We start from the raw sequence: 57267 nt of genomic DNA, 5'->3' as shown, positions 1-57267 counted from the left end.
TCGCCCTGCCCGAGACCCATCCGCTCGCCGCCCGCACCGAGATCGACTTCGCCGACCTGCTGGACGAGCCGTTCCTGGCCCTGCCGCGCAGCGCCGGTGTGCTGCGCGACCACTGGCTCGCCCTGGACGCCCGGGGCGGCCGGCCACCCCGGATCGGCGCGGAGATCGCCGGGGCGGAGGAGACGTACGAGGCGCTCCTCGCCGGCCTCGGCGTCTGCCTGGTCGCCGTCGGCAACGCCCCGCTGATCACCCTGGGCGGCGTCGTCACCCGCCCGGTGCGCGGTCTCGCCCCCAGCCGCTATGTGCTGGCCTGGCGCCGGGAGGACGGCACCCGCCCGCTGGTCCGGGACTACGCCGAGGCGTGCCGGGCCGCGGTCGGTGGGCGCCGCTGAGACCTTCGAGGGTCAGGCCGCAGCGGCGAGGACCGCCTCGGTCACCCGGGGCAGGGAGTCCGGGTGGAGGAAGAGGAACAGGTTCGGCTCGACCAGTTCCAGTTCCATCAGGCACGGCCGGCCGTCCTCGCCGTCCACCAGGTCCACGCGCGCGTACAGCAGCTCCGCGGTGCCGGGTACGGCCGCCAGCGCCTTCTCGGCGACGGCGAGTTCGGCGTCGGTGGGTTGCCAGGGGGTGAGGTCCGGGTGGGCGGTCTTCTCCGCGTCGTAGGGGGTGCCCGGGGCGAGGACGGCACCCTTGCGGCTGGCGTGCAGCAGCCGGCCGCCGAAGAACTGGAGCGCCCGCTCACCGGTGACGTCGATGCCGCGCAGATACGGCTGCACCATCGCGGTGAAGCCCTCCGCGTGCATCCGCGCGAGGTGCCGTACCGCCGTGTCGTGGTCGTCCGGCGTGTACCGGGCGGCGAAGCGGGCGCCCGCACCCGAGGTCGGCTTGATCACGTACTCGTGCCCGGCGGGCAGCTCGGCCGGCTCGCCCGGGGCGATGTAGCGGGTGGGGACGGTGGGGATCCCGGCCGCCGCCAGCTCGCCGAGGTAGCGCTTGTCGGCGTTCCACCGCACGATCTCGGCCGGGTTGGCGAGCCGGGTCACCGCCTCGACCCGTGTCACCCAGTCCCCGAACTCCCCGGCGCGCCAGCTGTAGTCCCAGGTGGAGCGTATGAGGACCAGGTCGTAGGCGCCCCACTCCACCGTGGGGTCGTCCCAGTGCCGGGCCTCCGCCTCGGCTCCGGCGCCGGTGAGCGCGGCCACCAGCACCGGCAGGTCCCGGTCCTTGTGGGCGCTGCCCTGGGGGTCGTAGGTGGCGAGGGCGATGCGGGGCACGGGCGGACTCCCTGTCGTACGACGGTTCGACTGCGGGAGGCTAACAAGCAGGCCGGGCGCGGCCCATGCCGTGCGTCACTCGGGCACGGCGACGGTCCGTGCCGGGGCGGCCGCACGGCGGCGCACCGCCTCGATCTCGGCCGGCCGGCGCAGCGCCCGGGACACCGCCCCGATCTCCCGGAGCAGACTCGTCGTGTCGGGTTCCTCGGCCGGCCCGGACGCCCTCGGCGCACGGCCCCTCGCCTCCAGGGCGTCGAGGACGGCCGCCGCGGCGGCCAGCGCGCGGGCCCGGTCCGGGGGATGGCCGAGGGCGCGGGCCGCGTCGTACGCGCGGCCGCACATGCCGGGCTCCAGATACCGGGCCAGCGGCAGCAGCGCGTCCCGGATGAACGTCTCGCGCCGGGTCAGCCGGAGTTCGGGCGTGGCGCGCAGCCGGAACGGCACGCCCTCGCCGCTCGCGGTGCGCAGCAGCCGGTAGAGCGGCCCCAGTTCGCGGTGCGCGAGCCGGACCCGCCAGCGGTCGTGCAGATACTGGCCGGCGTGCGGCAGGATGAATCCGGCCGCGATGAGGATCGCGGACACCGCCGCGACCGGCGGGGCCAGGTCGGTGCTCAGCCAGTCCAGGTCGCGGCCCATCCAGCGGGCCGTGACGGCGGTCAGCTTGACCACGTCGAAGGTCAGGTTCAGCACGTATCCGGCGCCCAGCAGGCTCAGCGCCCCGCGCAGCCAGGCGTCCAGGCCCCCGGTGCGCACCCAGTTCCAGATCAGCCCGTTGGTGATCAGCACGGCCACCGCGTGGGCGACGAGGTAGAGCAGGATCTCCTCGCGCATGAACGGCGTGTTGGCGTAGTAGGTGTCCAGGTCGCGCACCCGCTCCACGGGGGCGTCGGCGAGCAGGAACAGCACCCACAGCGCGACGATCACCCCGGAGTAGACCGCGACGACCCAGCGCACGGCCCGGCGGACGGTGGCGCATCCGTTGCCCAGGCCGCCCCGCCAGGTGACGAGGAGCAGCAGACAGGACCCGCAGAACGCGGTGATCAGCGAATAGCACCAGGGCGCCGAGATGTTGGGCACGCCGGTCAGCCGGTTGACGGCGGCCACCGTGGCCGGGGTGCAGAAGACGAAGACCGCGCAGGCCAGCAGCAGCAGTCCGCCGACCGCGCGCAGCAGCGGGTCCCGCCACAGCCGGATGATCGTGGGCAGCCTGATCACCAGCGCGGCGGTGAGCACGGCGGCGGGGATCCAGAAGGAGATGTACAGCTCGCGGAGGAGCCCCGCGGGGTCCGACGCCGGCCCGGTCACCGCAGCCGGCCCGCCCTTTTCCCGGGCGCCCGGTCCGCCCCCTCCGTACCGGCGCGCCCCTTCGGCTCGCTCGCCGTCTCGCGCCCGCGATAGCCCAGAGAGCGCTGCACCGGGTCCAGGGGCGGGCCCCCGGGCGGGGCGAGGAGGGCACGGAACCGGGCGGCGAGGCGATGGCCGAAGTCGTCGGCCTCGGCCTCCTCGGCCTCCCGGGAGCCGTTGCGGGCGGCCACCGTCAGCGCGTCCCGCCAGCCGGGCGCGTCGGCGAGGGCCCGGGCCGCCGCGGCCCCGGCACCGGCCAGGTGATGGTGCCGGTGCCCGGCGTGCAGATGCCACAGCTCATGGCCCAGGATGACCAGTTGCTGCACCGCCTCGGCCCGCTCCTCCACGATGACCAGGTCGAAGTCGGCGAACTCCACCCACAGGCCGGTGACCTCGATCTCGTCCGGGAACCGTTCGAAGCGTAGCTCCACCGGGCGGCCGCCGCGCAGCGCGCCCATCTCCGCGCACAGCGCCCGGCACAGCTCCCGTACGTCCTTCGGCTGTCCGGGCCGGGCCTGGACGGCGGCGGCGAGGTCGGCGGCCAGGGAGCGCATCGCCGAGCCCGGGCGGGAGCGGCGCAGCCGTGCGGCCAGGCGTGCCGTTCGCCGGCGCGCGCCCGCGATGCCCATGGGTCCCTGTTCCCCCTTCTCGCCGCCGGTCTGCGGCTCGTCCGAGAGTACGCGCGCGGATGTGCCCGCGTCATGCGATCCCACCGACGTGGTTCAACGGGGAACGACCTGCGGTTCCGCAACTGCACCGGCTGTGAGCCTGTGTTCACCCCATTGACGGACGGCCGGTGGGAATCTACGGTCCCGTTCGAAGTGACGAGCGGCCGCCGAAATCCCGAACAACCGTGCCTCAACGACCCGCACCCGCCGACGAATCACACGACACCCAGCCCGGGAGGCGAACCTTGCGCACCGCCCGCTTCACCCTGAACCCCGCTTTCACGATCGGCGACGTCAACCCGCGTCTCTTCGGCTCCTTCGTCGAACACCTCGGCCGCTGCGTCTACACCGGTATCTTCGAACCCGGCCACCCCTCGGCCGACGCCGAAGGCCTCCGCACCGACGTGCTGGAGCTGGTCCGCGAACTCGGCGTGACCGCGATCCGCTACCCCGGAGGCAACTTCGTCTCCGGCTACAAGTGGGAGGACTCCGTCGGCCCGGTCGAGGACCGCCCCCGCCGCCTGGACCTCGCCTGGCACTCGACGGAGACGAACCGGTTCGGTCTCTCCGAGTACATCGCCTTCCTGAAGAAGCTCGGCCCCGAGGCCGAGCCGATGATGGCCGTGAACCTGGGCACCCGGGGCGTCGCCGAGGCCCTGGAGCTCCAGGAGTACGCCAACCACCCCTCCGGCACCGCCCTGTCCGACCTGCGTGCGGCCCACGGCGACAAGGACCCCTTCGGCATCCGGCTGTGGTGCCTGGGCAACGAGATGGACGGCCCCTGGCAGACCGGTCACAAGACCGCCGCCGAGTACGGCCGGCTCGCCGCCGAGACCGCCCGCGCCATGCGGCAGGCCGACCCCGGGGTCGAGCTGGTCGCCTGCGGCTCCTCCAGCCAGGCCATGTCCACCTTCGCCGAGTGGGAGGCGACCGTCCTTCAGGAGGCGTACGACCTGGTCGACTACATCTCGCTGCACGCCTACTACGAGCCCGTCGACGGCGATGTGGACTCCTTCCTGGCCTCGGCCGTCGACATGGAGTCCTTCATCGAGAACGTGGTGGCCACCGTCGACCACGTCGGCGCCAGGCTGAAGTCGAAGAAGAGGATCAACCTCTCCTTCGACGAGTGGAACGTCTGGTACCTCTCCCGCTGGGTGGAGTACTCCCAGACCCTCGGGCAGGACGACTGGCCCGAGGCGCCCCGCCTGCTGGAGGACAACTACAGCGTCACGGACGCGGTCGTGCTCGGCTCGCTCCTCATCGCCCTGCTCCGGCACGCCGACCGGGTCACCGTCGCGTGCCTGGCCCAGCTGGTCAACGTGATCGCCCCGATCATGACCGAGCCGGGCGGCGCGGCCTGGCGGCAGACCACGTTCTACCCGTTCGCCCAGGCCTCGAAGTACGGCCGGGGCCAGGTGCTGGACGTCCGGGTCGACTCGCCGACGTACGAGACGAAGAAGTACGGCGAGACGGACCTGCTGCACGCCACCGCCGTCCGCGCGGCCGACGGCACGGTCACCGTGTTCGCCGTCAACCGCAGCCGCACCGAGGCGATGCCGCTGGAGGTCGCGCTCAGCGGGCTGGACCTGACGGCCGTCACCGAGCACAGCGCTCTGGCGGACGCCGACCCCGACGCCCGCAACACCCTGGACGACCCGGAGCGGGTCACCCCGCACCCCGTCGAGGGCACCGCCCTGCGGGACGGCACCCTCACCGCCGTGCTGGAGCCGCTGTCCTGGAACGTGATCAGACTGGCGTGACCGGCAGGCCGCCGCTCGCGCTGCCGAGCAGCGTCAGCCGCACGGACCCGGGGCCCGACAGCGTGGTGAACTCCGAGAGGACCGCCAGCGCGAGGGTGTTGGAGCCCCGGGTGCGCAGGATGCCGTTCGGCAGCACGAAGGTGTGCTGGGGGCCGACGTTGTTGATGTACTGGCCCAGGTTCCAGCCGTTGAGGAAGATCTGGGCGCGGTAGGCCCGGTACGGGTCGTCGTCCAGGGTCAGCCCGACCGACGCGTCGACGTCGCCCGGCACCGAGAGGCGGAACCTGGTGCGGTACCAGGTCACCCCCTGGTAGCGGGCGGCCCGCGGGAAGGTCACCGGCTCCCAGTCGTGGTCCCGGAAGCCGGGCAGGTGCCAGCCCTCCCGCTCGCCGTACAGGCCGCCGTTGTTCAGCGGCCCGCGCACCGGGTCGGGCGCGGCCGCGCCCTGGATGCGCCAGTCGACCTCCGGTGCGGCGCCCTTGAAGGTGGCCGCGGTGAGTCCGCGGGCCGCCTTGTGGGTGTCGAGCGCCTTGCCGTCCTCGTCGTGCTGCATCGGCCGGACCAGCACCGACAGCACGTGCCGGCCGGGGGAGCGCAGCGCCGCGCGGACCGGGAGGACGGCGGTCGCCGTCCAGGTGCCCTTGCGGATCGTGGTGTCCTTGTCCGGCACGGGCATCCGGTGCGTGCCCAGCGGTTCGCCGTCCAGCCATGCCATCAGCAGGCCCTGGGTGCCGGTGCTGTAGGCGAGCGAGATCTCCTCCAGGCCGGTGGAGTCGGTGAAGGTGCCCCGGTACCAGACGTCGCCGTAGTGGAAGCCGTAGTCGTCGGCGAAGAGCACCGGCTGCCCGGCCGGGACGGGGGTGGTGCTGTACGACGTCTTCCGGTCGGCGGCCCGCCAGCCGGAGTCGTCGAAGCCGGGGCCGGCCTCCGGGTTCTCCCGGCGCATCCGCCAGGCGCCCAGCTCCGGCAGCCGCAGCTCCGGGACGCCCGGCAGCAGACCGTCGGTCATCAGGCTGCCGGAGGCGGTGGCCCGGGTGGCCAGGGGGCGGCCGTTCCACACCACGCTGCCGATCCCGCGCGGGCCCCACACCTCGATGGCCGTCGGGCCGGTGAGGTCACCGGTCAGACGGACCTCCCCGCCCCTGATCTCGGCGTGCCGCAGCAGCGTCGGGCCGTACACCAGCAGGGTGCCGGACGGGGTGTCGTACGGGAACACCCGGACGGAGGTGGCGTCGTCGGCGAAGAGGACCAGCAGCGGGGTCTCGGTCTCGCCGTGCCGCACCAGCACCCGGGTCAGTCCGTCCTTGCCGAGCGGCGCGTTCACATGGAGCGCCTCGCCGTCGTAGCCCCAGGCGGCCTCCGGGTCCATCCGCAGGGCGTCCGGTTCGACCGGGGCCTTCAGCACCACCTCGGCCATCTCGCCGCTCCGCCCGGCGAACAGGGCGATGTTCTGCCGGCCCGCCCGCACACAGAACACCGGCGAGACATTGGCGTACTTCAGCGTCCGTCCGCCCAGCGCGAGGCCGGTGGTGATCAGCTTGGCGTCCCGGCCGGGCACGGTGATCCGCAGCCTGCCCTCGACGGTGGGCAGATCGGTGGTGACCGGGTCGGTGCCGTCGTTGCGGGCGACGTACACATGGGCGCCGGTGTCCGGGTTGGCCAGGTGGTAGACCTTCAGGCCCTCGGCCGTCACGTCCGCCGCCCGGTCCAGCTTGGCGAAGTCGGGCACGCGCTGGAGCAGATGACCGATCTGGTGCATCGGCGCGATCTTGTCGGTCACCGTGCGCGCCTCGTCGATCGCGGCGCCGTAGTCGTACGACGTGTAGACCACCGGCGCGGGCAGCCAGCCCCAGGAGGTGCCGCCGAAGGTCATGTAGACGTTGTGCAGGGTGAGGCCGTTGGCGAGGTTGGTCAGGTAGAAGCGGCGCTCGTAGGCGGCGTCCCGGGTGCGCCGCGCCTCGGCGTACCCCTTGCCGTCGAACCAGGCCCCGCCCCACGGGTCGAACCAGCCGCCGCCGAACTCGGGCACGAAGCCGGGGGTGTGCGGGGAGGCGCTGGCCCCGCCCTTCTGCCCGCCGGGCCCGAACAGCCCCCAGTCGGGCGGGGTCCGCTCGGGCGAGGGGTAGCCGTCGAAGCCGTACAGCCAGCCGCCCCGCTCGCCGCCGGTGTCGAAGGAGCCGGGCGTCCAGTAGCCGTTGCGCCCCTTGTCGTTGTGGAAGAGGGGGACGTCGATGCCGTCCGCCCGCACCTTCCGGTACAGGTGGGACAGGTAGCGGGCGCCGACGCCGTCCTGGACGTGGGCGTCGTACTCGTTCTCCAGCTGGTAGAGCAGGATGGTGCCGGTGCCCTGGGTGAACAGGTGCCTGCGGGCGATGCGGTTGACCTGGGTCAGCCACTCGTCGGCGTGCGCCAGGTACTCCGGGTCGTCGGTGCGGGCGGTGCCCGGGGTCGCGGTGAGCCAGCCGGGGAAGCCGCCGCCGTCCACCTCGGCGTTGATGTACGGCCCCGGCCGCAGGATGACGTACAGCCCGGTCTCGGCGGCCGTGCGCAGGAACAGGTCGAGGTCCCGGACGCCGGTGAAGTCGTACCTCCCGGGAGCGGGGGAGTGGTAGTTCCAGGCCACGTAGATGCTGACGGCGTTGTAGCCGTGCGCGCGCATCTTCTGGAGCACGTCCCGCCACAGCGAGGGGCTCGGCAGCCGGAAGGGGTGCAGTTCACCGGACCACACCACCAGCCGCCGCCCGTCCACGAGCAGCGAGTAGCGGTCGTAACCGATGGTGTGCCGTGCTCCGTCGGCCCTCGGCGGTGCGGGCGCCGGGCCGGTCGGCACACTGTGCGCCGCGTACGCCGTGGGCATACCGGTGCCGCCGCTGCCGTCGAGGACGAGCCCCAGCGCGGCCGAGCCGGCAAGGGCACTGAAGGTACGTCTGCTGAGCGCCAAGGTGGATCCTCCCGGGCGATCTTACGGGGCGCGGCTCAGGTCATTGTCCACATGGGGGCGCCCCGCGGCGGACGCGGGAGGAGCTCGGCGCGGGATGATCACCCGCTGTGCGGTGCCGCTCGGCTCAGCGGACGTCGCCGAGGGAGACCAGCAGGGTGCGCAGCAGCCGGTTGAACTCCTCGGCCTCCTGGTCGTCCAGGCCGGAGAGGATTCTGCGCTGGTTGCGCACATGTCCCTGCACGGTCGTGTCGACCAGCTCGCGGCCCTCGTCGGTCAGGGCGATGTGCAGGCTGCGCCGGTCCCCGGGGACGGCCTCGCGGGTGACCAGGCCGCGGCCGACGAGGCGGTCGATGCGGTTGGTCAGCGCGGCCGAGCCGATCATGACGCTGGCGGCCAGCTCCTTGGCCGTGAGCGGCCGGCCGTTGCGGCGGAGCGTGGCGAGCACATCGAACTCCCAGGTCTCCATGCCGTACTGCGCGAAGTAGTCCTTCAGCCGTGTGCTGACCACCCGGGACAGACGCAGCACCCGGCCGATCGCGCCCATCGCATCGAGATCCAGGTCCTTGCGCTGGGCGGCCCACTGGTCGAGGAACTCGTCGACGCTGTCGCGCATGTTGGTCACCTCACCTTCACTTTGCTTCATCGAGATTAATTCGACGTGGAACTGTTTGACCTCAGGCTAGAGGATGTCATACCTTTTCGATGTCAGATAGTTCGACGTCGAAAGATGGGGGGTCTTGCTGTGGGTATCCCTTCCGCGGACCACGCCACCGTGTCCCGAATCATCCGCTCCCGGCGCAGCATCCGTCACTACCTGCCGGATCCCGTGCCCGCCGAGCTGCTGCGGGAACTGGTGGAACTCGCCCTGGAAGCGCCGTCGAGCTTCAATCTCCAGTCCCGGTCCATCGTGGTCGTGGCCGGCGAGGAGGGCCGCAAGGCGCTCACCGCGGCCACCGGCGGCCAGCCGCACCCGCAGGAGGCCCCGGTGACCCTGGTCTTCGTGGCCGAGTCCGGCTCCTGGCGCGAGGACCGCGGCGACATCTGGGAGCAGGCGCGGCGTAGCGGTGCGTGGTCGGAGCGGTTCGCCGCGGCCTCGCCGGACGACGTGCGCGCCTTCTACGAGGACCCGCGCCGGCGCGGCCTCGAACGCGAGTACGCCGTCAAGGACGCCATGATCGCCGCGTCCTTCCTGATGATCGCCGCGCACGCCGCCGGGCTGGCCACCAGCCCGCTGGGCGGCTGGGACGAGGCCGAGGTCAAGCGGGCCATCGGCATCCCGGACCGCGACGACCTGCACATCGCCCTGCTCATGCCGCTCGGCCGCCCGGCCGAGGCCCGGCTCCACCCCGGCCGCCGCAGCACGGAGCTGACGGTCCACCAGGAGACGTACGGCCGGTAGGAGACGTACGGCCGGTAGGGGACCGGCACGGTACATCCGCACATCACGCGCACCCGCGCGTCCCACAGGGGGGAATGGTCCAGTGACCACTGTCAACAAGCTCGTCCAGGTCGCCGGTGTCATCGACGCCGACGAAGCCGACCTGATCATCGGGGAGGGCGCGGACTGGCTCGGCTTCGCGCTGCGCCTGCCGTCCGGCAAGGACGACATCCCCGAGCAGGACGCCGCCGCCATCATCAAGGGCCTGAAGGCCCCGCACGCCGGCGTGCTCATCAGCTACCTCACCGAGGCCGACGAGATCAGCGAGTTCTGCACCGAACTCGGCGTCGTCGCCGTCCAGTTGCACGGAGACGTGGAGACCGGCCAGCTGCGCCGGCTGAAGGAGCTGCGGCCCGACCTGTTCGTGCTCAAGTCCCTCGTGGTCAAGCAGGACAACGCCGAGGAGCTGCTGAAGCTGGTCGACGACACCCACCCGTACGTCGACATGTACATCACGGACACCTTCGACCCGAGGACCGGAGCCAAGGGCGCCACCGGACTCACCCACGACTGGAACGTCTCCGCCGAACTGGTCCGCCGCTCGCCCAAGCCGCTGATGATGGCGGGCGGTCTCAACCCGGAGAACGTCGGCGACGCCATCCGCGCGGTCCGGCCCGCCGCGGTCGACGCGCACACCGGCCTGGAGGGCCCGGACGGCCGCAAGGACCGCGCCAAGGTCGCGAAGTTCGTCGCCGAGGCCCGCCGGGCCTTCGACGAGATCGGCTGAGTATCCCGCCGGGTGGGCGCCCGGCCGCGCAGGCGACACGACCCGGGCGTCCCCCGTCCCCCGCGTACCCGTCGACAGCCGACCCCGAGGAGTCCGACGTGACCACGGGCCACAACGTGCATCTCATCCCGCAGACCGACCAGCTGCGCGCCATCCACACCATCATCCGGGACCGGGACTGCCCCCGCGCCGAGTTCGTCTTCTACGCGCGCCGGGTCATCCGCCTGCTGCTCGAACACGGCCTCGACCTCCTGCCGTTCACCAAGAAGGAGGTCACCACCCCGGTCGGCGCCACCTACCACGGACTCGAGTTCGCCTCGAAGATCTGCGCGGTGCCCGTCATCCGCGCCGGCGAGGCCATGGAGAGCGAACTCCGCGACATCCACCCCGGCATCCGCATCGGCAAGATCCTCATCCAGCGCGACAAGCAGACCAAGCTGCCGCACCTGTACTACAAGCACCTGCCCGACGACATCGCCGAGCGCCATGTGCTGCTGCTCGAACCGATGCTGGCCACCGCCGGATCCGCGCTCGCCGCCGTCGACGTGCTGATCGACGCCGGGGTGCGCGAGGAGCACATCGTCATGGTCAATTTCCTGTCCTCCCCCGAAGGACTGCGCAGGGTCGCCCAGGAACGGCCCCGCATGAAGATCGTCACCAGCGCGATCGAGGACCGGCTCAACGAGCACGCGTTCATGATCCCCGGCATCGGCGACTTCGGCGACCGCTTCTTCGGGACCACCGATTCCGGAGCCAAGAAGTGAGCAGTCAACGCCTCGCGGCGACCTCCGCGGTCACCGCCCTCGCCCCCGCCGTCTGGGGCTCCACCTACCTCGTCACCACCGAGTTCCTGCCCCCCGACCGGCCGCTGCTGGCCTCCACCCTGCGGGCGCTGCCGGCCGGCCTGATCCTGCTGCTGATCACCCGGAAACTGCCCCAGGGCATCTGGTGGTGGCGGGCCGTCGTGCTCGGCGTGCTGAACATCGGCGCGTTCTTCTACTTCCTCTTCCTCGCCGCCTACCACCTGCCCGGCGGAGTGGCCGCGCTGGTGATGTCCATCCAGCCGATGATCGTGCTCCTGCTCGGCGCCGTCCTGCTGAAGGACCGCATCCGGCCGCTGCACATCGCCTCCTGTCTGCTGGCCGCCGCCGGTGTCGCCCTGCTCGTGCTCCAGCCGCACGCCGGCCTCGACGGCATCGGCGTCCTGGCGGGCCTGCTCGGCGCCCTGTGCATGGCCTCCGGCATCGTGCTGACCAAGAAGTGGGGACGCCCCGAGGGCGTCAGCCTGCTGACCTTCACCGGCTGGCAGCTCACCGTCGGCGGACTGGCCCTGCTGCCCGTCACCCTCGCCAGCGAGGACCTGCCGGACCACCTCACCTGGCGCAACATCGGCGGCTTCGCCTACCTCTGCATCATCGGCGCGCTCATCGCCTACGTGCTGTGGTTCCGCGGACTGTCCAAGCTGCCCGCGCTCGCCGCGTCCTTCCTGTCCTTCGCCTCGCCGCTGTGCGCGACCGTCCTCGGCTACCTCTTCCTCGATCAGACCCTGCGCCCGCTCCAGCTCCTCGGCGGCGCCGCCGTGATCGGTGCCGTCGTCCTCGCCCAGCCCCGCACCCGCACCCGTAAGAGAGACACCACATCAAAGGCGCCTACGACCCGTGCCACGAGCCGGGTCTAGGCCACCAAAACCGTTCGGGGGGACACACAGAACATGAACACCCAGGCACCTATATCCGGCGTGTTCTTCAAGCACGCGTCGTTGCGCAGCCTGCTGGACCACCAGGCCCGGCTGCGCCCCGACGACATCGCGGTCACCGCGGCCGGCGGCGACCTCACCTTCCGTGAACTCACCACCCAGGCCGACCGTCTCGGCTCCCGCCTGACCGAGCTCGGCGTCGTACCGGACACCTGCGTCGGCCTCTACACCGAACCCTCCGCCGAGCTGGTCACCGGTGTGTGGGGCATCCTCACCGCCGGCGCCGCCTATCTGCCGCTGTCGCCCGACTACCCCGAGGCCCGGCTGCGGTACATGCTCGAGAACTCCGGCACCCGGGTCGTCGTCACCCAGCCGCATCTGCGCGAGCGGCTCGGCCGGCTGGTCCCCGAGGGCACCACCGTCGTCACCCTGGACGACTGCCCCGCCGCCGGCGCCCCGGCCCCCGATGCCTTACCGCAGGGCGACCAGCTCGCCTACGTCATCTACACCTCCGGCAGCACCGGCAAACCCAAGGGCGTGATGATCGAGCAGCGCAGCATCGTCTCCCAGCTGCGCTGGCTGGACAACTGCGGACACCTCGGCCCCGAGGTGTCCATCCTCCAGAAGACCCCGATGAGCTTCGACGCCGCCCAGTGGGAGATCCTCGCCTGCGCGGTCGGCTCCCGGGTCGTGATGGGCGGCCCCGGCCTGTACCGCGACCCCGAGGGCATCATCACCATGATCTGCGAGCACCGGGTGACCGCCCTCCAGGGCGTGCCGACGCTGCTCCAGGCCCTGGTGGACACCGAGGAGCTGGGCGCCTGCACCTCCCTGACCCGGGTCTTCTCCGGCGGCGAGGCGCTGACCCGGGCCCTCGCCCAGGAACTCTTCCAGGCGCTGCCCGGCGTCTCCCTGGTCAACCTCTACGGCCCCACCGAGACGACCATCAACGCCACCTCCCACTGGGTGGACCCGGACGCGCTGGACGAGTCGTCCCCCGCGATCCTCCCCGTCGGCGTCCCCGCAGACAACGTCACCTGCTACATCCTGGACGAGAACCGGCAGCCGGTGGACATCGGCGAGAGCGGCGAGCTGTTCATCGGCGGCGTCCAGGTGGCCCGCGGCTACATCGGGCTGCCCGAGGTGACCCGGGAACGCTTCCTCGTCTCGCCGTTCAACCCCACCGAGCGCCTCTACCGCACCGGTGACCTCGCCCAGTGGAACCCGGACGGCACCATCCAGTTCATGGGCCGCACCGACAACCAGGTCAAGCTGCGCGGCTACCGGGTGGAGCTGGAGGAGGTCGCCTCCCGGATCGAGGAGCACACCTGGGTGCGCCGGGCCGCCGCGGTCGTCACCGACGACCCCCGCACCGGCGGCCGGACCCTGGTCGCCGCGGTGGAGCTGAACGAGCGTACGGCCGCGGTGATGGACCAGGGCCGCGACGACGCCGCCCACCACCAGTCGAAGGCGTCCAAGCTCCAGGTCAAGGCCCAGCTGTCCAACCCGGGCCTGCGCCCGCCGGAGCGGCTGGCCGGCCGGCCCGTCACCGCGCTGCCCGGCGCCGAGGGCACCGAGGAGCAGCGCCGCACGGCCTTCGCCCGCAAGACCTACCGCTTCTACGACGGCGGCCCGACGACCGTCGACGACGTGCGCGCCCTGCTGGCCCCGCGCCCCGCCGAGGCCGCCGCCCCGCGCACCCCCGGCGACCTCACGCTCGGCGAACTCGGCACGCTCCTGCGCTGGTTCGGCCCGTTCCGCAGCGCCGAGCGGCTGCTGCCCAAGTACGTCTACGCCTCGCCGGGCGCCCTGTACGCCACCCAGCTGTACCTGGAGACCGACGGCCTGTTCGGCCTGTCCGGCGTCTACTACCACCACCCCGTCGACCACACCCTGGTCCGGGTCGGCGACGCGGCCGGCAGCGGCGGCTCGCCCCTGAAGGTGCACTTCCTGGGCAGGCGGCAGGCCATCGAGCCCGTCTACAAGAACAACATCGTGGAGGTGCTGGAGTTCGAGACCGGGCACATGCTCGGCGTCTTCGAAGAGGTACTGCCCCGGCACGGCCTGACCATCGAACCGGAGGGCTTCGACGCCGCGGTCGCCGCCCGGCTCGACGCCGACGCCGACGACCACTACCTCGGCACCTTCGCCGTCACCCCGTACCATGACCGGCCCCGGCCCGACGAGGTGGAGCTGTTCGTGCAGGCGCACGGCGACCGCGTCGCGGGGCTCCCGGCGGGCCTGTACCGGCACCGGGACGGCGAACTGGAGCCGCTCGGCGAGCAGGTGGTGGAACAGCGCCATGTCATCGCCATCAACCAGGGCGTCTACGAGCGGTCGTCGATCGGCATCAGCGCGGTCTCCCGGGCGAGCGACGACTGGCGGCACTACATCGTGCTCGGCACCCTGCTGCACCGCCTCCAGCGCACCCCCGGCATGGGCTTCATGTCCTCCGGCTACTCCTCGAAGACCGGCAACCCGCTGCCGGCCTCCCGGCGGCTGGACGACCTGCTCGCCGCGGCCGGGATCCCGGCGGCCCCCGCCTCGTACTTCTTCGTCGGCGGCCGCATCACCCCCGAGCAGGCCGCGCACGAGGGCATGGCCGAGGACGCGGTGCACACCAAGGGACCGGCCGAGATGATCCGCGACGATCTCGCGCAGTTCCTGCCGGACTACATGATCCCGGCGCGGGTCGTGGTGGTGAACGAGCTGCCGCTCACCGCCAACGGCAAGATCGACGCCAAGGCCGCCGCCGCCCTCCCGGAGGTCGTCACGGCCCGCGGCTCGGCCGTGTACGTCGCCCCCGCGACGCCGACCGAGCAGTGGCTGGCGGCCGAGTGGGGCCGGATGCTGAAGTACGACAGCGTCTCCACCGAGGACGAGTTCTTCGGCTCGGGCGGCAACTCCCTGCACGCCGTGGCGCTGGTGAACCGGATCAACAAGGAGTTCGGTGCCGCACTGCCGCTCCAGGTGATCTTCGAGACGCCGAAGCTGGCCGACCTCGCCGCCCGCATCGACGGCGGCGCCCCGGCCCGCAGCTCCCGGCTGGTGCCGCTGCACCAGGAGGGCTCCGGCAGCCCCGTGTTCGTCTGGCCCGGCCTCGGCGGCTACCCGATGAACCTGCGGCTGCTCGCCCAGGGCGTCGGCCTGGACCGCCCCATCACCGGCATCCAGGCGCAGGGCATCAACCCGGGCGAGGTGCCGTACCCCACCATCCGGGAGATGGCGATGGCCGACGTGGCGGAGATCCGCCGCAGCCGGCCGTCCGGGCCGTACACCCTGTGGGGCTACTCCTTCGGCGCCCGGGTGGCCTTCGAGGCGGCCTGGCAGCTGGAGCAGTTCGGCGAGAAGGTGGAGAACCTGCTGCTGATCTGCCCCGGCAACCCCGAGGTACGGGTGAAGGGCGCCGAACGCTGGGGCCGGGAGGCCTCCTTCGCCAACCCCGCCTACCTCACCATCCTGTTCTCCGTCTTCGCCGGCACCGCCCACGGCCCCGCCGTCGACGCCTGCCTGCGCCGGGTCACGGACGAGGACTCCTTCGTCTCTTTCGTCCACGACCGGATGCCCGCCCTCGACGAGGGCACGATCCGCCGCATCACCCGGATCGTCGCGGAGACGTACGAGTTCGAGTACAGCTTCCGCGAGCTGCGGGAGCGCCGGATCGACGCACCGGTGACGATCTTCAAGGCGCGCGGCGACGACTACTCCTTCCTGGAGAACAGCTCCGGCTACTCCGCCCGCCCGCCCCGGGTGATCGACCTCGACGGCGACCACTACAGCGTGCTCAAGCAGCACGGCGTGGACGAACTCATCGGCCGCATCCGGCACGTGACGTTCCACGGGTGATCCCGCACGGATCCTGACGCGATCCGACCGACGATCCCGACCCCAGCTCCTCGCCCCGCGCGACTTCCCCCGGCGCGGGGCGGGGTCCCCCTCGCACTCGAAAGGTCCGCTGCCGTGCCGCACGTCAGCATCAAACACTTCCCGCGCACGTTCACCGAGGCCGAGAAGGCCGACCTGACCGCCGCGCTGACCCAGACCGTCACCCGGGTGTTCGGCGTCGAACCGGGCGCGGTGTCGATCGCCGTGGAGCCCGTCGAGCCCGCCGTGTGGACGACCGAGGTCCACACCCCGGAGATCGAGGCCAAGGCCCACCTGCTGTGGAAGCAGCCGCACTACTCCGAGCCCGTCCCGACCGAAGGAAACCGATGAGCCCCACCAGCCCCGCGATCCCGCTCGTCCACACCGAAGAGGTGCGCGAGGCCCTGCACGAGGGCCGCCCGGTCGTCGCGCTGGAGTCCAACGTCATCACGCACGGACTGACGTACCCGCACAACGCCGAGACCGCCCGGCAGGTCGAGGCCGCGGTCCGCAAGGGCGGCTCGGTCCCGGCGACCATCTGCGTCGAGGACGGCGCGATCCGGGTCGGGATGACTGAGCGGGACATCGAGCGCTTCGCCTCCGGGTCCGGCATCCCGAAGGTCTCCAGCCGGGACCTGCCGGTGGTGCTCGCCCGCGGCGGCCGGGGCGCCACCACCGTCGCCTCCTCGCTGGTCGCCGCCGAACTGGCCGGGATCCCGTTCTTCTCCTCGGCCGGCCTCGGCGGGGTGCACCGCGGCGCCGAGACCACCATGGACATCTCCTCCGACCTGATCCAGCTGACCCGCTCCAAGGTCGCCGTGGTCTGCGCCGGCGCGAAGATGATCCTCGACCTCAAGCTGACCATGGAGTACCTGGAGACGCAGTGCGTCCCGGTCATCTCCTACCGCTCCGACGACTTCCCGGCGTTCTACTGCGCCTCCAGCGGTGTGAAGGCCCCGCACCGCATCGACGACGAGGACCTCATCGCCCGGGTCGTCACCACCCACTGGGCCACCGGTCACCCCGGCGGAGTCGTCGTCACCACCCCGCCGCGCGCCGAGGACGCCGTCGACCCCGCCGTCGCCGAGGCCGCGATCACCGACGCGCTCGCCCAGGCCGAGTGGGACGGCGTCACCGGGCAGGGCCTCACCAAGTACCTGATGCACGCCGTCGACCGGGCCACCGGGGGCCGCACCGCCCAGGCCAACATGGCCGTCCTCATCTCCACGGCGGAGGTCGGGGGCCGTCTGGCCGCCGCCCACGCCCGCCACCTGACCGCCACCTCCTGAACCGGAAAAGGAAGATCATGACCTCGCTGTTCGACTCCGTCTCCTTCGGCAAGATCACCCTCGCCAACCGGCTCGTCATGGCGCCCATGACCCGCAACCGGGCCAAGCCCTGCGGCGGCGCCACCGAGCTGATGGCCGAGTACTACGCCCAGCGCGCCGGCGCCGGCCTGATCATCACCGAGGGCACCCAGCCCTCCCAGGTCGGCCAGGGCTTCCTCAACACCCCCGGCCTGCACCACCCGGAGCACGTGAAGTCCTGGCGCACCGTCACCGACGCGGTGCACGCCAAGGGCGGCAAGATCGTCGTCCAGCTGATGCACTCCGGCCGCATCGGCCATCCCTCCCTGTACGAGAGCGCCCACCAGTCCGTCGCGCCCTCCCCGGTGGCCGCCGCGGGCCAGTGCTTCACCCCGGACGGCATGCAGGACTACCCGGTCCCGAGCGAGCTGACGGTGGAGGAGATCGCCGCCACCGTCGAGGACTTCGTCACCGCCTCCCGCAACGCGATCGAGGCCGGCTTCGACGGGGTGCAGATCCACGCCGGCAACGGCTTCCTGCTGCACCAGTTCCTCGCCGAGAACACCAACCACCGCACCGACGCCTACGGCGGCTCCCTCGCGAACCGCATCCGTTTCACCGTGGAGGTCACCGAGGCCGTCACCGCGGCGATCGGCAACGAGCGCACCAGCGTGCGCGTCTCGCCCGCCAACACCTACAACGACATCGCCGAGGGCGACACCGAGGCGCTCTACGCGGCCCTGGTCCCGGCCCTGCCGGAGCTGGCCTTCCTGGAGGTCTGCGAGATCGTCAGCCGCCCGGTGACCCGGGCGATCCGCGACCTGTGGCAGGGCGGTCTCGTCGTCAACCCGCACGCCACCCCGGACTCCTTCCCCGCCGGTGTGCAGAGCGCCCAGGCGGTCCTCGACGACGGCCTCGCGGACGCCGTCTCGCTCGGCGCGCTGTTCCTCGCCAACCCCGACCTGCCCGCCCGCATCCAGGCCGGCGGCCCCTTCAACACCGCCGACGAGTCGACGTACTACGGCGGCGACCACCGCGGTTACACCGACTACCCGGTGCTCGCCCAGGGCAGCGGCCGGTGAAGCCGAGACCGGTCGTCCGGACCGCCGAGCGCAGGCTCCAGCTGTTCACCGGGCGGGCCCACCCCGCCCTCGCCGAACGCATCGCCGCCGAGCTGGGCACGGCCCTGATCCCCACCCAGGCGCGGGACTTCGCCAACGGCGAGATCTACGTCCGGCACGAGGAGTCGGTGCGCGGCGCGGACTGCTTCGTCGTCCAGTCGCACACCGCCCCGATCAACACGTGGATCATGGAACAGCTCATCATGATCGACGCGCTGAAGCGGGCCTCCGCGCGCAGCATCACCGTGGTCGCCCCGTTCTACGGCTACGCGCGCCAGGACAAGAAGCACAAGGGCCGCGAGCCGATCTCGGCCCGGCTGGTGGCGGACCTGCTCACCGCGGCCGGGGCGGACCGGATCATCACCATCGATCTGCACACCGACCAGATCGTGGGCTTCTTCGACGGGCCGGTGGACCATCTGTTCGCGCTGCCGACGCTCGCCGACCACATCGCCAAGCTCACCGATCGCGACCGGCTGACCGTGGTATCCCCGGACGCCGGGCGGGTCCGCGTCGCCGACCGGTGGTGCGACCGGCTCGGGGTGCCGCTGGCGATCGTGCACAAGAAACGGGACAAGGACGTCGCCCACCAGGTGAGCGTGCACGAGGTGGTCGGCGACGTCGAGGGCCGGGTGTGCGTCCTGGTGGACGACATGGTCGACACGGCCGGCACGATCTGCGCGGCCGCGGACGCCCTGTACGCCGGGGGCGCCGAGGACGTCATCGTCGCCGCCACGCACGGCATCCTGTCCGGCCCGGCCGACGACCGGGTCAAGAACAGCAGGGTCAGCCGGTTCGTCTTCACCGACACCCTGCCGACCGCGGCCGCGACCGGCCTGGACAAGGTGGAGGTGCTGTCCGTGGCCCCGCTGATCGCCCAGGCGATCCGGGAGATCTTCGAGAACGGCTCGGTGACGAGCCTCCTCGAGGAGCTGTGACGGAGCGGGTAACGGGCGAGGGAGCGGGTGTGAAAAGGGGGCTGTGAATGGCCGGGGAGCGGCCTGTCGGCTCGCCGCGGCGGCTCGTACGCTGCGGACCGCTCCCGGCCTTCACGGCACGTCCATGGATTCTCCACAGGCCGGGGGCGACAGCCACCCCCCACCCGGAAAGGGAGAGCCATGACCGGCAGACCCCTGGTGAGCGGCGCGTTCGCCGCGCTGCTCACCACCCTCGCCCTCGCAGGCCCCGCGCGCGCCTCGTCCCCCGTGGTCGACGACCCGCCCCCGGACAAGATCGTCATCGATGTGGCCACGGTGAACGGCTCCGGCTGTCCGGCGGGCACGGCCGCGGTCGCCGTGTCCCCGGACAACACGGCCTTCACGGTCACCTACAGCTCCTATCTCGCGCAGGCCGGCGGCAATTCGGACCCCACGGCCTTCCGCAAGAACTGCCAGCTCAACCTGGTGGTCCATGTCCCGCAGGGCTTCACCTACGCGGTCGCCAGCGCGGACTACCGGGGCTTCCTCTCCCTCCAGCCCGGCGCGAGCGCCGCGCAGCGGGCCTCGTACTACTTCCAGGGCTCCTCCAGCACGGTGCCGAGGACCCACCCCTTCACCGGCCCCTACAACGACGACTGGCAGGCCACCGACAGCACGGACTGGGCCCAGCTCGTCTGGGCGCCCTGCGGGGTGCTCCGCAACTTCAACATCAACACGGAGCTGCGGGTGAACGCGGGCGGTACGGCCCCCGGCAAGGTCAGTTTCATGACGATGGACTCGACCGACGGCGACATCAGCACGGTGTACCACCTGGCCTGGAAGCAGTGCCCGTCCGGCTGACCGAGGCACCGACCGAGGCCCCGGCCCGCGGGGGCGATCCTCGCGGGCCGGGTGCGTGGCTATCCGGCGGCCTGGTCCAGCTCCGCGGCGTCCGGCCAGCTCTGCGCGTTCGGCCAGCCGGTGGCCGGAGCCGGGGTCAGCCCCTGGGCGGAGAGGGGGGCCGGCGCCGTCATACCGCGCACCTGAGCCGCGGTGAGCCCCCCACGGGCGGGGACCCCGGGCGGGGTGGGCGTGGCGGGGGCGGGGGCGAACGGTGCGGGTGCGGACGCGGCCGGCGGGGCCATCAGGGTGGCGGAGGCCGCGGGCTGTGCGGCGGGCGCCCGGGAGGGTGGAGCCGGGGGCATGGGCTGCTGGACGGGCATCAGGGGCTGCTGCCCCGGTGACTGCGGCCCCGGGGCGGCCAGGGCCGCGGGCACCGGCTGGGAGGCTGCCGCCACCCCCGCCTGCTGCGAGGCCGTGGGGACCGGCATCAGCTGGGAGGCCGCGGGCGCCGGTGCGAATGAGGAGGCCGCAGGCACCGGAACCGGCTGGGGGGCCGCAGGCGCCGGCATCGACGGGGAGGCCCCTGGCACCCCCACCGGCTGGGAAGCGGCTGCCACCGGCACCGGCTGAGGCGCCCCTGGCATCCCCACCGGCTGGATGGCCCCCGGCCCCGGCACCGGCTGCATGGCCCCCGACACCCCCACTGGCTGGGGCGCCGCTGACACCGGCACCGGCTGGGCTGCCGCAGGCATCGGCACCGGCTCGGGGCTCGCAGGCGCCGGAGCCATCGGCATCCCCGGTACCAGCTCCGGCTGAGGCGCCGCAGGCACCGGCATCCCGTCGGCCAGTGGGGTGGCGGCGGGGAGCGGCATGCCGGTGCCGGCGGCCGGAAGGGGTGCGGCGGGCGGAAGCGGGCGGGCCGGTGCGGCCGCTCCCGGGATGCCGGCCCCGTTGGTCGAGCCGACCAGCCGGTCCACCGCCGCCGTACCCGAGCTGTAGCTGGTCCCGGTGCTTGGCCCGGGTACGGCGGCTCCCCTCCCGGACCCGTAGAGCACCTGTTCCAGGCCGGACACCAGGCGACGCACGTCGGCCTGGGGGCGCACCACGAGTCTCAGGAAGCGGCTGGAGGATCCGATGGTGTCGCCGCACTCGCGGACCAGGATCCGGTGTTCGGCGAGCATGCGGTCCCGGACGACCGTGCCCTCGGCGCCGACCGGGAGGCGCACGAAGAGGAAGTTGCCCTGGGACGGGTAGACGGTCAGGCCCGGCAGCGCGGCGAGCAGGCCGGCCATCTCCAGCCGGTCGCGGCGGATCTGCTGGAGGGCGTGCGCGTACTCGGTGCCGTACTCCCGCAGCATGAACACCAGGTGCTCGGCGAGGGAGTTGAGGTTCCACTTGGGGAGCATGGCGCGGACGCGGCCGGCCAGTGCCGGGTTCGCCACCAGGTAGCCGAGGCGGGCGCCGGGCAGGCCGACGCTCTTGCCGAGGCTGCGCAGCACGATGACGTTGGGCCGCAGCATGGCGTCCTGGACCACGCTCGGCTCGGCCTCCGCGTCGGCGAACTCCAGGAAGGACTCGTCCACGACCACCAGGTCGAGGTCCGCCATCGCGTCCATGAACCGCACCAGCGACTGCCTGGACACGGCGCCGCCGTCGGGGTTGCCGGGGTTGCAGATCACCGCCACCCGGGTCCGGCGCGCCCGGATGAACTCGGCGTACTGCGCGAGGTCCAGGGCGAAGCCGTTCGCCTCCTGGAGCGGGAACATGTCGACCCGCTTGCCCGTCTCCATCGGCTGCTCGGTCCAGCGGCCGAGGGCGGGGACCGGCACCGCCAGGGACTCGCGGACCAGCAGGTGATCGATCCAGGTGATCAGTTCCGTGCCGCCGTTGCCCATCGCCACGCAGGCGGGCGGCAGCTGGAGCAGGGCGCACAGCTCGGCCGTGACCGTGTCGGCGCCGCTCGGGGCGGAGGCCAGGATCTCGTGCAGCCGGGCCGAGAGTTCCTCGAACATGGCCGGGGTGGGGAAGTACGGGTTGCACGGCACAAGGAAGTCCACCGGGCCGGTGCCGCGGAACAACGAGGTGACGTTGCCGGCCAAGGGAACCTCCGTCCAAGGGCGGCCCGTGCGGGGGAGCACGGGCCGCCCTTGGATACGCGGGCCGCGGCGGAGCTGTTCAACTCAGCCGCGAAGAGGCCGCTTTCAGGCGCTGAACCGGTGGATCGTCGTCGTCCGGTACGTCTGCCCCGGCCGCAGCACGGTCGACGGGAACGACGGCTCGTTCGGCGAGTCCGGGAAGTGCTGGGTCTCCAGGCACAGCCCGTCGCCCTGCCGGTAGGTGTGACCCGAGGGGCCGACCAGGGTGCCGTCGAGGAAGTTGCCCGAGTAGAACTGCACACCCGGCTGGTCGGTGTAGATCTTCAGGGTGCGGCCGGACCCGGGGTCGCGCAGCGTCGCCACGTGCTCGGGGTGGGCGGTGACACCCTTGTCGAGCACGAAGTTGTGGTCGAAGCCCTTGGCGGTGACCAGCTGCGGGTGGCCGGTGCGGATGTCCCGGCCGACCGGCTTGGGGTGGGTGAAGTCGAAGGGGGTGCCCTTGACCTTCGCCAGCTCGCCGGTGGGGATGAGCCCCTTGTCGGTCGGGGTGTACCGGTGCGCGGCCAGCCAGAGTTCGTGGCCGTAGATGCTGCCGCTGCCCTCACCGGCGAGGTTGTAGTACGTGTGGTTGGTGAGGTTGACGACGGTCGGCTTGTCGGTGGTGGCCTTGTAGTCGATGCGCCAGTCGCCGTGCCGGTTCAGCGTGAAGGTGACCTTCGTGCGCAGCGTGCCGGGGTAGCCCATCTCCCCGTCGACGCTGGTGTAGTACAGGTGCAGGCCGACGTCGGAGCCGGAGACGAACGGCTCGACGTCGAACACCTTGGTGTTGAAGCCCTTGGCGCCGCCGTGCAGGCTGTTCTCGCCGTCGTTGACGGACAGCTGGTAGGTGGTGCCGTCCAGGGTGAACCGGCCCTTGGCGATGCGGTTGCCGTAACGGCCGATGGTGGCGCCGAAGAAGGTCGTTCCCTTGACGTACGCGTCGAGGTTGTCGTACCCGAGGGAGACGTTGACGTGCCGGCCGTGCCGGTCGGGGATCTCCAGGGACTGGATGATGCCGCCGTAGGAGAGGACCTTCAGCCGGGTTCCGCCGTTCTCCAGCGACCAGCGGTAGACCTTGGTGCCGTCGGCGAGCGTGCCGAAGAGCTCCTTCCGCGGCTTGCCGCCCTGCGGACGGCTTGCGGCCTGGGCGGTGCCCTGGCCGAGGGAGGTGGCGGCGATTCCCGCCGCCGCCGCGCCCGCGATGACCGTGCGTCTGTTCAGTTCCATCACTGCGGCTCCTGTAAAAGGAGGGGCCCCGCCGGTTCCTCCGGCGGGGCCCGATCTGACTTACGAACCGGACTTGCGCTTGTTCCACACGTCGAACCCGACCGCGGCCAGCAGGGCCAGGCCCTTGATGACCTGCTGCCAGTCGGTGCCGACGCTGAGGAGGTTCATGCCGTTGTTCAGCACGCCGAGGACGAGACCGCCGATGATGGCACCGAGCACGGTGCCGACACCGCCGCTCATGGAGGCGCCGCCGATGAACGAGGAGGCGATGGCCTCCAGTTCGAAGCCGTCGCCCGCCTTCGGCGAGGCCGCGTTCAGACGGGCGGCGACCACCAGACCCGCCAGGGCCGCGAGCACGCCCATGTTCAGGAACACCTGGAAGGTGATGCGCTTGTCCTTCACGCCGGACAGCTTGGCCGCCGGCAGATTGCCGCCGATGGCGTAGATGTGCCGGCCGAAGACCGAGTTGCGCATGACGTAGCCGTAGCCGCCCACCAGCACACCGAGGATGATCAGCACGATCGGCGCACCGTCGTAGCTGGCGAGCAGCATGGTGAGGGCGACGATCGCGGCGACCAGGGCGACCAGCTTGAGCAGGAAGAGGTTGCGCGGCACCACGTCGAGGGCGAACTCCTGCTGCCGGCGCCGGTCCCGGACCTCCTGCCAGACCACGGCGGCGACCAGGACGAGGCCGAGGAGCAGGGTGAGGTTGTGGTAGTTGGTGTTCGGGCCGACCGCGGGCAGGAAGCCGTTGCCGATCTTCTGGAGGCCGTCCGGGAAGGGGCCGAGGGTCTGGCCCTTGAGGAGGATCTCCGTCAGACCGCGGAAGAGCAGCATCCCGGCGAGGGTGACGATGAACGATGGTATGCCGAGATACGCGATCAGGAAGCCTTGTACGGAGCCCGCCGCGGCGCCCACCAGCAGGCACAGCACCACGGCGAGCGGCCAGGCCACATGGTGCTGCACGGTCAGCACGGCCGCGAACGCGCCCACGAACGCCGTGATCGAGCCGACCGACAGGTCGATGTGCCCGGCGATGATCACCAGCATCATGCCGATCGCGAGGATCAGGATGTAGCTGTTCTGGAGCACCAGGTTGGAGACGTTGCGGGGCAGCAGCAGGTCGCCGCCGGTCCAGAACTGGAAGAGGACGACGATCAGACCGAGCGCGATCAGCATGCCGTACTGGCGCATGTTGCGGCGCAGGCCGCCGAGCACCAGCTGCAACAGGCTCTCGTCGGCGGCCGATCCGCCCTTGCCCGGCGGCGCGGCGGCCGGGGTCTTGTCGGTGACGTCCGTGCTCATCGCGTTACCTCTTCGTCCTTTGCGTTGTCCGTGGGCGCCTTGTCTTTCGTCATATGGCGCATCAGCACTTCCTGCGTGGCCTCGGAGCGGGGCACCTCGCCGGTCAGCCGTCCCGCGGCCATCGTGTAGATGCGGTCGCACATGCCGAGCAGCTCCGGCAGCTCGGAGGAGATGAAGACGACCGCCTTGCCCTGGGCCGCCAGCTGGTCGATGACCGTGTAGATCTCGTACTTGGCGCCCACGTCGATGCCGCGCGTGGGTTCGTCCAGGATGAGCACGTCCGGGCCGGCGAAGATCCACTTGCTGAGGACGACCTTCTGCTGGTTGCCGCCGGAGAGCTTGCCCACCGGTTCGAAGACGGTCGGCGCCTTGATGTTCATCGACTTCCGGAAGCCCTCGGAGACCCGCCGCTCCGCCTGCTCGTCCACCACGCCCCGCTTGGCGACCTTCCGCAGCGCGGTCAGCGAGATGTTCCGGTTGATGGTGTCGATGAGGTTGAGGCCGTAGTGCTTGCGGTCCTCGGTGACGTACGCGATGCCGTGCTCCACCGCCTCCGCGACGGTCTTGGTACGGATCTCGACGCCGTCCTTGAGGACCGTGCCGCCCGCGTACCGGCCGTAGGTGCGGCCGAAGACGCTCATCGCGAGTTCGGTGCGGCCGGCGCCCATCAGCCCCGCGATGCCGACGATCTCACCCCTGCGGACGCTGAGCGAGACGTCGTCCACGACCTTGCGCTGCTGGTCGATGGGGTGGTGGACGGTCCAGTTGCGGATCTCCAGCGCCGGCGCGGCGCCCTCCTCGGGCTCGTGCGGGGTGCGCTCGGGGAAGCGGTGGTCCAGGTCGCGGCCCACCATGCCGCTGATGATCCGGTCCTCGGTCGTGCCCTCGGCCCGCACGTCGAGCGTCTCGATGGAACGCCCGTCGCGGATGATCGTCACCGAGTCGGCGACCCGGCGGATCTCGTTGAGCTTGTGGGAGATGATGATCGAGGTGATGCCCTGGTTCTTCAGCTCCAGGATCAGATCGAGGAGCTTGCCGCTGTCCTCGTCGTTCAGCGCCGCCGTCGGCTCGTCGAGGATGAGCAGCTTCACCTCCTTCGACAGCGCCTTGGCGATCTCCACGAGCTGCTGTTTGCCCACGCCGATGTCGGCGACGCGGGTCTCCGGGTGCTCGTCGAGTCCGACCCGGCGCAGCAGCTCGGTGGCGTGCCGCAGGGTCTCCCGCCAGTTGATGAGCCCGCGCGTGGCGTGCTCGTTGCCGAGGAAGATGTTCTCCGCGATGGAGAGGTACGGCACCAGCGCCAGCTCCTGGTGGATGATGACGATGCCGTGCTGCTCGCTCGCCCGGATGTCCTTGAAGCGGCAGAGTTCCCCCTCGAAGAGGATCTCGCCCTCGTAGGTGCCGTGCGGGTGGACGCCGGAGAGGACCTTCATCAGGGTCGACTTGCCGGCGCCGTTCTCTCCGCAGATGGCGTGGACCTCGCCCTGACGGACGGTCAGTGAGACGTCCGACAGCGCTTTGACACCGGGAAAGGTCTTGACGATCGAGCGCATTTCCAGGACGGGTCCCGCCATGGTCGTGCCTTTCAATCCGTAGGGAGTCAGGGCCGGTTACTTGAGCTGGGAGTCGGTGTAGTAGCCGCCCTTGACCAGGACGTCCTCGTAGTTGGTCTTGTCCACGCTCACCGGCTGGAGCAGGTAGGAGGGGACGACCTTGGCGCCGTTGGTGTAGGTCTTGGTGTCGTTGACCTGCGGCTTCTTTCCGTGCAGCACATCGTCGACCATGGACACCGCGACCGCGGTCTCCTTGCGGCTGTCCTTGAAGACGGTCTGCGACTGCTGGCCCGCGATGATCGACTTCACCGAGGCCAGCTCGGCGTCCTGGCCGGTGATGACGGGCAGCGGGTTGCTGCCGGAGCCGTAACCGTCCGACTTCAGCGCGGAGATGATGCCGATGGAGATGCCGTCGTACGGCGAGAGCACCGCGTCGACCCGGCCGCTCTTGTAGGAGGAGGTGAGGATGTCCTCCATGCGCTTCTGCGCGGTGGTGCCGTCCCAGCGCAGCGTGGTGACCTGGTTGAGCTTGGTCTGGCCGGACTTGACCACCAGCTGCTTCTTGTCGATGTAGGGCTGGAGCACCTTCATCGCGCCGTCGAAGAAGTACTGGGTGTTGTTGTCGTCGTTCGAACCGGCGAACAGCTCGATGTTGAACGGGCCCTTCTTGCCGCTGTCCAGGCCGAGCTTGTGCACGATGTAGGTGCCCTGGAGGGTGCCGACCTTCTCGTTGTCGAACGAGGCGTAGTAGTCGACGTTCTTGGTGCCGAGGATCAGCCGGTCGTAGGCGATGACCGGGATGTTGGCCTGCTTGGCCTCCTGGAGCACGTTGTTCAGGGACTTGTTGTCGATGGCCGCGACGATCAGGCCCTTGACGCCCTGAGTGATCATGTTCTCGATCTGCGAGACCTGGGTGCTCGGGTCGTCCTCGCCGTAGACCAGCTTGGTCTTGTACCCCTTGGCCTGGAGGTTCTTGACCATGTCGTTGCCGTCGTTGATCCACCGCTCGGAGGACTTCGTCGGCATGGCGATGCCGATGGTGGCGCCCTTGACGTCGCCGGTCTTCTCCTTGCTGCCGCCCGAGCCGCTCTGCCCGCAGGCGGTCAGGGTCAGGGCGAGCGAGGCGGCTCCGGCTATCGCGGCGATGGCGGCTCTGCGGTTGCGCATGGTGATCAGTCCTTGGTCTTCTCGTCGTTGAGATGCAGCCGTCGGGATACGGCGGGCTATTCGCTCGGGAAGCGGTTGAGGGTGCCGGGCAGCCGCGAGCCGAGCGGCGCCATGTCGCCGTCCGCGCCGTGCCGGGCGAGCAGGTCCAGGGCGAGGCGGCCGCGCCGCACCCGCTCCCGGGCGGTGTCCAGGGTCACGTCCCGCAGGTGGGTGCCCCACGGGTAGATGCCGGGAGCCTTGGACAGACCGAACTTGAGGTAGAGCGGTGCACCGCGCCGGATCAGCTCGGCGACCTCGTACATCCGCACATAGCCGCCGAGGTCGTCGGGGGCCTCGATGTACATGTCCATCGGGGCGCCGGACACCCGGCGGATCTCGGTCAGGTGATCCAGCGTCAGATCGCTGGGCACGTTGATGGAGTCGCCGCCGAGCCGCTCGTACACGGCGTACGAAGCCGGGTTGACCGGGCCGATCAGCGCCGAGACCTTCAGCGTGGTGTCGGCCGGGATGATGCCCCGCTGCCGCGCCTGGTGCAGCGCCCACAGCACCCCCTCGTCGGCGACGAGCAGGCACTTGACGCCCAGCTCGGTGGCGCGGACGGCGTCCTCCAGGCAGCCGGCGACGGCGTCGTGGCCCCGGGCGCGCAGTCCGGCCCCCCGCGAGTCGGACCGCACCGAGCCGCCGATGTCCCAGGTGCCGCGCGGGCCGGTGAACAGGCACAGCTCGATGTCGCGTTCCCGGGTCGCGTCCACCATCTCGGTGATCTCGGCGTCGGTGAGCATCCACACGCCGCTGCCCTGGCTGATCCGGTGGATCGGCACATCGAGCCGGGAGGCTTCCTTCAGCACGACCGCCAGCGCCTCGGGACCCTCGCACGAGGGAATCTCGGTGCGCCAGCGGCCGCCGCCCGGGAAGCTGTGGGCGGAGGCGTCGGCGGGGTCGAGGGCGGGCGCGCCCAGGCCGAGTGCGGCGAGCACCTGCTCGCCGGGCCTGCGGGCTGCCGGGGCGGAAGCGTCGGTCACAAGGTGTCCTTCGGGTGAGGCGTTCGAGACGTACGCGGGGTACGAGACGTGCGCGATGTTCGATATGTCGGACAGGGTTCGCGGCTCTGGGTACGAAAAAGGCGGGGGAAGGGCGATGGAGGTACGCCGGTCAGGGCGCCGTCAGGTCTCACCCTGACCGGCGTACGGCTAGGGGCGGAGCAGCACCTTGCCCACCTTCGGGTCACCGGCCCCGACCAGCTCGATGGCCTGCGAGAACTCGGTCAGCGGCAGCTCGTGCGTGACCAGCGGCAGCGGGTCGAGCAGTCCGGCCGCGAACACCCGCACGGTGTGCGCCCAGGCGTCCGGCGGCGCCCCGAAGACGGTGTGCACCTCCAGCTGCCGTACGACCAGATCGGTCGGGTCGAGCCCGTCCGCGCCCGGCGCCGGGATCCCGGTGAGCACCAGCCGTCCGCCGCGCCGGAGCAGTCCGGCGGCGGTGCGGGCGGCGGAGGCGGACCCGGCGGTCTCGATGACCACGTCGAAGTCGTCGGGCAGCTCCTCGTCCCGGAGCCGGAAGCCGGTCGCCCCGTACTGCCGGGACAGCGCCTCCCGGTCCCGCCGGGTGCCCACCACCAGCAGCTCCGCCGGCGAGATCGCCTTCAGGAACTGCACGGCGAACATCCCGAGCGTCCCGGTGCCGACCACCGCGACCCGCTGCCCCGGCTGCGCGTCCGCCTTCAGCGCGGCGGCCGCGATACAGGCGGCCGGCTCCAGCAGGGCGGCGGCGCCGAGGTCGGCGTCGTCCGGCAGCACGTGCAGCAGCCGCGCCGGCAGGGTCACGGTGGCGGCCATGGCACCCGGCTGGGTGAACCCGGTCTCCTCGTACCCGGAGGTGCACAGCGTGGTCTCGCCCGCGTGGCAGCGGTCGCAGACCTGGCAGTTGCGGAAGCCCTCGCCGACGACCTTCCGGCCGACCAGCGCCTCGGGCACCCCCGCACCCACCGCCCGCACGGTCCCGGACCACTCGTGGCCGGGCGTCAGCGGATACCGCACATACCCCTCGGGCCGGTTGCCCTGGTACACCTCGCGGTCGCTGCCGCAGATGCCCACCGCGTGCACGGCCACCAGCGCCTCCCCGGCGCCGGGCTCGCGCGGGGTGTGCGCCTCCACCCGGTGGGTGCCCGGCGCCTCGACGACGACCTGCGAACTCACTTGCCGTCCTTCGGGTTGCGCTTCTCCCAGCCCTCGGCCCACAGGTCGAAGTGCGCCCGCTGCTGCGGGAACTCCGCCGCCGCGTCCACGTCCAGCTCGACCCCGAGGCCCGGCGCGTCGGACAGCTGGAAGTAGCCGTCCACGACCTGCGGCGCGCCCTTGACCACCTTCTTGATCTCCGCGTCCGCGAAGTCGTTGAAGTGCTCCAGGATCTTGAAGTTGGGGGAGGTGAAGCCGACCTGGAGCGAGGCGGCGGTGAGCACCGGCCCGCCGACGTTGTGCGGCGCGATGAGCATGTAGTGGGTCTCGGCGGTCGCGGCGAGCTTCCGGGTCTCCCAGATGCCGCCGATGTGCCCGAGGTCGGGCTGGATGATGTCCACGGCCTGGCTCTCGAAGAGCTCCCGGAACTCGATCCGGTCGTGGATCCGCTCGCCGGTGGCGACCGGCATGTCCACCTTGGCGGCGACCTTCTCCAGCGCCTTCAGGTTCTCCGGCGGCACCGGCTCCTCCAGCCAGGCCGGCTTGAAGGGGGCCATCTCCTTGGCCAGCCGCACGGCGGTGGCGGGGGAGAAGCGGCCGTGCATCTCCAGCATCAGCTCGGCGTCCGGTCCGATGGCGTCCCGGACCGCCTCGATCAGGGAGACGGCGTACACGGTCTCCTGGTGGTCCAGCTCGAAGTGGCCGGTGCCGAACGGGTCGATCTTCAGCGCCTTGTACCCGCGCTCCATGACCCCCTGGGCGGCCTTGTGGTACGCCTCCGGCGTCCGCTCGGTGGTGTACCAGCCGTTGGCGTAGGCCTTCACCTTGTCCGTGACCTTGCCGCCGAGCAGCTGCCACACCGGCACCCCCAGGGCCTTGCCCTTGATGTCCCAGCAGGCCATCTCGACGACCGCGATGCCGGACATCACGATCTCGCCCGCGCGGCCGTAGTCGCCGTACTTCATCCGGCGGGTCAGGTCCTCGACAGCGAACGGGTCCGATCCGAGAATGTGGTTGGCCTCGGCCTCCTTCAGGTAGCCGATCAGCGCGTCGGTGTGTCCGAGCATCCGGGTCTCGCCGACTCCCGTGATCCCCTCGTCGGTGTGCACCTGGACGTAGGTCAGGTTGCGCCACGGCGTGCCGACCACGTGCGTGCTGATTCCGGTGATGCGCACGGCAGTTGCCCCTCAGCTGTTCGAGATTTCGTCACACGTTCGAAATGCTGGCGTGACAGTAAGGACGGTGCGGTCGGGGTGTCAATGGGTCGAACAGGTAACGGTTTCGACAAGCCTTTCGAGAATGTTTTCGCTCCCCTACGAAACCTTCACAGTGGCGCCTAGGAACGTGACCCGCGCGGACTCTAGTCTTCCCGCGTCATGGACTACTGCCACCCGTGCCAACGGCACCTCAACGGCGCCCTGGCCTGCCCGGGCTGCGGCACACCGGCCGACCGACTCGCCGTACCCGCCGACGTGTCGGCCGCGTACGCGGGTGCGCAGGAGTACCCGCAGCAGTACCCGGCGTACGGCGCACCGCAGCAGTACGAGCAGCAGTACGGCATGACACAGCCGTACGACACCGCGCAGCCGTACGACGCGACGCAGCCGTACGCTTATCCCGATCCGGAACCCGGCCCGGGCCCCGATCTGGGCCCCGATCCCGATTCCGCATCCGAGGGTCAGGGCGAGGACGAGTACCAGGACGACCACGAGGGCGGCTACGAGGGCGAAGGGGCCGAAGAGGACGAAGAGGGCGGTGGCGGACGGGCCGGGCGGCGCAGGGGGCGCGGGGCCGGCCCGGTGGGCCCCGCCGAGGCCGACTCCAGCCGGCGGGACCGCAAGGCCGCCGCGCACCGGCGGCGCCGGCGCCGTACCGTGCTGGTCGCCGCCGGGTTCGTGCTGGCCGCCGGCGGCCTCAGCCTCGCCTCGCTCGGCACCGACGCCCCCTTCTCGCCCTTCGCCCCCGACGCGCCCTCCTCGCCCGACGGCACCTCGGCGGACGGCTCCGCGTCCCCCGCCGACCAGGGCCACACGGGCGGCCCGGCCGCGCCCGGCGCCCGCACGGCCCGCGACGGCACGCGTGTCTCGGCCTCTCCCGACCCCTCCGCCTCCGCGTCCGCCGCCAAGGCCAAGAAGGACAAGGAGTCCGCCTCCCCGTCCGCCTCCGTCAGCGACCGGGCCGTGCAGTCGGCCACCACCAACCCCGGCCCCGGCGCCGACCCGACGACCTCCGCCGCGCCGGCCTCCACGCCCCCGGCCACCCCGACCCCCGCCCCGACGACCTCAGCCCCCGCTCCGCAGCCCACGCCCACCAAGACCTGCAACCACTTCCTGTGGTGGTGCACCTGAGCCGCCCCGCTTTCCCGCTTGCGCCGTCCCGGGCAACGGTGACACCGTCCGCCGTGGAGGAGCGCCGGGCAGCGGCCTAGTTGAGGAGAGCGGATGACGCAGGACATCACCGTCCACGGCACGGTCGCCGAGGGGTTCGAGGCGGTGCGCGAGGAGTTCGCCCGCTTCGTCGCCGGGGAGCGCGCCGACTACGAGGGCCAGGTGTGCGCCTATGTGCACGGACGGCGGGTCGTGGACCTCTGGGCGGGCGGGGAGGCGGACTCGCTCTACGGCGTGTTCTCGGCCACCAAGGGCGCCGCGCACCTCGTGGTCGCGCTCCTGGTGCAGGACGGCACGCTGGAGCTGGACCGCAAAGTGACGTACTACTGGCCCGAGTTCGGCTGCGAGGGCAAGGAGTCGGTCACCCTGCGGGAGCTGATCACGCATCAGGCCGGAGTGATCGGGACCGACGCCGGATTCTCTCTCGCCGAGCTGGCCGACGACCGGGCGATGGCCGAACGGCTCGCGGACCAGCGGCCGTTCTGGCGGCCGGGGAAGGCCTTCGGCTACCACGGGCTGGTGATCGGCGCGCTCACCGGCGAGGTGGTCCGCCGGGTCCTGGGCCGCACGCTCCAGGAGGTCTACGAGGAGCGGATCCGGGCGCCGTACGGCACGGACTTCCATCTGGGCCTGCCCGAGTCCGAGGAGCCGCGCTTCCGCTCGGTGCAGTCGATGATCCTCACCCCGGAGCAGCAGGCGCTCGTGGCGGCCCAGCCGCCCGCCCCGCGCAGCCTGATGGCGATCGCCGGCAACCGGCACGTGCCGGAGCCGGTCTCGCCGGAGGACTACATCAACTCCCGTCTGGTGCGCGCCCAGGGGCCGGCGTCGGGGGGCGGGGTCGCCTCCGCGCGCGGCCTCGCGAGGATGTACGCCTCGGCGATCAGCGAGGTGGACGACCGCTCACCGCTGCTGAAGCCGGACGCGCTCGCCGAGGTGGCCCAGATCCACTGCGTCGGGTACGACGTGGTGCTCCGCTCCCACAAGGCGTACGCCCTCGGCTTCCAGGCGACCTCGGACACCATTCACCCGTTCCTGGGCGCGGGCGCCTTCGGCCACGAGGGCGCGGGCGGCGTCCAGGCCTTCGCCGACCCGCACACCGGCCTGGCCTACGGCTACACCCGCCGCCGCAGGTCCCTCACGCCCGGAGCGGCACCGGAGAACAACGGGCTGGTGGCGGCGCTGCACCGGGCGGCGCTGGCGCTCTGAAGGCCTGCACGAGACCGCAAAGGAGAGCAGCCGCACCCCACGTCCAAGGGTGCGGCTGCCTCGATGGAAACGACTGACCTCAGACCAGCGTCACGCTGATGTTGTCCCGGGTCGCCTTGGAGTAGGGGCACACCTGGTGGGCCTTCTCGATCAGGTCCCGGGCCGTGGCCGCGTCGACGTTCGGGATGTTCGCGGAGATCTCCACGATGATCCCGAACCCGTCGTCGTTCTTGCCGATGCCGACCTTCGCGGTGACGGTCGAACCGGAGACGTCGGCGCCCTCCTGGCGGGCGACGACCCCGAGCGCGCCCTGGAAGCAGGCGCTGTACCCGGCGGCGAAGAGCTGCTCGGGGTTGGTGCCGGCACCGTTGCCGCCCATCTCCTTGGGCGGGTTCACGATCACGTCGAGCCTGCCGTCGTCGGTGGCGACGCGGCCGTCGCGGCCGTTCTCGGCGGTGGCGACAGCCGTGTACAGGACGTCGGACTGCTGAATGGGCATGCGGTTGTCTTCCTCCTCGGTCCGCCGTGACTCGCGCCCACGATCGACGACGGATTTCGGAAAGAAACTACCGCATGCCGGAAACTCAGTGAAGAAGTCCCTAGAGCTTGACGACCATCTTGCCGATGTTGTCGCCCCGCAGGACCCCGAGGAACGCCTCCAGGGTGTTCTCGATGCCCTCGACGACCGTCTCGCGGTACTTCAGCGCGCCCGAGGCGACCCAGGGGCCGACCTCCTGGACGAACTGCGGCTGGAGGTCGTAGTGGTCGCTGACCAGGAAGCCCTCCATGCGGCCGCGGGTCTGGATCAGCCGGGCGAGGTTCTTCGGGCCGGGGGCCGCCTCGGTGTTGTTGTAGATCGAGATCATGCCGCAGATCGCGATCCGGCCGCCCTCGTTCAGCGCGCCGAGGGCCGCCTCCAGGTGGTCCCCGCCGACGTTGTCGAAGTAGACGTCGACACCGTCCGGCGCGGCCTCGCGCAGCTGCTCCGCCACCGAGCCGTTCTTGTAGTTGAACGCGGCGTCGAAGCCGTACTCCTCGACCAGCAGCTTGACCTTGTCGTCGGAGCCGGCCGAGCCGATGACCCGGGAGGCGCCCTTGAGCTTGGCGATCTGGCCCACCTGGCTGCCGACCGCGCCCGCCGCACCGGAGACGAACACGGTGTCGCCCTCCTTGAAGGAGGCGGTGCGCAGCAGACCGGCGTAGGCGGTCAGACCGGTCATGCCGAGCACGCCCAGGTACGTCGACAGCGGCACCTCGGGGGTCGCGGCGTCGACCTTGACCGCCGGGACGGCCGCCGGGCCCACCTTGACGGCGTGCTGCGCGTCGACGACGGCGTACTCGCGCCAGCCGAGGAAGTGCAGGACGTGGTCGCCGACGGAGAGGCCCTCGGCGCGGGAGGCGACCACCTCGCCGACCGCGCCGCCCTGCATGACCTTGCCCAGCTCGAAGGGGGCGACGTACGACTTCGCGGCACTCATTCGGCCGCGCATGTACGGGTCGACGGAGAGGTACTTGTTCCGGACGAGGACCTGGCCCTCACCGGGGGTGGGGACCTCGGTCTCGACCAGGGCGAAGTCCTCGGGCTTCGGCCAGCCGACGGGACGGCTGAGCAGGTGCCATTCGCGGTTGATCATGACGGGGGCCTTTCCGGATTTACTTCAGGAACTGAAACAACTGTGCAGCTGAATATTTCACCTTGTCAAGTAAAGGGGTAGGCTGGAGCCATGCCCGCACCGCACACACCCCGCCCGGACCAGGTCACCCTGGACGTCGTGGATCTCATCGGCGAGGTCGTCGCCCGCTACCACGCGGACTACGACGAGGCCGCCGCCGCCCATGCGCTGACCGGCGCCCAGGCGAAGCTGCTCAGCCTGCTCGCGCTGGCGCCGCTGCCCATGCGGAAGCTGGCGCACAAGCTGAAGTGCGAGCCGTCGAACGTCACCGGGATCGTGGACCGCCTGGAGGCGCGCGGCCTGGTCGAACGCCGGCCGGACCCGGGCGACCGCCGGGTCAAGCTCGCGGCGGCCACGGACGAGGGCCGGCGGGTGGCCCGGGAACTGCGGGACGGACTCCACTTCGCCCGAGAACCCCTGGCCGCCCTCTCGGAAACGGAACGCCTGAAACTGCGCGACCTGCTCCACCGCATGCTGCACGCCTAGCCCGCGGGTGCGGCCCGGCGAGGTCGGTAGGGTGGGGTGTATGCGTGATCTGGGGGCGGGATTCGGCCATCTGTGGGAGGGCCAGCGCTGGGTGGGCCGGCACCGGCGGAGCTACGGCTTCGGTCTGCTGCCCGGCCTCATCACCCTGGTGCTGTACGCGGCCGCGCTCCTCGCGCTGGCCCTGTGGGGCGAGGACGCCGTCGGCTGGGCCACCCCCTTCGCCGACGACTGGTCCAGCCCCTGGCAGGGCCTCTTCCGCGGCTTCCTGACCGTCGTCCTGTTCGCCCTCGCCCTCCTCCTCGCGGTCCTCACCTTCACCGCCGTCACCCTCCTCGTCGGCCAGCCCTTCTACGAGGCCCTCTCGGAGCGGGTCGACGCCGACGTCTCGCCCGACGGCACCGCCCCCCGCTCGGAGCTCCCCCTGTGGCGGGAGCTGTGGATCTCGGGCCGTGACAGTCTGCGCATCCTCGTCCGGGCCGGGCTGTGGGGCGTGCTGCTCTTCGCCCTCGGCCTGCTGCCCTTCGTCGGGCAGACCGTCGTACCCGTGGCCGGATTCTTCGTCACCGGCTTCTTCCTCACCGAGGAGCTGACCGCCGTCGCCCTCCAGCGCCGCGGTGTGGAGCTGCGCGCCCGGCTCGCCCTGCTCCGCTCCCGCAAGGCGCTGGTCTGGGGCTTCGGCACCCCGCTCGGTCTGGCCTTCCTGGTCCCGTTCGCCGCGGTGTTCCTGATGCCGGGCGCGGTCGCGGGCGCCACCCTGCTCGCCCGGGACCTGCTCGGCGAGGAGAACGCCGAGGACGGCCCCGAGGAGCGCCCCGGCGACCGCGAGGATCCTCAGGACCCCCAGGGCGCGCAGGTCACCGCCTGACCGGGGGCGCCGCCTCCACCGCCACCCGCACGATCGACCGCACCTGCTCGACGATGTCCGCCCGGTTGCGCTCGAACTCCGGATCGGTGACCGCCCCGGCCGGGTCGGTGTTGCCCGCCCCGAACTGGAGGACCGGCGTGTGCACATGGCCGCCGGGCAGTGTGCCGTGCAGGCCCAGCCGGTCGCGCAGCAGGGTGGCCCGGTAGGCGATCTCGTTGGAGAGGTAGTCCCCGCCGCCCCCGGCACGGGCCGTGGACCCGGGCGTCGGCCCGTCCGGCCGTACGACGGGCTCCGTGCTGCCAGCCGGGATCTCGGTCACCTCCGTGTGGTCGTACACCGGGAACCGTCCGGTGTGCGCGGACGTGATCGCCCGGTACGGCAGGGTCGTCGTCGTCCACTGCGGCCGGCCGGCCGGATCGGCGACCGGGACGGTCTCCGTGCGGCCGATGCCGTCGTTGTCCGGGAAGCCGCCCCGCCAGGCCCCGTTGGTGCGCTCGATGTCGAACCGGCCCACCCGGCCCTGACTCACGGTGGTGAACAGGTCGACCCGCGGCAGATACGGCCGCAGCGTCCGCTCCACCGTGCCGTCCGTGAAGTCCTGCCAGCGCACCGGGAAGAGAGCCGTCTCGACCCGTGCCGGGCCGTCCGCCGTCTCGATCACCGTGCCGTCCAGCGCCAGCGCGGTCGCCCCGGACGGGTTGGAGATACGGATGTCCCGGTCCAGCGTGAAGGGGTCGAAGCCGGTCAGCAGCACCCGCCTGAGCCGCGGGTCGCCGGGATACCGGATGTCGTCCTGCCCCCGCGAGGTGCGCTCCAGCCGGTCGAGCAGGGCCGCCCGCCGGCCGTCGTCGAGCCCGAAGCCCGGCTCCCAGAGGCGCAGCGCACGGGTCATGCCCAGCCGCGCCCAGTACAGCGGCCGGTCGTCGGCGCGGTCCAGGTCCCCGCCCGCGGGCCCCCGCCCCTGCGCCCGCGCCACGGCCCGCCGCCACAGCGCGGACCCCGCGCGGACGACGACGCGACGGGCCTCGGCGTACGAGCGGGCCCGCCCCAGCTCGCCGGCGAACTCCTCCGCCACCGTGTCGAATCCGGACCGCCGGAGGATCTCCTGGGGGACCGCCCGGTCGAGCCGCTGTTCCTCGACGGTGGGGGAGGGGGCGGCGGGCGCGGCGCAGGCACCCGCGGCCGGGGCGGACAGCCCGGCCGTCAGGGCCAGCCCCAGACCCAGGCCGAGAACACCGAGACGTAAGCGCTGAAAGGGCGGAGCGGGCACGGGAGTCGGTCCTTCCGTCGCTGTAGCGGCGCGTGGTGCGGTGGACGGCGGAAGTATCGCGTGCCCGAAGTGGTCCACGCCATGGTGCCTGCCGGCGCCGCCGCGAACGCCCGGCGGCGGTCCGGGACGAGGAGGCGAAGTCGTGGGCGTATGTGAAGGGTTCGTACGAGATCCCCGCCGGACGCCCGATCGCGGACCGCGGGCCGACCGCGCCGATTAACGTCTGATCCGGGACAAGTCCCCCACGAGCAGCCCCGGCCCGGGACCTGACCCCTGGGCCGGGGCTCGTCGCCTGCGCGTCCGGCCGGCGGGATCCGGCTCAGCGCACCCCGAAGCCGTACACCGTCTCCGAGCGGTAGACCTCCCCCACGCGCAGCACCGTGCTCGGGAACTCCGGGCGGTTGGGGGAGTCCGGGAAGTGCTGGGTCTCCAGCGCCACGCCCGCGCAGGGGACGAACGGGTCCGGAAGGTGGTCGGCGGTGTAGAGCTGGAGGCCGGGCTCGGTCGTCGCCACGGTCAGGGTGCGGCCGGAGCCGGGGTCGTGCATCTCGGCGACCTGCTGCGGGGTGGCGGTGACGCCCTTGTCCAGGACGAAGTTGTGGTCGTAGCCCGTACCGATCTCGCGGGGGGTGCGGAAGTCGAAGCGGGACCCGGTGACGTCCTCGAACGCCCCGGTCGGGATCAGACCGGCGTCCACCGGGGTGAACCGGGACGCGGCCAGCCGCAGTTCGTGCCCGCCGGCAAGGCCCGAGCCGGCCAGGTTCCAGTACCCGTGATGGGTGAGGTTGACGACGGTCGGCGCGTCCGTGACCGCCTCGTAGGCCAGGTGCAGCGCGCCCGACGCGTCGAGCGTGTACGTCGCCGTCACCTCCAGCCGGCCGGGGAAGCCCTCCTCGCCGTCCGGGCTGACCCGGCTCAGCCGGACGCCGTGCTGAACCGGCGTCACCTCCCAGACCCGCTTGTCGAACCCGCGCTCACCGCCGTGCAGCGAGTTCGGGGCGTCGTTCGGCGCCAGGGTGTAGGTGCGGCCGTCGAGCGGGAAGCGGGCGCCCCCGATACGGTTGGCGTACCGCCCCACCAGCGCGCCGAGGTACGGTCCCGGGTGGCTCAGATAGCCGTCCAGGTCCGGGAAGCCGAGCACCACGTCGGTGGTCCGCCCGTCCCGGTCCGGGACCTCCACCGACTGCACGATCCCGCCGTACGACAACACCCGCACCCGCACTCCGCCGCGCTCCAGCGTCCAGCGGTGCACGGGGGTGCCGTCGGAAAGTGTGCCGAAAAGTTCACTCATGTGGGAAACCCTAGGTGACGGCCGTGATCGTGCGGTAGGCGATCTCGGCCAGCCGCGCCTGCCCGTCCCTGCTGGGATGGAACCAGTCCCAGTGGCTGAGCTGGCCGGTGCCGAAGTCGTAGTCGTACACCTGGTTGTCGTCGAAGCGGCAGCGCAGGTCGGCGGCGCACACCTCCTTCAGCACCTTGTTGTACGCCACCACCCGCTGCTGCACTCGCTCCCGGCGCGCGGCGGCCACGCTGCCCAGGTCGTCCGCGTCCGACAGCATCGACGGGCAGATGCCGAGCCGCCACACCTGTCTGCCCAGCGCACTGGTGCGGCCCTCGGACCACAGCCGCTTCAGGTTCGGCACGCTCGCCACGTACACCTGTGCCCTCGGCCGCGCCGCGCGCAGGGTGCGCAGCGCCTTCTCGAAGTTCGCCCGGAAGCCGGCCACCGGGGTCATCGCCGCCGCCGACGCACGGCAGGCGTCGTTCGCGCCCACCATCACCGTCACCAACTCCGGGCCCCGCGCCGCCGCCTGGGCCATCTGCCCCGGCAGGTCGGCCATCCGGGCACCGGTCACCGCGTAGTTCCAGCTGCGCTCCGCCGCGCCGGTCACCCCGAGCAGCCGCACCGCCAGGCTGCCCACCTTCGCGTCACTGCCCGTCGCCCAGGACACCTCCGGGCAGTCCGACAGCACCGTACACGCGTCGAAACCGCGGGTGATGGAGTCACCGACCGCGGCGATCGACGCGGGGCTGCGGTCCCACCGCGGAGGCTCGGCACGCGCCTTGGTCACCTCCGGCCCCGGCGCGCTCCCGCCCCCGGCATCGCACCCGGCGACCCCCAGCACGGCGGCCGCCACGACGGCGAGAGCGGCCCGCGCACGGCTGCTTCCCTTCCGCATCCCTGGTGATCCCCTCGTCGTCGGATCCGGTGCTTTCCCGGTGCTTCCCCCCATAACAACGCCTGTGGGTTCCCGGCCGGGCCCCCTGGAACGGTCCGCACCCGTACAAGCGTCCCCCTGGGTGAATGGCAGAGGTTTCCTGGCACCGGGACCGACGGTACGTCACACTCCTTGCGCCGCCGCAGGGTAGCCTCGCCATCAACGCGGCCGTCGTGCCACTGCCGCCAGCCAGTCCGCAAGATGTCCCGCTCTGCCCGGAGGTTCCGGTGACGACACGTGGAGTTCTGTACGTGCACTCCGCGCCGCGCGCGCTGTGCCCGCACGTCGAGTGGGCGGTCGCGGGGGTGCTCGGCACCCGCGTCAACCTCGACTGGATCCGGCAGCCCGCCGCCCCCGGCACCTGGCGCTCGGAGTTCTCCTGGCAGGGCCAGGCCGGTACCGCCTCCAAGCTCGCGTCGGCCCTGCGCGGCTGGCACCTGCTCCGCTTCGAGGTCACCGCCGAGCCCTGCCCCACCGCCGAGGGCGAGCGCTACAGCTGCACCCCCGACCTCGGCATCTTCCACGCCGTCACCGGCATCCACGGAGACATCCTCATCCCCGAGGACCGGCTGCGCGCCGCCCTGCTGCGCAGCCAGCGCGGCGAGACGGACCTGGAGGCGGAGATCGCCAAGCTCCTCGGCAAGCCCTGGGACGACGAACTGGAGCCCTTCCGGTACGCCGGAGAGGGCGCGCCGGTGCGCTGGCTGCACCAGGTGGTGTGACACCCCCCTTGAAACGGCGAGCGGCCCGGTCTCCCCACGGAGACCGGGCCGCTTTCGGCTGACGCGACGTCACACGGAACGGAACGCCAGCACCACGTTGTGACCGCCGAACCCGAAGGAGTCGTTCAGCGCGGCGATGCGCCCCTCGACGGGAAGCTTGCGCGCCTCACCGCGGACGACGTCCGCGTTGGCCTCGGCCTCGGGGTCGAGGTTCTCGACGTTGATCGTCGGCGGCGCCAGCCGGTGGTACAGCGCCAGCACGGTCGCGACGGACTCGATACCGCCCGCGCCGCCCAGCAGGTGACCGGTCATCGACTTGGTCGCGGACACGGCCATGTGGTCGGCGTCGTCGCCGAACACCTTCCGCAGCGCCTTCAGCTCGGCGATGTCACCGGCCGGCGTCGAGGTGGCGTGCGCGTTGACGTGCACGATCTCGGCCGGGTTCAGGTCGGTGTTGTCCAGCAGGTGCTGGAGCGCGGCGGAGATGCCGCGGCCCTCGGGCTCCGGCTGCACGATGTCGTGGCTGTCGGCGGAGATGCCCTGGCCGACCGCCTCCGCGTAGACCCGCGCCCCGCGCTTGGCCGCGTGCTCGGCGGACTCCAGGACCAGCACACCGGCGCCCTCGCCGAGGACGAAGCCGTCGCGGGCGACGTCGTAGGGACGCGAGGCGCCCTGCGGGTCGTCGTTGTTCTTGGACATCGCCATCATGTTGCCGAACGCGGCGATCGGCAGCGGGTGGATGGCCGCCTCCGTACCACCGGCGACGACGACGTCGGCCCGGCCGGTGCGGATCATCTCGATGGCGTAGCCGATGGCCTCGGCACCCGACGCGCACGCGGAGACCGGCGTGTGCACGCCCGCGCGGGCGCCCACGAGCAGGCCCACGTTGGCCGAGGGGCCGTTCGGCATGAGCATGGGGACGGTGTGCGGGGAGACGCGGCGGACGCCCTTCTCCTTCAGCACGTCGTACTGGTCGAGGAGCGTGGTCACACCGCCGATGCCGGAGGCGATGACGGTGCCCAGCCGGTCCGGGTCGACGCTTCCGTCCTCACCGGCCTTGGCGGTGAAGCCCGCGTCCTTCCAGGCCTCCTGAGCCGCGATCAGCGCGAACTGCGCCGAGCGGTCCAGCTTGCGGGCCTGCGGGCGGGGGATGACCTCGGTCGGCTCCACGGCGACCCGGGCCGCGATCTTGACGGCCTGGTCGGCCGCCCAGTCTTCTTCCAGGGGCTTGACGCCGGACTTGCCGGCGATCAGGCCCTCCCATGTCGAGGCTGCGTCGCCACCCAGCGGTGTGGTTGCGCCGATACCGGTGACGACCACGGTGCGATTGGTCGGGCTCACGGGAATTCTTTCTCCAACGGATACGGGATTCGACGGCGCCACCGCCGGGTGGCGGGGCCAGCAGCCTGACTGCCTAAGAGGTGACTCAGGCCTGGTGCTTGAGGATGTAGTCGGCAGCGTCGCCGACGGTCTTGAGGTTCTTGACGTCGTCGTCCGGGATCTTGACGTCGAAGCGCTCTTCGGCGGCGACGACGACCTCGACCATGGACAGCGAGTCGACGTCCAGGTCGTCGGTGAAGGACTTGTCCAGCTTGACGTCCTCAACCGGGATGCCGGCGATCTCGTTCACAATTTCGGCGAGACCTTCGACGATCTCTTCCTGAGTGGCGGCCATGTCGGGCGCTCCTTCTTCGATAATCCAGACGGTTTGTGGCAGTTGTCCCCGAGTCGGATCACAAGATCCGGCACGGAGTGCCTAGGGGAGGGTAACGACCGTGGCGGCGTACACGAGACCCGCCCCGAATCCGATGACGAGCGCGGTGTCGCCGCTCTTCGCCTCCCCGGTCGCCAGCATCCGCTCCATAGCGAGCGGAATGGAGGCGGCCGAGGTGTTGCCGGTGGTGCGGATGTCACGGGCGACCGTGACATGCTCCGGCAGCTTGAGAGTCTTCACCATCGAGTCGATGATCCGCACATTCGCCTGGTGCGGGATGAAGACGTCCAGGTCGTCCGCGCTGATCCCGGCCGCGTCCAGCGCCTGCTGGGCGACCTTCGCCATCTCGAACACGGCCCAGCGGAACACCGCCTGGCCCTCCTGCGTGATCGCGGGGAACTTGATGTTGCCCGCGCTGTCCAGGGGCAGCTCCGACACGTCACCGATGTGGAATCGGTCCCAGGGGACGGTCTGCTTGATGGTGCCGGCCTTGTCGCCCTCGGAGCCCCACACGGTCGGACCGATCGCGGGCTCCTGGGAGGGGCCGACGACGACCGCGCCGGCACCGTCGCCGAAGAGGAAGGCCGTCGCGCGGTCCTCCAGGTCGGTCAGGTCGCTCAGCCGCTCCACGCCGATCACCAGGACGTACTCGGCGGAACCTTCCACCACCATGCCCTTGGCGAGCGTCAGGCCGTAACCGAAGCCCGCGCAGCCGGCCGAGATGTCGAAGGCGGCGGCCTTGTCGGTGCCGAGCTTGTCGGCGATCTCGGTGGCGATGGCCGGGGTCTGGCTGAAGTGCGAGACGGTCGAGACCACCACGGCGCCGATCTGGTGCGCGGCGATACCGGAGTCCGCGATCGCCTTGCCGGAGGCCTCGATCGCCATCGCGGCGACGGTCTCCTCGGGGCTCGCCCAGTGCCGGGTCTCGATGCCGGAGCGCGAGCGGATCCACTCGTCGGACGAGTCGATCGTCTCGAGGATCACCTCGTTGGGCACCACCCGGGTCGGCCGGTAGCCGCCGACACCGAGGATGCGCGCGTACGGGGCGCCCTTGCTGGGCTTGATCTTCGCCATGTACGGCTCCTTAGGCGCCGGTGCCTGCGTGCTCGGAGATGAGCTCGCGGGCCGCGTCGAGGTCGTCGGGGGTCTTCAGGGCCAGCGTCTTCACGCCGGGCAGCGCACGCTTGGCAAGGCCGGTCAGCGTGCCGCCCGGGCAGACCTCGATGAGCGCGGTGACGCCCAGCTCCTTGAAGGTCTCCATGCACAGGTCCCAGCGCACCGGGTTGGCGACCTGGCCGACCAGCCGCTCCAGCACCTCGGCGCCGGCCGCGACGGTCCGCCCGTCCTTGTTGGAGACGTAGGGCACCTTCGGGTCCGCCGGGGACAGCTGCGCGGCGGCCTTGGCCAGCGTCTCCACGGCGGGCGCCATGTGGTGCGTGTGGAAGGCGCCGGCGACCTTCAGCGCGACGACCTTGCGGACGCCCTCGGGCTTGTCCTCGTTCAGCGCGGCCAGCTGCTCCAGCGTGCCCGCGGCGACGATCTGGCCCGCGCCGTTGATGTTCGCCGGGGTCAGGCCCAGCTTCTCCAGGTGCGCGACGGACGTCTCCGGGTCGCCGCCGAGCAGCGCCGACATACCGGTCTCGGTGATCGCGGCGGCGTCGGCCATGGCCAGACCCCGCTTGCGGACCAGGGCCAGCGCGGCGGCGTCGTCCAGGACGCCCGCGAAGGCGGCGGCGGTGATCTCGCCGACGCTGTGACCGGCGACCGCGCCCGGCGCGATCTCGGAGATGTCACCGAGTGCCGCGGCGGACAGCAGCCCGGCGGCGACCAGCAGCGGCTGGGCCACCGCGGTGTCCCGGATGGCGTCGGCGTCGGCCTGGGTGCCGTAGTGCACAAGGTCCAGGCCGATGGCGTCCGACCAGGCGGCGACGCGGTCAGCGGCACCGGGCAGTTCGAGCCAGGGAGTCAGGAAGCCGGGCGTCTGGGCGCCCTGGCCGGGAGCGACGAGTACGAGCACTCTCACACTCTCTCTTGGGGACGGGCACGGCCGCCCGTGGGGACAGGGACGAAGAACACGAAGGGCTTTTGTGGGCCCCCGACAAAACCCTATGACTGAGGTTCGCCATCGGCCAGACGCCCGAGGATGAGCGCGATCCGCAGCGTGAACGCGGATCGTACATCGGAAGGCGACCAACCGGTGACGTCAGTCACACGTCGAAGCCGGTAGCGCACGGTGTTCGGGTGAACGAAGAGCATCCGGGCAGCGCCCTCCAGGCTGCTCGCCTGCTCCAGATAGACGCTCAGGGTCTCCAGGAGCGCGGAACCGGCCTCCTCCAGAGGTCTGTAGATCTCCTCCACCAACTGCTCGCGGGCGCTGGGATCACCAGCGATCGCGCGCTCCGGCAGCAGGTCGTCGGCCAGCACCGGCCGCGGCGCGTCCTGCCAGGCGGAACAGGCCTTCAGCCCCGCGGCGGCGGCCTGCGCGGACCGGGTCGCGGCCAGCAGGTCCGGCACCACGGGCCCGGCCACCACCGGCCCGGCCGCGTACGGCCCGATCAGCGACTTGGCGACGGCGAGCGGATGGGGGCTGCCGCCCGCGATCACCACCAGCCGGTCCCCGAGGACACCCGTGAGCACCTGGAGCTTGGCGTGCCGCGCCGCCCGCCGGATGGCCTCGACGGTCAGCTCGCTGTCCCCGTCGGGCGCCGTGCCGAGCACCACGCACACATGCTCCGGGGAGTTCCAGCCGAGCGCGGCGGCCCGGCTGACGGCCCCCTCGTCGGCCTCCCCGCTCAGTACGGCGTTGACGACCAGGGACTCCAGCCGCGCGTCCCAGGCACCGCGTGCCTCGGCGGCCTGGGCGTACACCTGGGCGGTCGCGAAGGCGATCTCCCGCGCGTACACGAGCAGCGCCTCCCGCAGCACGCTCTCGTCCCCCGGGGCCGCCACCTCGTCGATGGCCGACTCCATGACCTCGATGGTGGTGCGCACCATCTCCACGGTCTGCCGCAGCGTGATGGCCCGGGTCAGCTCGCGCGGGGCGGTGCCGAACACATCGGTCGAGATGGCCTGCGGGGCGTCCGGGTGCCGGAACCACTCGGTGAAGGCCGCGATGCCCGCCTGGGCCACCAGTCCGATCCAGGAACGGTTCTCCGGGGGCATGGCCCGGTACCACGGCAGGGTCTCGTCCATCCGCGCGATGGCCTGCGCGGCGAGACTCCCGGAGGACTTCTCCAGTCGCTTCAGGGTCGCGGAGTGCTGGTGGACGGCGTGTGCGGCAGGGTCGCTGCGGTGGGATTCGGGTTCGGGCACGGGGACAAGACTGCCTTATCCGGACGTGGACGTGCGCCGCCGGGTCAGGGTGGGCCTCCGGGAGGGCCGTGCCGGGGGCTACCGTGAGGGGCGTGATGGACGTACGGCGCGCCGCCGAGCGCTACCGCGGCGGAGACGTAAAGGCCGGGATCGACTCCCGCCACGCCTTCTCCTTCGGCCCGCACTACGACCCCGACAACCTGCGCTTCGGCCCGCTCGTCGCCTGCAACGAGGAGCGGCTCGCCCCCGGCGCCGGCTTCGACGAGCATCCGCACAGCCACACCGAGATCGTCACCTGGGTGGTCGAGGGCGAGCTGACCCACCGCGACTCCACGGGCCACCGGACGACGGTCCGCCCCGGCGACGTCCAGCACCTCAGCGCGGCGGCGGGCGTCCGCCATGTGGAACGCAACGACACCGACCGCCCGCTGACCTTCGTCCAGATGTGGCTGAGCCCCCGGGAGCCGGGCGGCGAGCCCTCCTACCGGGTCGTCCCCGGCATCGCCGACGCCACGCCCTACGCGGTCCCGGCCGCGGGCGCGATGCTGCACGTGCGGCGGCTGGAGCCGGGCGGGCGGACGGCCGTACCGGACGCCGCGCAGGTGTACGTCCATGTCGTACGCGGCGAGGTGACGCTGGCGGGGGAGACCCTGCGCGCCGGCGACTCGGCCCGGATCACGCGGGCGGAGAACCTGGAGGCACTCGCCGGGGTCCGGGCCGAGCTGCTGGTGTGGGAGCTGGCCGACTGACGGTCAGGCGCCGCGCAGCTCCGCCAGGACCGCGTCCGTGAACGCCGGCCAGGCCTCGACCGCCCAGGGGCCGAAGGGCCGGTCGGCCAGCGCGGTGCACGCCACCCCGGCCGCGGGGTCGATCCACAGGAACGTGCCCGCCTGGCCGAAGTGCCCGAAGGTGCGCGGCGAGGAGGAAGCGCCCGTCCAGTGCGGGGACTTGGCGTCGCGGATCTCGAAGCCGAGACCCCAGTCGTTGGGGTTCTGGTGGCCGTAGCCCGGCAGCACCCCCTTCGTCCCCGGGTACTGCACACTCATCGCCTCGGCGACCGTGCGCGGGTCCAGCAGCCGCGGCGCCTGCACCTCCGCGGCGAAGCGCAGCAGGTCCCCGACGGTGGACACGCCGTCCTTCGCCGGAGAGCCCTCCAGCGTCGTCGACGCCATGCCCAGCGGCTCCAGCACGGCCTGGCGCAGATACTCGGCGAAGGGGATCTCCGTCGCCTTGGCGACATGGTCCCCGAGCTGCTCGAAGCCGGCGTTGGAGTACAGACGCCGGTCGCCGGGGGGCGCCATCACCCGGTGCTCGTCGAAGGCCAGCCCGGAGGTGTGGGCGAGGAGATGGCGGACGGTCGACCCGGGCGGCCCGGCCGGCTCGTCCAGCTCGATCGCGCCCTCCTCGTACGCCACGAGCACCGCGTAGGCCGCCAGCGGCTTGGTGACCGAGGCCAGCGGGAAGCGGTGCGCTTCGGGGCCGTACGTCCCGAGGACGGTCCCGTCGGCTCGTACGACCCCCGCCGCCGCGGTCGGGACGGGCCAGTTCTCGATCAGTGCCAGGCTCTGCAACGACATGCCGGCGAGCCTATGCCGCTCACAGCTCCAGCCGCATCGAGGGGTCGGGCTTGCGGACGAAACCGAGCGCCGCGTAGAGCGGCTCGGCCTGCGCGGACGCGTTCAGATCCACCTGCCGCACCTCCCGGGACCGGAACCACTCCAGCAGCTCCTCCATGCACGCGCGCGCGTACCCGCGCCGCCTCGCGTCCGGATCGGTCGCGACGCTGAACACGTGCCCGACCCGGCCGTGCGGGTTCCCGGAGCGTCCGATGCGGTACTCCACCGTCCCGCACGCCAGCGCGGCCAGCGCCGCCGGCCGGTCCGGGTGGTCCACGACGAAGGCGGCGAACTCCCCGTCCCGCTCGGCCAGCCGGCTGTGCAGGACCGGAAGGGACGCGGCGTGCCAGCCGGTCGGCCCGCCGCCGGCCTCGAACATCGAGTCGATCATCACCTGCCGCAGCCGCAGCACTTCCGTGGCGTCCTCGGGCCCGGCCCGCCGTACGAGACTCATGGCGCGCACGCTAATCAACGAGCGGTGATCGTGTCCTGGGGATTTCTCACCGGAGCCGCTTGCTTCGAGCGCACTCCAAGGTCATAGCGTGGGGGCCATGACGGTGATGCAGACCGCGCCAGCGGCCCCCCAGCGCGCCCCCCACGCCGACATCTGCTCCGCCCCGCCACGGCGCCACCCCCGGCCCGACGGCCAGGACCGCTACACGATCAGCGAGGTCGCCGAGTTCACCGGCCTGACCGCGCACACCCTGCGCTGGTACGAGCGGATCGGCCTGATGCCGCACGTCGACCGCTCCCACACCGGCCAGCGCCGCTACAGCAACCGCGACCTGGACTGGCTGGACTTCGTGACCAAGCTGCGGCTGACCGGCATGCCGGTCGCGGACATGGTCAGGTACGCGGAACTGGTGCGCGAGGGCGAGGGCACCTATGCGGAGCGGCAGGCGCTGCTGGAGGCGACCCGCCAGGACGTGCTCAACCGGATCACCGAACTGCACGACACACTCGCGGTACTCGACCGCAAGATCAGCTTCTATGCCACGGAGGGGACCACTCGATGACCGACGCCAGGATTCCGACGACACGGCTCGGCGCGCAGGGGCCGGAGGTGGGCGTCCAGGGGCTCGGCTGCATGGGCATGAGCTTCGGATACGGCCCCACCGACACCGAACAGGCACGGGCGACGCTGGAGCGGGCGCTGGAACTCGGCGTCACGCTCTACGACACCGCCGACGTCTACGGCGCCGGTGAGAACGAGCGCTTCCTCGCGCCGTTCCTCCGGGACCACCGCGACGAGGTGGTCATCGCCACCAAGTTCGCCCTGACCATCCCGCCGGACGACCCGGCCCGGCGGATCATCCGCAACGACGCGCCGTACATCCGCGAGGCCGTCGAGGGCAGCCTGAAGCGGCTCGGCACCGATGTGATCGACCTCTACTACATGCACCGCCGCGATGTGGACGTCCCCATCGAGGAGACCGTCGGCACCATGGCGGAGCTGGTCCGCGAGGGCAAGGTCAAGCATCTCGGCCTCAGCGAGGTCACCGCCGGCGAGCTGCGCGCCGCACACGCCGTCCACCCGATCGCGGCCGTGCAGTCCGAGTGGTCCCTGTTCAGCCGGGACATCGAGGCGAAGGTGGTACCGGCCGCCCGCGAGCTGGGCGTCACCCTGGTGCCGTACTCCCCGCTCGGCCGCGGCTTCCTGAGCGGCGCCTTCACCGACGCCGACCAGGACCTCACGCCCGACGACTTCCGCCGCCGGCAGCCCCGCTTCACCGGGGCCAACGCCTCCGCCAACGCCGCGCTGCTGCACCCGCTGCGCGCCATCGCCGACGCCCGCGGAGCCACCCCCGCCCAGATCGCCCTGGCCTGGGTCCAGCAGCGCGCCACGGCCTGGGGCATGCCCGTCGTCCCCATCCCGGGCACCCGCAAGCCGGGCAGGGTCGAGGAGAACGTGGCGGCCGTCTCGATCGTCCTGACCGACGAGGAACTGGCCCGGTTGGAGCCGATCGCGGGCAAGGTCGCGGGCGACCGCTACCCGGACATGTCCTTCGCCTCCGCGGGCCGGGAGTAGCTACAGCTCGGCCAGCAACTCGGCTTTCTTGCCGGCGAATTCCTCGTCGGTGACCAGTCCGGCCCGGTGCAGCTCGCCGAGATGCCGGATCCGCTCGGCGATGTCCGCCGGGTCCGGCCGCGCGGTGGTGGCGGCGACTGCCGCCGCCGCCCCGCGCGAGCGGATCGCCGCCAGCACCGCCGCGGCGAACGGCAACGACTCGTGCACGGGGCCGTAGCCCCGCCCGAAGACCACCGCGGCCGGGTCCTGGTCGGGCTGCACCGGATCGGTGGAGCCCGCGGTGCGCAGCCGCAGATAGCCCTCCAACGCCTCCGGCGACCGCCACTCCACCCCGCTGATTCCGGTCACCGGAAAGCTCTGGTCGCCGGCCTTCCACTTCGCCGAGGACGCGCCCGCCCACGACCACCGGAACTGCACGGACGTCCCGTCGAAGGACGCCTTCGCGTCGTACGCCTTGAAGTGCAGCGGCGCCTCGGGCGCGGCGACCAGATGGCGGTCGGCGGGCCCGGACCCGGTCAGCAGCCCCTTCAGCTCGTCGGCGTAGGACTCGGCGAGGGTCTCCCGGGCGGCCGGCAGCACCAGCCGGTACGGATCGGCCCCCTCCTTCAACTGCCCGTCGGCCGCCTCCATCAGCGGATCGGCGCCGGGGCGCGGCACCAGGCGCAGCACGACGGTGCCGCGTCTGCCCGGTGCGAGCGTCACATCCTCGACCGCGGCGAGCGGGATCCGCCGCTCGCCGAGGGCCTGGAACAGCTTCGGAGTCCGAATCCCCCGTTCGTAACGGATGAGCACGGAGTCGGACTCGAACTCCCAGACGGCATGAAAACCCGCCAGTACGTCACCCATGCGGCTCATCGTATGCGGCACGTGCTCCTCCGTCGCCACCCGCGCAGACCGCACTTCCTGCTGTCTCTACGCGCGTCCGGCGGTCGTCGTGCCGGGCAACCCGGCCCGGCACATGTCGTCGTCCTGTGCGCAGGTCAGCGCCGGGTACGCGGCCACCCCCACCGCGGCGAGATTGCGCAGGCTGTCGGTGCCGGGCTGGAAGTAGCCGGCGTGTCCCTGGGCGTCCCGGGCGGACAGCACCCGGGCGCCGAAGCCGGCGGAGACCGGGTCGGCGCCGTGCCCGAGTCCGCCCAGCTCCAGGTACGGCACGTCCTGGATCCAGTCGGTGGCGTCCCGCATGGCCCAGATCCGGGCCTCGGTGCCCAGGTGGGAGGCGCCGGTGACCCGCATGCCGGGGCTCGCGGCCACCGCTATGTCGGACACCCGGCCGGGCATCTCATGGGCGGCCACCCCGCACACCACCGAGCCGTAGCTGTGGCAGAACATCGCCACCGGGGCCCGGCCGGGCAGGGCGCGCAGCAGGGCGTTCAGGCGCACGGCGCCCTCGGCGGCGCGCCGCCCGGTGGCCGCGTCCATGCCGAGGCCGTCGGGGGCGGTGTAGTCGGCCCAGGCGATCACGGCCGTACGCGTCGCGGGGCTCGCCGCGCGCTCCGCCGCGTACAGCGCCGTGGCCATGCCGACCGGGGCGCTGTAGGGGCGGTACGTCTTCTGGAAGGTGAGCAGGTCGGTGTCGACGCCGGGGACGACCACCGAGATCCGCTGGGCGTGGTCGAGGTCGCCGAACACCTCGGCGATCCGGCCCGAGCCCTCGGGGTCGAAGGCGAGGATGTGCCGGCCGGGCTCCAGCAGGGACTCGTAGCGGTGCATCCGGCGGCCCGCGTCCTGCTGCCCGGCCGTGCTGAGCCGGCTGTCGTGCATCCGCTTCTTCTCGGCCCTGCGGGCCTGCTCCAGCGCGATGCGGTTGGCGCGGTAACGCAGGTCCACCGGGGCGCCGTTCATGTTGCCGACCGCGAGCGGGTAGCGGTGGGCGAGGCGGTCGCGGTCCGCGGCGTCGACGGAGGCGAAGAACCGGGCGAGCGGCGCGGGCCCGGCCTCGGGGTCCGGCAGCCGGGCGCCGTGCAGCCGGCCGTGCTGCCACGCGGTGCGCGAGGCCTGGAGCGCGGACGGCGCCCGGTGGCTGTGCAAAGCGGTCCAGCCGGTGGTCGCGAGCATCACGAACACCACGGCCAGCGCGAGCAGGGCGCGCCAGACGTTGAGGGGCGGGGAGGTGTCGAAGGAAGTCACTGGGAGGACACACTAGGAGAACGAGAGGGTCTCGGGGTAACCGAGTGACAGGTCTCACGTTTCGGCAGGAGTCGAACAGTTGAGGCCCGCCGCGCCGATGATCAGGGCATTCCCGTGCCGATGATCTCCGGGCCGCCGCGCGGATGATCTCCCCTTCGCCGCACCGGCCGTCAACCGCCCTGCGGGGCGCGCCAGTTCCCGGTGAGCGCCGGGCCCACCTGATCGAGATACGACGAGGTCAGCGCGCGGATCGACTCCAGGCTGAAGTCGTCGCCGGCACACCACTGCCGGTCCGTGACCCTCATCACCGCACCGAACACCGCCACCGCCAGCCGCGGCCGCGGGTCGGCGTCCACGTCCACGCCCTCCCGGTCGGCCAGGATCCGCGCGATGGTCTCCTCGGTCGCCGCCGAGCGCGCCAGATGCGCGGCGAGCAGCGCCGGGGTCGAGTCGATCGTGCGGTACATGCGCAGATACAGCTCCACCGGTACGGCCGACTCGACCGTCTCCCGGATCCCGTCCCAGCCCTCCAGGACCGCCTGGCGCAGCGCCTCCAGCGGCGCCTCGTGCGGCGGGCGGGCGCGGACGGCGTCGGCGAAGCGCGCCTCCGCCATCTCCTGCACCGCGAAGGCCGCGTCCTCCTTGCCGGCGAAGTAGCGGAAGAAGGTCCGCTGGGAGACCTCGCAGGCCTCGGCGATCTCGTCCACGGTGGTGCGCTCGTAACCCTGCGTGGTGAACAGTTCGAGAGCCGCTCGCAGCAGCGCCTCCCGGGTCCGCCGCTTCTTTCGCTCGCGCAGGGTCTCCATCTGGCCTTCCTCGGTGAACGTCCGTCGAGCTCAGCCTATGCGGCGGCGACATGTCAGCTACCGACTAGTGAACCCGATTGTCAATTGTCAGCGACTGTCACTAACCTCGTCGGTATGACTAGTCGGACCACCATCGACGCGCCCGGGCCGGGGGGCGGCGCCCCGGCAGCCCCGGCGGAGCCGGCGCCGCCCGCGGGCCTGCGCGGCCATCCCTGGTTCACCCTGATGACCGTCGCCGTGGGGGTCATGATGGTGGCCCTCGACGGCACCATCGTGGCCATCGCCAACCCCGCGATCGGCAAGCACCTGGACGCGAGCTGGGCCCAGCTGCAATGGGTCACCAACGCCTACTTCCTGGCGCTCGCGGTCTCCCTGATCACCGCTGGAAAGCTGGGCGACCGCTTCGGCCACCGGCTCACCTTCCTGATCGGCGTGGCCGGATTCGCCGCCGCCTCGGCCGCCATCGGCCTGTCGGACAGCATCGGCGCCGTGGTGACCTTCCGGGTCTTCCAGGGACTGTTCGGCGCGCTGCTGATGCCGGCCGCGTTCGGCCTGCTGCGGGCCGTTTTCCCGGCCGAGAAGCTCAACATGGCCATCGGTATCTGGGGGTCGGTGGTCGGCGCGTCCACCGCGGGCGCCCCGATCCTCGGCGGTGTCCTCGTCGAGCACGTCAACTGGCAGTCGGTGTTCTTCATCAACCTGCCGATCGGCGCGCTCGCCCTCCTCCTCGGCCTGCTGATCCTGCGGGACCACCGCGCCGAGAACGCTCCCCGCTCCTTCGACCTGCCCGGCATCGCGCTGCTCTCCGGCGCCATGTTCTGCCTGGTCTGGGCGCTCATCAAGGCGCCGTCCTGGGGCTGGGGCGCCGGCCGGACCTGGCTGTTCATCCTCGTCGCGGTCGTCGGGTTCGCGCTGTTCGCCGTCTGGGAGAAGCGGGTGTCCGAGCCGCTGATCCCGCCGGCGCTGTTCCGCTCGGTGCCGCTGTCCGCCGGTGTCGTGCTGATGATGCTGATGGCCATCGCGTTCATGGGCGGCCTGTTCTTCGTCACCTTCTATCTCCAGAACGTGCACGGCATGAGCCCGATCGACGCGGGTCTGCACCTGCTGCCGCTGACCGGCATGATGATCGTCGGCTCGCCGCTCGCCGGAGCCATGATCAGCAGGTTCGGGCCGCGGATCCCGCTGGCCGGCGGCATGGCGATCACCGCGTTCGCCATGTACGGCGTCTCCACGCTGAAGGAGAACACCGGCAACGGACCGCTGGCCCTCTGGTTCGTGCTGCTCGGCCTCGGACTGGCACCGGTCATGGTGGGCGCCACCGAGGTCATCGTCGGCAACGCGCCCCTGGAGCTGGCCGGTGTCGCCGGTGGCCTCCAGCAGGCCGCGATGCAGGTCGGCGGCAGTCTCGGTACGGCCGTGCTGGGCGCCGTGATGGCCTCCAAGGTGGACAGCACCCTCGCCGGGAACTGGGCGGGCGCGGGCCTGCCGAAGCTGCCGCAGCGGCAGCTGGACCAGGTGGCCCAGGCCGTCCAGCAGGGCGTCGCCCCGGTGCCCAAGGGCACCCCGGCACCGGTCGCCGCGAAGATCGCCGAGGTCGCCCATCACACCTTCATCTCCGGGATGAGCCTGGCCTCCCTGGTCGCGGCCGGGGTGGCGGCGGTCGCCGTGCTGGTCGCGCTGCTCACCAAGGGGGGCGCGAACGCGGAGGCCGGCGGGGGCGTGGGACACATCTGACGTGCTTGCGGCGGGGGAGTCCGCGGCGGAGTTCCCCTATCAGGGTGACTCCGCTAAAGATCGCTCGCTCTGGGTGCGCGCCACAGGTCACAGTGGGTCACGTCCTCCGCAGGGCATGGGAGGACGGCGGGCCGTGGCGCGCGCTGCGGAGGGGGCTGCGCGCGCTGGGCTGCCGCCGGCTTGGCGAAGGGTGCGTCTCGCCCTCGCCGGGTGCGGGTCCGTTTCGGCCTCCCGCCATTGGGCTGCTTCACCGTCGCCGGGTGCAGGTCCGTGCCTGGCCGGTCGCGCAGTTCCCCGCGCCCCTTACGGGGCCCGTCGTGGCCGGTCGCGCAGTTCCCGGCGCTCCTTACCGCAGCCGCGCCACCTCCAGCCGCCGCAACCGCACCCCGCCGTGGGGGTGCTTCACCGTCGCCGGGGGCGGGTCCGTTTCGGCCTCCCGCCATGGGGGTGCTTCACCGTCGCCGGGTGCAGGTCCGTGCCTGGCCGGTCGCGCAGTTCCCCGCGCCCCTTACGGGGCCCGTCGCGCAGTTCTCCGCGCTCCTTACCCCAGCTCAGCGCCGCTGTTCTTCTCTCCGCTCCGAGCTCAGCCGCGCCACCTCCAGCCGCAGCAACCGCACCTCCTCGGTCAGCGCGGCCAGCGCCTCCCGCTGGCGCCGCTCCTCCACGTCGTCCTTCTCGAACCGCGAGATGAACCACGCCGCGATGTTCGCCGTGACCACACCCAGCAACGCGATCCCGGACAGCATCAGCCCCACCGCGATCATCCGCCCGAGGCCCGTCGTCGGCGCGTGGTCCCCGTACCCCACGGTCGTCATCGTCGTGAACGACCACCACACCGCGTCACCCAGCGTCTTGATGTTCCCGTGCGGCGAGTCCCGCTCCACCGACAGCACCGCCAGCGACCCGAACATCAGCAGCCCGATCACCGAGCCCACGACATACGTCGTCAGCCGGATCTGCGGAGCCATCCGCGCCCGCCGCCCCACCAGCAGCAGCGTCGCCACCAGCCGCAGCAACCGCAGCGGTTGCAGCATCGGGAGTATCACCGCGCCCAGGTCGGGCCAGTGCCGCCGGACGAACTCCCGCCGCCGCGGGGCGAGGGCCAGCCGCACCAGGTAGTCGGTGGCGAACGCCGCCCACACCACCCACTCCACGGCCGTGCACACGGAGGTCAGCGAGTAGCCCGCGGAACCGTCCACGATCGGCACCGCGTACGCGACGGCGAAGGCCACCGCGAGCGCCAGCAAGGGCCGTTCGGTGCGCCTCTCCCACCGCGCCTGCGCAGAAAGCCGTGCCGCTGCCGCCCGTTGCTCCATGACCGCATCGTAAAGAAAAGGTAAGGGCGGTGGAGAATCGAACTCCACCGCCCTTGGCCGAATCGCCGACGCTCAGCGCAGCGTCACGCGTCGCCGCCCGCCGCTCCCGGGTCCGCCGCCGAGACGTCCAGCAGCTGGTACCGGTCGATGGCCTGCTTCAGCACGGACCGGTCCACCTTGCCCTCGCGGGCCAGCTCGGTCAGCACCGCGACCACGATCGACTGGGCGTCGATGTGGAAGAAGCGGCGCGCAGCGCCCCGGGTGTCCGCGAAGCCGAAGCCGTCCGCGCCGAGCGACTGGTACGTGCCCGGCACCCACCGCGCGATCTGGTCCGGAACCGACCGCATCCAGTCGGACACGGCCACGAACGGACCCTCGGCGCCGCTGAGCTTCCGGGTCACATACGGCACCCGCTGCTCCTCCTCCGGATGCAGCAGATTGTGCTCCTCGCACTCCACGGCCTCGCGCCGCAGCTCGTTCCAGGAGGTCGCCGACCAGACGTCCGCCCTGACGTTCCACTCCTCGGCGAGGAGCCGCTGGGCCTCGAGCGCCCACGGCACCGCCACACCGGACGCCATGATCTGCGCCGGGATCGAGCCGTCCGTGCCCGCGCTGATCCGGTGGACGCCCTTGATGATGCCCTCGACGTCCACGTCGGCCGGCTCGGCCGGGTGCTGGATGGGCTCGTTGTAGACGGTCAGGTAGTAGAAGACGTCCTCGCCGTGCGGATGCTCCTCGTCGCCGCCGTACATCCGGCGCAGGCCGTCCTTCACGATGTGCGCGATCTCGTAGGCGTACGCCGGGTCGTACGCCACGCACGCCGGGTTGGTCGAGGCGAGCAGCTGAGAGTGCCCGTCCGCGTGCTGGAGCCCCTCACCGGTCAGTGTCGTACGGCCGGCGGTCGCGCCCAGGACGAAGCCGCGCGCCAGCTGGTCGGCCATCTGCCAGAACTGGTCGCCGGTGCGCTGGAAGCCGAACATCGAGTAGAAGACGTAGACCGGGATGAGCGGCTCGCCGTGCGTGGCGTAGGCCGAGCCCGCCGCGATCAGGGAGGCCGTGCAGCCCGCCTCGGAGATGCCGTCGTGCAGCATCTGGCCGGTCGGGGACTCCTTGTAGGCGAGCAGCAGCTCGCGGTCCACCGACTCGTACTGCTGGCCCAGCGGGTTGTAGATCTTCGCGCTCGGGAAGAAGGAGTCCATGCCGAACGTGCGGTACTCGTCCGGCGCGATCAGCACGAACCGCTTGCCGATCTCCTTGTCCCGCATGAGGTCCTTGAGCAGGCGCACAAAGGCCATGGTCGTCGCGATGGACTGCTGGCCCGTGCCCTTCTTCACGGTCGCGTACGCCTTGTCGTCCGGCAGCGGGAGCGGCTTGGAGCGGACGACCCGGGTCGGCACATAGCCGCCGCACTCCCGGCGGCGGTCGTGCATGTACTGGATCTCCTCCGAGTCCCGGCCCGGGTGGTAGTACGGCGGCGGGCCGGACTCCAGCTCCTTGTCGGAGATCGGCAGGTGCAGCCGGTCGCGGAAGCGCTTGAGGTCGTCGACCGTCAGCTTCTTCATCTGGTGGGTCGCGTTGCGGCCCTCGAAGTTCGGACCCAGCGTCCAGCCCTTGACGGTCTTGGCGAGGATGACCGTCGGCTGGCCCTGGTGCTCCAGGGCCGCCTTGTACGCCGCGTAGATCTTGCGGTGGTCGTGACCGCCGCGGCCCAGCATCAGGATCTGGTGGTCGGTCATGTTGTCGACCATGGCGCGCAGCCGCAGGTCGTCACCGAAGAAGTGCTCGCGGATGTACGCGCCGGACTCGGTGGCGTACGTCTGGAACTGGCCGTCCGGGGTGGTGTTCATCCGGTTGACCAGCACCCCGTCGCGGTCCTGCGCGAGCAGCGGGTCCCAGGTGCGGTCCCAGATCAGCTTGATCACGTTCCAGCCGGCGCCGCGGAAGACCGACTCCAGCTCCTGGATGATCTTGCCGTTGCCGCGCACCGGGCCGTCCAGCCGCTGGAGGTTGCAGTTGACCACGAAGGTCAGGTTGTCCAGCCCCTCCCGGGCGGCGATGGACAGCTGGCCGAGCGACTCCGGCTCGTCCATCTCGCCGTCGCCGAGGAACGCCCACACGTGCGACGCGGAGGTGTCCGCGATCCCGCGCGCGTGCATATAGCGGTTCATCCGCGCCTGGTAGATCGCGCCGAGCGGGCCGAGGCCCATGGAGACCGTCGGGAACTCCCAGAAGTCCGGCATCGAGCGCGGGTGCGGGTAGCTGGACAGGCCGTCCGGGTACTTCGACTTCTCCTGCCGGAAGCCGTCGAGCTGCCGCTCGCT

At 71.7% G+C, this 57267-nt stretch carries 51 protein-coding genes (2 of these 51 running past the window's edge); 21 read left to right on the top strand and 30 right to left on the bottom strand.

Features of this window, described 5'->3' with window-relative positions; genetic code table 11:
* A protein-coding gene (locus ACWCV9_RS18480) for a LysR family transcriptional regulator (RefSeq protein ID WP_450787860.1) crosses the window boundary here: on the top strand, positions 1-392 show its final stretch. The gene continues 517 nt to the left of window position 1, outside the view; 392 of the gene's 909 nt are visible here — the last part of the coding sequence; the start codon falls outside the window, past its left edge; its stop codon occupies positions 390-392.
* Between the two features lie 12 nt (positions 393-404).
* Here ACWCV9_RS18480 and ACWCV9_RS18475 read toward each other — a convergent pair whose 3' ends face one another.
* From ACWCV9_RS18475 to ACWCV9_RS18465, 3 genes are all read right to left on the bottom strand, one after another.
* Entirely contained in the window at positions 405-1274 is an 870-nt protein-coding gene (locus tag ACWCV9_RS18475) for an ATP-grasp domain-containing protein (protein WP_450787858.1), read from the bottom strand.
* A 75-nt stretch (positions 1275-1349) separates the two neighbouring features.
* Complete coding sequence (locus ACWCV9_RS18470) at positions 1350-2579, bottom strand: MAB_1171c family putative transporter (protein ID WP_450787856.1); 1230 nt, start codon at positions 2577-2579, stop codon at positions 1350-1352.
* On the bottom strand, positions 2576-3247 hold the full coding sequence (locus ACWCV9_RS18465) for a toxin-antitoxin system, toxin component family protein (RefSeq protein WP_450787854.1): 672 nt from the start codon (positions 3245-3247) through the stop codon (positions 2576-2578). The genes ACWCV9_RS18470 and ACWCV9_RS18465 overlap by 4 nt, the downstream gene beginning before the upstream one ends.
* Positions 3248-3531: 284 nt before the next feature.
* On the opposite strand from ACWCV9_RS18465, the gene arfA reads away from it, so the two are divergent.
* On the top strand, positions 3532-5046 hold the full coding sequence (gene arfA / locus ACWCV9_RS18460; protein WP_450787853.1) for an arabinosylfuranosidase ArfA: 1515 nt from the start codon (positions 3532-3534) through the stop codon (positions 5044-5046).
* On the opposite strand, the gene ACWCV9_RS18455 is transcribed toward arfA, so the two are convergent.
* Both ACWCV9_RS18455 and ACWCV9_RS18450 read right to left on the bottom strand, forming a co-directional pair.
* Positions 5033-7987: a glycoside hydrolase family 35 protein gene (locus tag ACWCV9_RS18455; protein WP_450787851.1), complete on the bottom strand. Its 2955-nt coding sequence runs from the start codon at positions 7985-7987 to the stop codon at positions 5033-5035. The two genes, arfA and ACWCV9_RS18455, sit on opposite strands and share 14 nt — an antisense overlap.
* 124 nt (positions 7988-8111) lie before the next feature.
* Complete coding sequence (locus tag ACWCV9_RS18450; RefSeq protein ID WP_450787849.1) at positions 8112-8600, bottom strand: MarR family winged helix-turn-helix transcriptional regulator; 489 nt, start codon at positions 8598-8600, stop codon at positions 8112-8114.
* A gap of 159 nt (positions 8601-8759) precedes the next feature.
* Here ACWCV9_RS18450 and ACWCV9_RS18445 point away from each other — a divergent pair, with 159 nt between their 5' ends.
* From ACWCV9_RS18445 to ACWCV9_RS18400, 10 genes are all read left to right on the top strand, one after another.
* Positions 8760-9386 carry a nitroreductase family protein gene (locus tag ACWCV9_RS18445; RefSeq protein WP_450787848.1) on the top strand — a complete coding sequence of 209 codons (627 nt, stop codon included), beginning with the start codon at positions 8760-8762 and terminating at the stop codon, positions 9384-9386.
* An 82-nt stretch (positions 9387-9468) separates the two neighbouring features.
* Positions 9469-10152, top strand: coding sequence for a phosphoribosylanthranilate isomerase (locus ACWCV9_RS18440; protein ID WP_385844781.1), 684 nt, complete (start codon positions 9469-9471; stop codon positions 10150-10152).
* Positions 10153-10250: 98 nt separating this feature from the next.
* Positions 10251-10916, top strand: coding sequence for a uracil phosphoribosyltransferase (gene upp / locus ACWCV9_RS18435; protein ID WP_450787846.1), 666 nt, complete (start codon positions 10251-10253; stop codon positions 10914-10916).
* A complete protein-coding gene (locus ACWCV9_RS18430) occupies positions 10913-11830 on the top strand; it encodes an EamA family transporter (protein WP_450787844.1) in 918 nt (305 codons plus the stop codon). Before upp ends, ACWCV9_RS18430 begins: the two co-directional genes overlap by 4 nt.
* Before the next feature lie 33 nt (positions 11831-11863).
* Positions 11864-15694 carry a non-ribosomal peptide synthetase family protein gene (locus ACWCV9_RS18425; protein WP_450787842.1) on the top strand — a complete coding sequence of 1277 codons (3831 nt, stop codon included), beginning with the start codon at positions 11864-11866 and terminating at the stop codon, positions 15692-15694.
* Positions 15695-15808: 114 nt separating this feature from the next.
* Positions 15809-16063, top strand: a complete 255-nt coding sequence (locus ACWCV9_RS18420) for a tautomerase family protein (protein WP_450787840.1) — start codon at positions 15809-15811, stop codon at positions 16061-16063.
* Complete coding sequence (locus ACWCV9_RS18415; RefSeq protein WP_450787839.1) at positions 16060-17001, top strand: pseudouridine-5'-phosphate glycosidase; 942 nt, start codon at positions 16060-16062, stop codon at positions 16999-17001. The genes ACWCV9_RS18420 and ACWCV9_RS18415 overlap by 4 nt, the downstream gene beginning before the upstream one ends.
* 17 nt (positions 17002-17018) lie before the next feature.
* Positions 17019-18101: an alkene reductase gene (locus ACWCV9_RS18410; protein ID WP_450787837.1), complete on the top strand. Its 1083-nt coding sequence runs from the start codon at positions 17019-17021 to the stop codon at positions 18099-18101.
* Positions 18098-19078 carry a ribose-phosphate diphosphokinase gene (locus ACWCV9_RS18405; RefSeq protein ID WP_450787835.1) on the top strand — a complete coding sequence of 327 codons (981 nt, stop codon included), beginning with the start codon at positions 18098-18100 and terminating at the stop codon, positions 19076-19078. The genes ACWCV9_RS18410 and ACWCV9_RS18405 overlap by 4 nt, the downstream gene beginning before the upstream one ends.
* Before the next feature lie 180 nt (positions 19079-19258).
* Positions 19259-19918 carry a DUF4360 domain-containing protein gene (locus tag ACWCV9_RS18400; RefSeq protein ID WP_450787833.1) on the top strand — a complete coding sequence of 220 codons (660 nt, stop codon included), beginning with the start codon at positions 19259-19261 and terminating at the stop codon, positions 19916-19918.
* A 59-nt stretch (positions 19919-19977) separates the two neighbouring features.
* Here ACWCV9_RS18400 and ACWCV9_RS18395 read toward each other — a convergent pair whose 3' ends face one another.
* The 8 genes from ACWCV9_RS18395 to ACWCV9_RS18360 all read right to left on the bottom strand — a co-directional run bounded on the left by ACWCV9_RS18395 (position 19978) and on the right by ACWCV9_RS18360 (position 30636).
* Positions 19978-21999, bottom strand: a complete 2022-nt coding sequence (locus tag ACWCV9_RS18395) for an aminotransferase class I/II-fold pyridoxal phosphate-dependent enzyme (protein WP_450787832.1) — start codon at positions 21997-21999, stop codon at positions 19978-19980.
* Positions 22000-22101: 102 nt separating this feature from the next.
* The gene (locus ACWCV9_RS18390; protein ID WP_450787830.1) at positions 22102-23262 is read right to left on the bottom strand and encodes an aldose epimerase family protein; all 1161 of its coding nucleotides are present in this window, start codon (positions 23260-23262) and stop codon (positions 22102-22104) included.
* Between the two features lie 60 nt (positions 23263-23322).
* Positions 23323-24567: a multiple monosaccharide ABC transporter permease gene (mmsB, locus tag ACWCV9_RS18385; protein WP_450787829.1), complete on the bottom strand. Its 1245-nt coding sequence runs from the start codon at positions 24565-24567 to the stop codon at positions 23323-23325.
* The gene (gene mmsA / locus ACWCV9_RS18380; RefSeq protein ID WP_450787828.1) at positions 24564-26141 is read right to left on the bottom strand and encodes a multiple monosaccharide ABC transporter ATP-binding protein; all 1578 of its coding nucleotides are present in this window, start codon (positions 26139-26141) and stop codon (positions 24564-24566) included. Before mmsA ends, mmsB begins: the two co-directional genes overlap by 4 nt.
* Positions 26142-26177: 36 nt before the next feature.
* Positions 26178-27287 (bottom strand): multiple monosaccharide ABC transporter substrate-binding protein, encoded by a 1110-nt coding sequence (gene chvE / locus ACWCV9_RS18375; RefSeq protein ID WP_385844795.1) that lies wholly within the window; start codon positions 27285-27287, stop codon positions 26178-26180.
* A gap of 56 nt (positions 27288-27343) precedes the next feature.
* Positions 27344-28309 (bottom strand): hypothetical protein, encoded by a 966-nt coding sequence (locus tag ACWCV9_RS18370; protein WP_385844796.1) that lies wholly within the window; start codon positions 28307-28309, stop codon positions 27344-27346.
* A 168-nt stretch (positions 28310-28477) separates the two neighbouring features.
* A complete protein-coding gene (locus ACWCV9_RS18365; RefSeq protein WP_450787826.1) occupies positions 28478-29482 on the bottom strand; it encodes a zinc-dependent alcohol dehydrogenase in 1005 nt (334 codons plus the stop codon).
* Positions 29479-30636, bottom strand: coding sequence for a mandelate racemase/muconate lactonizing enzyme family protein (locus ACWCV9_RS18360; protein ID WP_450787825.1), 1158 nt, complete (start codon positions 30634-30636; stop codon positions 29479-29481). Before ACWCV9_RS18360 ends, ACWCV9_RS18365 begins: the two co-directional genes overlap by 4 nt.
* Positions 30637-30837: 201 nt before the next feature.
* Here ACWCV9_RS18360 and ACWCV9_RS18355 point away from each other — a divergent pair, with 201 nt between their 5' ends.
* Positions 30838-31809 (top strand): SCO2400 family protein, encoded by a 972-nt coding sequence (locus ACWCV9_RS18355; RefSeq protein WP_450787823.1) that lies wholly within the window; start codon positions 30838-30840, stop codon positions 31807-31809.
* Between the two features lie 93 nt (positions 31810-31902).
* Positions 31903-33054, top strand: a complete 1152-nt coding sequence (locus ACWCV9_RS18350) for a serine hydrolase domain-containing protein (RefSeq protein ID WP_450787822.1) — start codon at positions 31903-31905, stop codon at positions 33052-33054.
* A gap of 79 nt (positions 33055-33133) precedes the next feature.
* Here the strand turns inward: ACWCV9_RS18350 and ACWCV9_RS18345 are convergent, their stop codons facing one another.
* Positions 33134-33553, bottom strand: a complete 420-nt coding sequence (locus tag ACWCV9_RS18345; protein ID WP_450787821.1) for an organic hydroperoxide resistance protein — start codon at positions 33551-33553, stop codon at positions 33134-33136.
* 100 nt (positions 33554-33653) lie between these two features.
* Positions 33654-34688 carry an NADP-dependent oxidoreductase gene (locus ACWCV9_RS18340; RefSeq protein ID WP_450787819.1) on the bottom strand — a complete coding sequence of 345 codons (1035 nt, stop codon included), beginning with the start codon at positions 34686-34688 and terminating at the stop codon, positions 33654-33656.
* Positions 34689-34778: 90 nt separating this feature from the next.
* On the opposite strand from ACWCV9_RS18340, the gene ACWCV9_RS18335 reads away from it, so the two are divergent.
* Entirely contained in the window at positions 34779-35213 is a 435-nt protein-coding gene (locus ACWCV9_RS18335; RefSeq protein ID WP_385844803.1) for a MarR family winged helix-turn-helix transcriptional regulator, read from the top strand.
* A gap of 40 nt (positions 35214-35253) precedes the next feature.
* A complete protein-coding gene (locus tag ACWCV9_RS18330; RefSeq protein ID WP_450787817.1) occupies positions 35254-36078 on the top strand; it encodes an EI24 domain-containing protein in 825 nt (274 codons plus the stop codon).
* On the opposite strand, the gene ACWCV9_RS18325 is transcribed toward ACWCV9_RS18330, so the two are convergent.
* From ACWCV9_RS18325 to ACWCV9_RS18315, 3 genes are all read right to left on the bottom strand, one after another.
* Positions 36068-37348, bottom strand: coding sequence for a pyroglutamyl peptidase (locus ACWCV9_RS18325; RefSeq protein WP_450787816.1), 1281 nt, complete (start codon positions 37346-37348; stop codon positions 36068-36070). The genes ACWCV9_RS18330 and ACWCV9_RS18325 overlap by 11 nt on opposite strands.
* A 319-nt stretch (positions 37349-37667) precedes the next feature.
* Complete coding sequence (locus ACWCV9_RS18320) at positions 37668-38639, bottom strand: aldose epimerase family protein (RefSeq protein ID WP_450787814.1); 972 nt, start codon at positions 38637-38639, stop codon at positions 37668-37670.
* Between the two features lie 10 nt (positions 38640-38649).
* Positions 38650-39528 carry an SGNH/GDSL hydrolase family protein gene (locus ACWCV9_RS18315; RefSeq protein ID WP_450787813.1) on the bottom strand — a complete coding sequence of 293 codons (879 nt, stop codon included), beginning with the start codon at positions 39526-39528 and terminating at the stop codon, positions 38650-38652.
* A 266-nt stretch (positions 39529-39794) separates the two neighbouring features.
* Between ACWCV9_RS18315 and ACWCV9_RS18310 the strand changes: the two genes are divergently transcribed.
* Positions 39795-40289 carry a DUF3145 domain-containing protein gene (locus ACWCV9_RS18310; protein ID WP_385844807.1) on the top strand — a complete coding sequence of 165 codons (495 nt, stop codon included), beginning with the start codon at positions 39795-39797 and terminating at the stop codon, positions 40287-40289.
* A 69-nt stretch (positions 40290-40358) separates the two neighbouring features.
* On the opposite strand, the gene fabF is transcribed toward ACWCV9_RS18310, so the two are convergent.
* From fabF to fasR, 5 genes are all read right to left on the bottom strand, one after another.
* Positions 40359-41630 (bottom strand): beta-ketoacyl-ACP synthase II, encoded by a 1272-nt coding sequence (gene fabF, locus ACWCV9_RS18305; protein ID WP_450787811.1) that lies wholly within the window; start codon positions 41628-41630, stop codon positions 40359-40361.
* 85 nt (positions 41631-41715) lie between these two features.
* Positions 41716-41964, bottom strand: coding sequence for an acyl carrier protein (locus tag ACWCV9_RS18300; protein WP_450787809.1), 249 nt, complete (start codon positions 41962-41964; stop codon positions 41716-41718).
* Between the two features lie 81 nt (positions 41965-42045).
* Positions 42046-43077: a beta-ketoacyl-ACP synthase 3 gene (locus ACWCV9_RS18295; RefSeq protein WP_450787808.1), complete on the bottom strand. Its 1032-nt coding sequence runs from the start codon at positions 43075-43077 to the stop codon at positions 42046-42048.
* A gap of 10 nt (positions 43078-43087) precedes the next feature.
* Positions 43088-44020 (bottom strand): ACP S-malonyltransferase, encoded by a 933-nt coding sequence (locus ACWCV9_RS18290; RefSeq protein WP_450787806.1) that lies wholly within the window; start codon positions 44018-44020, stop codon positions 43088-43090.
* Between the two features lie 89 nt (positions 44021-44109).
* A complete protein-coding gene (fasR, locus tag ACWCV9_RS18285) occupies positions 44110-45315 on the bottom strand; it encodes a fatty acid biosynthesis transcriptional regulator FasR (RefSeq protein ID WP_450787804.1) in 1206 nt (401 codons plus the stop codon).
* A 95-nt stretch (positions 45316-45410) separates the two neighbouring features.
* Between fasR and ACWCV9_RS18280 the strand changes: the two genes are divergently transcribed.
* On the top strand, positions 45411-46064 hold the full coding sequence (locus ACWCV9_RS18280; protein ID WP_450788073.1) for a pirin family protein: 654 nt from the start codon (positions 45411-45413) through the stop codon (positions 46062-46064).
* A gap of 3 nt (positions 46065-46067) precedes the next feature.
* On the opposite strand, the gene ACWCV9_RS18275 is transcribed toward ACWCV9_RS18280, so the two are convergent.
* A complete protein-coding gene (locus ACWCV9_RS18275) occupies positions 46068-46892 on the bottom strand; it encodes a serine hydrolase domain-containing protein (RefSeq protein ID WP_450787802.1) in 825 nt (274 codons plus the stop codon).
* 19 nt (positions 46893-46911) lie between these two features.
* Complete coding sequence (locus ACWCV9_RS18270) at positions 46912-47385, bottom strand: GNAT family N-acetyltransferase (protein ID WP_450787800.1); 474 nt, start codon at positions 47383-47385, stop codon at positions 46912-46914.
* A 97-nt stretch (positions 47386-47482) separates the two neighbouring features.
* Between ACWCV9_RS18270 and ACWCV9_RS18265 the strand changes: the two genes are divergently transcribed.
* Complete coding sequence (locus ACWCV9_RS18265) at positions 47483-47947, top strand: MerR family transcriptional regulator (RefSeq protein WP_450787798.1); 465 nt, start codon at positions 47483-47485, stop codon at positions 47945-47947.
* Positions 47944-48960, top strand: coding sequence for an aldo/keto reductase (locus tag ACWCV9_RS18260; RefSeq protein WP_450787796.1), 1017 nt, complete (start codon positions 47944-47946; stop codon positions 48958-48960). Before ACWCV9_RS18265 ends, ACWCV9_RS18260 begins: the two co-directional genes overlap by 4 nt.
* Here ACWCV9_RS18260 and ACWCV9_RS18255 read toward each other — a convergent pair whose 3' ends face one another.
* The 3 genes from ACWCV9_RS18255 to ACWCV9_RS18245 form a co-directional block, all read right to left on the bottom strand.
* Positions 48961-49806 (bottom strand): DUF4429 domain-containing protein, encoded by an 846-nt coding sequence (locus ACWCV9_RS18255; RefSeq protein ID WP_450787794.1) that lies wholly within the window; start codon positions 49804-49806, stop codon positions 48961-48963.
* Positions 49807-49872: 66 nt separating this feature from the next.
* Positions 49873-51090: an alpha/beta hydrolase gene (locus ACWCV9_RS18250; RefSeq protein WP_450787793.1), complete on the bottom strand. Its 1218-nt coding sequence runs from the start codon at positions 51088-51090 to the stop codon at positions 49873-49875.
* Between the two features lie 170 nt (positions 51091-51260).
* Positions 51261-51896: a TetR family transcriptional regulator gene (locus tag ACWCV9_RS18245; RefSeq protein WP_450787791.1), complete on the bottom strand. Its 636-nt coding sequence runs from the start codon at positions 51894-51896 to the stop codon at positions 51261-51263.
* 225 nt (positions 51897-52121) lie between these two features.
* Between ACWCV9_RS18245 and ACWCV9_RS18240 the strand changes: the two genes are divergently transcribed.
* Positions 52122-53630 carry an MFS transporter gene (locus ACWCV9_RS18240; RefSeq protein WP_450788071.1) on the top strand — a complete coding sequence of 503 codons (1509 nt, stop codon included), beginning with the start codon at positions 52122-52124 and terminating at the stop codon, positions 53628-53630.
* Positions 53631-54181: 551 nt separating this feature from the next.
* Here the strand turns inward: ACWCV9_RS18240 and ACWCV9_RS18235 are convergent.
* Positions 54182-54946 carry a potassium channel family protein gene (locus ACWCV9_RS18235; RefSeq protein ID WP_450787789.1) on the bottom strand — a complete coding sequence of 255 codons (765 nt, stop codon included), beginning with the start codon at positions 54944-54946 and terminating at the stop codon, positions 54182-54184.
* An 83-nt stretch (positions 54947-55029) separates the two neighbouring features.
* On the bottom strand, positions 55030-57267 hold the 3' portion of the coding sequence (aceE, locus tag ACWCV9_RS18230; RefSeq protein WP_450787788.1) for a pyruvate dehydrogenase (acetyl-transferring), homodimeric type. 510 nt of this gene lie beyond the right edge of the window; only the last 2238 of its 2748 coding nucleotides appear in the window; its start codon lies off the right edge, out of view; its stop codon occupies positions 55030-55032.

Source organism: Streptomyces sp. NPDC001606, from assembly GCF_053596835.1.
Note: the sequence above shows the minus strand (reverse complement) of the source record. Positions and strands in the feature narration are given on the sequence as shown.

What these genes read in the sequence shown, in the direction of transcription:
- ACWCV9_RS18465 (WP_450787854.1), bottom strand. Translation starts at nt 3,247, where the DNA reads ATGGGCATCGCGGGCGCGCGCCGGCGAACGGCACGCCTGGCCGCACGG.
- ACWCV9_RS18450 (WP_450787849.1), bottom strand. Translation starts at nt 8,600, where the DNA reads ATGCGCGACAGCGTCGACGAGTTCCTCGACCAGTGGGCCGCCCAGCGC.
- ACWCV9_RS18425 (WP_450787842.1), top strand. Translation starts at nt 11,864, where the DNA reads ATGAACACCCAGGCACCTATATCCGGCGTGTTCTTCAAGCACGCGTCG.
- ACWCV9_RS18415 (WP_450787839.1), top strand. Translation starts at nt 16,060, where the DNA reads ATGAGCCCCACCAGCCCCGCGATCCCGCTCGTCCACACCGAAGAGGTG.
- ACWCV9_RS18410 (WP_450787837.1), top strand. Translation starts at nt 17,019, where the DNA reads ATGACCTCGCTGTTCGACTCCGTCTCCTTCGGCAAGATCACCCTCGCC.
- ACWCV9_RS18400 (WP_450787833.1), top strand. Translation starts at nt 19,259, where the DNA reads ATGACCGGCAGACCCCTGGTGAGCGGCGCGTTCGCCGCGCTGCTCACC.
- ACWCV9_RS18390 (WP_450787830.1), bottom strand. Translation starts at nt 23,262, where the DNA reads ATGGAACTGAACAGACGCACGGTCATCGCGGGCGCGGCGGCGGCGGGA.
- mmsB (WP_450787829.1), bottom strand. Translation starts at nt 24,567, where the DNA reads ATGAGCACGGACGTCACCGACAAGACCCCGGCCGCCGCGCCGCCGGGC.
- mmsA (WP_450787828.1), bottom strand. Translation starts at nt 26,141, where the DNA reads ATGGCGGGACCCGTCCTGGAAATGCGCTCGATCGTCAAGACCTTTCCC.
- chvE (WP_385844795.1), bottom strand. Translation starts at nt 27,287, where the DNA reads ATGCGCAACCGCAGAGCCGCCATCGCCGCGATAGCCGGAGCCGCCTCG.
- ACWCV9_RS18355 (WP_450787823.1), top strand. Translation starts at nt 30,838, where the DNA reads ATGGACTACTGCCACCCGTGCCAACGGCACCTCAACGGCGCCCTGGCC.
- ACWCV9_RS18350 (WP_450787822.1), top strand. Translation starts at nt 31,903, where the DNA reads ATGACGCAGGACATCACCGTCCACGGCACGGTCGCCGAGGGGTTCGAG.
- ACWCV9_RS18345 (WP_450787821.1), bottom strand. Translation starts at nt 33,553, where the DNA reads ATGCCCATTCAGCAGTCCGACGTCCTGTACACGGCTGTCGCCACCGCC.
- ACWCV9_RS18340 (WP_450787819.1), bottom strand. Translation starts at nt 34,688, where the DNA reads ATGATCAACCGCGAATGGCACCTGCTCAGCCGTCCCGTCGGCTGGCCG.
- ACWCV9_RS18335 (WP_385844803.1), top strand. Translation starts at nt 34,779, where the DNA reads ATGCCCGCACCGCACACACCCCGCCCGGACCAGGTCACCCTGGACGTC.
- ACWCV9_RS18330 (WP_450787817.1), top strand. Translation starts at nt 35,254, where the DNA reads ATGCGTGATCTGGGGGCGGGATTCGGCCATCTGTGGGAGGGCCAGCGC.
- ACWCV9_RS18320 (WP_450787814.1), bottom strand. Translation starts at nt 38,639, where the DNA reads ATGAGTGAACTTTTCGGCACACTTTCCGACGGCACCCCCGTGCACCGC.
- ACWCV9_RS18315 (WP_450787813.1), bottom strand. Translation starts at nt 39,528, where the DNA reads ATGCGGAAGGGAAGCAGCCGTGCGCGGGCCGCTCTCGCCGTCGTGGCG.
- ACWCV9_RS18300 (WP_450787809.1), bottom strand. Translation starts at nt 41,964, where the DNA reads ATGGCCGCCACTCAGGAAGAGATCGTCGAAGGTCTCGCCGAAATTGTG.
- ACWCV9_RS18295 (WP_450787808.1), bottom strand. Translation starts at nt 43,077, where the DNA reads ATGGCGAAGATCAAGCCCAGCAAGGGCGCCCCGTACGCGCGCATCCTC.
- ACWCV9_RS18280 (WP_450788073.1), top strand. Translation starts at nt 45,411, where the DNA reads ATGGACGTACGGCGCGCCGCCGAGCGCTACCGCGGCGGAGACGTAAAG.
- ACWCV9_RS18275 (WP_450787802.1), bottom strand. Translation starts at nt 46,892, where the DNA reads ATGTCGTTGCAGAGCCTGGCACTGATCGAGAACTGGCCCGTCCCGACC.
- ACWCV9_RS18270 (WP_450787800.1), bottom strand. Translation starts at nt 47,385, where the DNA reads ATGAGTCTCGTACGGCGGGCCGGGCCCGAGGACGCCACGGAAGTGCTG.
- ACWCV9_RS18265 (WP_450787798.1), top strand. Translation starts at nt 47,483, where the DNA reads ATGACGGTGATGCAGACCGCGCCAGCGGCCCCCCAGCGCGCCCCCCAC.
- ACWCV9_RS18260 (WP_450787796.1), top strand. Translation starts at nt 47,944, where the DNA reads ATGACCGACGCCAGGATTCCGACGACACGGCTCGGCGCGCAGGGGCCG.
- ACWCV9_RS18255 (WP_450787794.1), bottom strand. Translation starts at nt 49,806, where the DNA reads ATGGGTGACGTACTGGCGGGTTTTCATGCCGTCTGGGAGTTCGAGTCC.
- ACWCV9_RS18245 (WP_450787791.1), bottom strand. Translation starts at nt 51,896, where the DNA reads ATGGAGACCCTGCGCGAGCGAAAGAAGCGGCGGACCCGGGAGGCGCTG.
- ACWCV9_RS18240 (WP_450788071.1), top strand. Translation starts at nt 52,122, where the DNA reads ATGACCGTCGCCGTGGGGGTCATGATGGTGGCCCTCGACGGCACCATC.
- ACWCV9_RS18235 (WP_450787789.1), bottom strand. Translation starts at nt 54,946, where the DNA reads ATGGAGCAACGGGCGGCAGCGGCACGGCTTTCTGCGCAGGCGCGGTGG.